Source organism: Bordetella pseudohinzii (assembly GCF_000657795.2).
Taxonomy (GTDB): Bacteria; Pseudomonadota; Gammaproteobacteria; order Burkholderiales; family Burkholderiaceae_B; genus Bordetella; species Bordetella pseudohinzii.
In genome coordinates this window covers 1-57,017 of the sequence record NZ_JHEP02000019.1, presented here as the reverse complement: position 1 = coordinate 57,017, position 57,017 = coordinate 1, and the positions used below count along the sequence as shown (strand labels likewise).

The following is a 57,017-nucleotide window of genomic DNA, read 5'->3' as shown; positions in this document are numbered from 1 at the left end:
ACAGATATCTGCAAACCTTTTGCAGAAAGAATGCTTGCAATCATCTCATAGGTGTAACCCCGAGCATGCAGCGCCGCGATTTGCTGCACCAGCATTTTGACGGCTTCGCTTTTGTTGACGGGCCTCGCATCATCTTCTACTGCCGGAAGAGCGTCGAGCTCCTCGACCAGCTTCTTAATGTCGGCAACGGTCAACTGCATCTTGGCTTCCTTGATCTTTGGGTGACGTCATTGTAGCGGGCGAAAGCCCGCTGTCAACGCCTTGAAAAGGCTACGAGTTTTGCCTGTATGGTTGAGCACTGGTTGTTTGGTTGGGCAATGATTGATATAGTGTCTACGAAGTGGAGACGTTCAATACGGACAGGGTAGGGATTGATGAACCGCGCAATGCGCGCCTCATCAACCGGCCTGAGTCCAGTCGTTACACTCCCTACCTTTTTGGCCTTCCCCCCTGCTCAGGGCTTCGCCCCGAGACCCCGACGTACAGAGGAGCACAGTCATGACAGCGCGTAGTGGTAGCGAGAGTCGCCAGAAGACACGGCGCATCTTGATACGTGCTTCGCCGGAAGAGCACGATGCTTTACTGGAAAAGGCCCGTGACTGTGGCGTCAGCCTGCCCGCTTATCTGCGGGCATGCGGCCTCGGCCGCCAGACACGCAGCAAAATGGAGGCGCACGTCCTCAATGAACTGCGCCGCTTGGGTGGCTTGCAAAAACACCTGTTCAATGAGGGGAACGGCATCGGCTCGAAGGAATACTCTGAGGTGCTTATCGAGCTCAAAGCCGCCATCCGCCAGGCTGGCGCGCTCTATTCCTGATCGCCACTGTGCTGGCCAAAGTACCCACCCGCCGCAGCGACGGAAAATCCGACGTTGCGCAGCTCATCAACTACCTCACCCGAGAGGGTGAACAGCCGGAGCATTCCGATGACGACCAGCTCTATCCAGGCGACCGAAGACGACACGACCGAATTCTTGAGCTTGCTCAACTCCATCTGCGAACAGCAGGCGAATATCTGCAGGCAACTGGACGAACTGGTGCTGTTGATGCAGCTACCCTCCGAATCCGTCTTGCGCGTGCTGGAGCAACTCCTGCGGCCGATCAACACGAACCTGCGCTCGGTCGCCACCACGATCGCTTCCGGATTGAAGGACTAGGCCATGGCGATCAACATCAGAGAATGCTGGCCCTTGCTCAATACCATCTTGATGCAGCAACGCGATATCTCCGAGCGTCTGGGCAACTTGATCCTGACTTTCAAGCGCGAGCCCGAGCCCGTCGAGCCGACCTTGCGCACCATGCTCAAGCCCATCACGACCTCGATCCGTACGCTGCACGAAGCAACCAACGGCAAGGTGCCGTTGGTGTATCCGATGGAGCCGACCGCGGATCCGAAGTAGACGGCCATCCGTTTCTGTTGGCGCAGTCGGAGTGGTTACTGAAGGAGGCCGGCCAGGCGCTTGAGGGCATCCAGATAGACGAGGCTCTCGCCGAGCGCATTCGTGCGCGTCATGCGCGCCTGTTTCCGCCGACGTTGGACCTGGCCGAGTCCGCCATTCCGCTGGTGCCCGAGGATTCTTCTCTGCTCGGCCCCGATGACATTCAGCAAGCGACAACCACCAACGGAATCCCGTGCGAATTCCGTGGTTACGCCTTAGATACCCTCGCGGCAGAGATACAAGGCGTCCTGGTGAACGCAGATTGCCGCGTCAGGGATCCTATATACCACGTCGTACTATCCTGGCCTGCTCATGAACAGCCCACGGATGAACAGGCCTTTGCCTGCGCGCGGCATGCAATTGCCGCAGTCGGTATGGCCGATCACCAATACCTGAGCGCCATTCATCGAGATACGGATAACACTCATGTTCACATCGCAGTGAACAGAGTTCATCCCGAAACCTACCGCGCTGTCTACCCCAAGCAAGATTTCTTTGTCTTGGATCGTGCCATGCGCGAGCTCGAGTTGGAATACGGCTGGTCGCACGATCCCGGACCTTACGCTGTCGTCGAACGCAACGGAGTCCCCGTCATCGAGCGCGCACGGCCCGACGCAAGCACCCAAGAGAAGATGCCATCTGCTGCAGCCGATCTCGAACGCTTCACTGGTGAGACGAGTTTCTTCACCTTCGTTCGGGGCGAGCCGCGCGTAGACGTCATCGCGTTCTTGAAGAAGCCGGCACCAACGTGGGATGCCCTTCATGCGGTCTTGGCGAAACACGGCCTGGCCATTCGGCCGAAGGGCCAGGGCTTCGCCATCTACGATGCGCAGAACGAGGAAACACCGCCGATCAAAGCCAGCGACATGCATGAATCGCTCTCGCGCACACGCCTCGAACGCAGACTAGGCCCCTGGGCCGGGCCGGCGCCCCATCCGGTCGGCCACGGCGCCGCGCCGCCGGCGGAAGACCCATACGATCGACGTCGCGAGCTCAAACGAGATCCCGCGCAGCGCGAAGCCCGCCGCCAGGAGCGGGCCGACGCCCGCCGGCAGTTGCGTGCCGACTATCAAGGCTACCGCGCCCGCTTCGTCACCCGGCGGGTCTCCGGCGAAGAATCCCGCGCTCTCTACCGAGCCATCACCGACGCAGCCCGGGCACGGCGGCGCGAAGTCGCCTCGACTGTCGGAGATCCCAGGCAACGGAAGGCCTTCTATAGCGTGATTGCATTCGAAACGCTGACGGCCCGCGAAAACTTGAAAGCTCAACTCGCCAAGCGCCGCGCCCAGTTGCGGGCAGATCCGAACAATCGGCCTCTCACCTATCGGGAATGGGTCGAGGCGCAAGCGGCAGGGGGGTCGGCCGCCGCCATCAGCCAGTTGCGCGGCTGGGCCTACGCTGATACCCGCCGCCAGGCTGAAGGACGCCGGCAGCAGCCTGGCTTCGCTGACCCTACTGCTGACCATGAGCCGACCTACCGCGACGGTCTTCAGGAATGGCAGCTGGCCGTCCACCGCGATGGACGTATCAGCTACCGAGACCGGCTGGGCCGCGAAGGCTTCATTGACCACGGCCAGACCATTCTATTGGACACCGCCGCGGCCGGCGACCCCGAGGTCATTCTGGCCGCCCTACTTCTTGCCCAAGAGAAATATCAGGGTCGGTTCATTTTGACCGGCACGCCAGAATTCCAGCAGCTCGCGTTGCAGCTCATCGCTCAACAAAAGCTGCGCGTCAATTTGCTCGACCCTGAACAAGCCCAGCGCCTGGCCGAAATCACCCGCAGCCATTCTGGTTTGCGCCCAAGAGGCTAGTCCGGCCTGTAGTTGCGCCCTGCCAAAAAATTTCGTATCGTTCATACGATACAAAATAAATCGGCAGAGTGAACATGCGTCAATTCCGTCTTCTGTCCCTCGTGATGCTGGCCAGCGTGGCCGGTTGTGCTTGGGATAATCCCCCCACACAGTCGGTCGACGTCGATATTGACCAGCAGATCCTGGAGGCTTCTCGCAAGATCCAGGCGGCCCAGGCCAACCTTTATCAAGCCGGCGTCATGGCACGCCAGCCCATGACCTACGCCGGTCCGGATACCACACAGCTGATTACTCTGAGCTGGGCTGGCGATGCGCTGCAGTTGCTCGCCAAACTCGCGCATGACCACCGCTTGGCATTCGCCTTCACAGGAGTCCGCCTGCCGCTGCCGGTGCGCATCGACGTGCAGAACGCGACCATCGAATCCGTGCTGGCCCAACTGCGCGCCCAGGTCGGCTACCGCGCCCAAATCGTAGAGCAGGGCGACACGCTCATGCTGCAGTACAACCCGCCGCGCTCCTAGGGTGCCGCCCATGAATATCCAGCGCATTGCAGCCGTGGCTTTCTCCGGCCTGGCCCTAACTGGAGCAACCCGGGCCGCGACAACGACGCCGGCCACGCTGGCTGAGCCCGCCCCGCATCCGGCCCTGCCCAGCGAATCCGCGCCGGCCACGCTCGATGCGCTGCTCAACCCTCGGGCGACGACCACGGGCGATACATCTCCGCTGCGTATCCAGATGATCAGCGATGCTGCACGCACCGTGGGCTTTCGCGGCGGCGTGGCCTCACGCGCGGCCGCCATTCGAGCTTCCCTGGAGAGGCGCGGGCCGGATCTGGACGGACTTTTCAATTTCGCGCCGCTCATCATGCCCAGCGGTGCGCTACCGCCCGTCATCGTCGAAGCCCAAGACGTCGCCAGCATCAGCAGCCAGCAGTACCGAATCGCGTCGAAGGTGTATCGCATTGAGCGTGGTGAGCGCTTTGTGAGCGTCCCGCCGACCTGGCGCGAATACCTCTACACGGGCCTGCCGACCAATGCCAATGTAAGTATGCCCATCGCCGAGGCCCAGCCGAAGACCAGCGCCGAGAAAGAGACTTGGCAGCGCGCTGTCCGGGTCGGCTGGCAGGACGGGCAGGCCCACGCCGACGCCATCCTGCGTGCGAACTTTGCACGGATGACACGCGACTACAACGGAATGCTGGCGTATTCCACATTGCTCCAAAAAGGGATGATCAGCCAGACACAGGTTGCAGAAACGCAGCGTGTAGTGACTGGCAATGCCAATGAGCTCATGATCGGCGACACAACACGCCAGCTGACATCGCCCGCGCAGCTGCAGCCCGATGCGAATCGCTGGACGCCGACCGTATCCTACGCTCCCGGCTACCGCCTGTCGGCTCCGAACGAACCGGCGGAACCTGCCGACTACATCCCGGCGGCCACGGCGGCTGTCGCTGTTTCCCAGGCCGTCGTCGCGCCGGTCGCGTCAGCAAAGCCACAGCCCGCTATGCCGATATCGGCCAACCAGATCGCGGCCGCGCCACTTTCTATTGCTGTCCCTGCGGCCCCTGCCCCGCCTTCATCTTCGTCTCCTGTCGGCGCCATTACGCTGACAAACAACCGGTTGACGGATCGGTCAATGCAGTCGGCGGCCGCCGACAATTCCTCCGCCTCGCGGCAGTTGCCGGCACCGTCGGTCGAAAAGATCGCCGTCTCCCCACAGCCCCCGGTTTCAACGATTGACGCGCCTGCCCCCACTTCCCAAGATGCGCCCGAGCCAGCTGCTAGCCCGGGCGCCACGGCTACAGTCAGCGCCGACCCTGCAGCGCCGGCTGTGCCCGAATTGACCTGGGAAGGTCGCCAGGGCGACACCTTGCGGGACGTCGTGACCCGCTGGGCAGCAGCCTCTAACCCCAGCTGGCATGTGGATTGGGCGACGGACCTTGACTATCCCATCATCCTCGATTTCACCCTACGCGCCGACAACTTCCTCGACGCAGCTGCGCGTGTTTTCGCACCTTATCGCAAAGCGAAGCGCCGCTTCACCCTATCTCAACAAGCCGAGCAGCGCGTCCTGATCGTCGAAGAGGAATAACCAGATGCTCCACAGCTTTCGTCCCATCCTGATTTCCGTCCTCGCGCTGGCCCTTGCCGGGTGCGGCGCGCTTGACCGCATCAATGAGGCCATGGACCGCGGCGACAAGACCGCCGAGGGTATCCACCAGAACCTGGAGAGGGTACGCAACGAACCCGAAGTTCGAATCAAGAAACTCGATGAACCCTGGGTCTCCACCACGCCGGTGTCCGTCGCCGAAAAGCCCGTTCCGGCGGCGCTGAAGTGCCCTCTTGTGTACGTGCCTGCTACCCCCGTCACCCTCTTCGAGATTTCACAGGCGATCACGCGCAATTGCAACGTGCGCGTGCGTGTGACGCAAGATGCCGTGGACGCGGTGAACGGGCGCTATGCCAACACCATGGGCGCCGGCGCCGCTGCTGCGCCTACCGCAGCGGCGGCACTGCCGCCGCTGCTCCCCCCGACCCAGCGCGCCCGCATGGAAGACACCACGCCCATGCCGTCCCCATCTACGGGCAGGCCCAACAACATCACGATCAAATGGACCGGCCAACCCCTGGCCGGGTTTCTCGATACCGTGACTGCCCGCTTCGGCCTGTCGTGGGAATACCGCAACGACACGATCCGCATCTACTACCTCGAAACCCGTGTATTCCGGGTCTTCGCGCGCAATGCGAAGACTTCGATGAAGACCACCGTAGTCGCCGGCACCAAGGTGCAAAGCTCCAGTTCGGGCGGCTTGACGAACTCCAACACGTCGGCTGGCTCCAGCGAGAGCAGCGGAGGGAGCATTCAGACCACGGAGATTTCATCTGAGGATTCGATCACTGAGGACATCCGCAATACGCTGAACGCCATGCATACGCCTGGCACGCCGCCGATCTCCTACGCGGCTAGTACCGGCACCGTCATGGTCACGGACACGCCCGACGTGTTGGACCAGATCGAGACGTACCTGGCGGCGGAAAACAAAGTTCTCACGCGCCAGGTACTCTTTTTCGTCCAAGTGCTGGAAGTCGAGTTGACGAATACCGACCAGCTCGGCATCGACTGGTCCGCCGTTTACAACTCGCTCTCAGGCAAGTACGGCCTGTCGCTGACAAACAACTTCGCGGTGGACTCCAACGCCATGAGCGCATCCGGCAGTGTGTTAGACACCGCTACGGGTGGCGCTGCTGCCTTTGCCGGAACGAAGTTCATCATCAATGCCCTATCCAGCCAAGGCAAGGTCGTCACCAGCAATCAACCCATTCTGCGCACGCTCAACCTGCGCACTGCGCCGCTGCAGATCTCGACGGAAACTGGCTACCTCGCCCAGTCGTCGTCCTCGCAAACGGCCAACGTGGGCTCCATGTCGTCGCTGTCACCGGGGATCGTCGTCACCGGCTTCAACCTCAACCTCTCGCCGATGATCACCCACGGAAAGACCATGTTGCTGGACTTCGACATGAATTTTTCGCCTGACCCGACGATCACGCGGAAGGAATCCGGCGACGCTGCCATCGAAGTGCCTACTACGAACAAAAGGCTGTTTCGCCAGTCGATCTCCATTGAATCCGGCCAGACGATGATCATCTCCGGTTTCGAGCAGTCCACTGAGCGCAGTGAGAAGGCGGGCGTGGGTCAGACGTACAACTGGCTCTTCGGTGGCGGTGGGAAGACTAGCGGACGCCGTATGGCCGTGGCCATTCTCGTCACGCCGATCATCCAGGACTGAGCTTATGACGCCGAGCACGCTCACTCCTTTTCCCTACAAGCAGTACCGCTTGGTGTCCGGCCTATTCTGGCAGCCATTAGAGCGCCCACGCGCTTATATGAAGGAGGCACGGGAGATCGGACGTCGGCACAGAATGGACATTGTCACCATTCGCAAGACAGAAACGGTACTGGAAGCCGGCTTTGTGAGCAGGCAAGCCGGCATTACCAAGGGCATGTATTCGATGGCCTCGGTGCTTGCGCACAAGCTGGGAAATGAAGCAAATGGCTACTCCTTCTTGGCCGCGGTCCGAATTGATGGCGATCGCTACGCAATGGTTGCAGTCGACAAAAACGGAATTCTTCCAAATTCTGACCGCATTGAAGATCTGGCAGGCACTCGTGAAGCGATGAACGAGTTCTACAGCCTGCTAGGCAGACCGAACATCAAGATCTACGCGCCTCCCGAGCTCGAGTTCGGTGGCGAAGAAGTGACGCTCGAGAGCCTGCTCACAGGCCTGTCCAGGCATAACCAGTTGCGGCCGCTTTTCTTCGGCCTGTCCCGCAGAGAGGTCCTCATCTTCGGCGTGACGCTCATCATGGTGGCTGTCTCCGGCGTTGCTGGAAAGATCAAGTACGACCAGTGGGAAGAAGCAAAGCGCCTGCAGGAGAAAGCGGCAAAAGAAGCTTTAGAGTCCGTAAACTCCCAGACAGGAACGGAGCATATGGCTACCGCACTCGTCCACCCATGGACTACGCGGCCTACCCCGAAGGAATTCCTGAGCATCTGCCAGCCCCAGCTGACGAAGCTGCCGCTCTCCGTGGCCGGATGGACTTTCAGCGAAGCCCGCTGCGATGCTACGGGCGTGGACGCTCTCTATCAGCGAGATGTGGGTTTGCCGATTACGGTGAGCCATTTTATCCAGCAGGCAAGCGTCTACGGGCCAGGGGTATCCGTCGCCTTCAGTGGCGATAACAACATCGCCCAGATCAAGCTGCCCTTGACCTTCCCCGCCGGTGGCGATGATCCGCTGCTGCCGCTGGAGCAGATCCGAAACGCTATCGTGTCGCATTTCCAGTCGCAGCTGGTGGCCGTCAACATTGCCGCCAAGCCCTCCGAAGCCCAGTCTTTGCCTGGTCAATCGGACAAGCCCCCGCAGCCAACCTGGCTCACTTGGACCTTCTCCGCGGGGTCGCAGCTTGCCCCCGCCGACGTGCTTGCCCAATTCCCTGGAAATGGCGTGCGCGTAATGGCCATATCCGTTGCCATGTCCGACATCTTACTGACCTGGCGTATCGAAGGTGAATTCTATGCCCAATGACCGCATTTCCATTCCCTCTTTGGCGTGCCGGCTCGCAATGACCATATCCCTGGTCCAATTGCCATGGACGGCCTATGCCCAGGTTGCTAGCGGGACCATCGGCGAGCTGCAGGAGATCCAGACTGCCACCGTCCTGGCCAAAGCAAGGGCGAGCCTGGCGGAGATCACAAAAAACCTCAACGGCCCTGGTGCGGTGGTCGACCCCAATGCCCGCGGCCTGCCTGCAGTGAAGCTCATCGCAGGCAATGCCCGCGCGCTCACTGCCACCTTGATCTATCCCTCGGGCGCTACCTACGAAGCGCGCGCAGGTGAAGAAGTGCCCGGCGGCTATCGCGTCCAATCCATCAGCACCGACGCCGTCGTACTCAACCGGGCTGGCCAGGTCGTCAAGCTCGGATTCTCGGGTAGCGCGGCGACCATCGAACCGTTGAGCGATCGTGGCGGTCGCCCTACCATTCAATAGCACCAGAAAATGAACGCCCCTGAATCCCACCTGCATTTGGGCAATGCTCATCACGTTCTGACCCTGCCCGGGCGCAGCTATCCCATTTCGGAAGAATTGCGTGAGAAGCTGTGCTTCACGAGTGAGGATATTCTCTATATCGCAAAAGGGCACCAGGCCGACCGCGGAGTGCTGGGGTTTCAGGCGCGTCTTGACCAAGACCGATTGGTCTATGAAAGGCGCGTCGTGGATTACCTGGAGCTGAAGTCCCTTTACGACAATGACGAGAGGCTCCAGGTTTTCGCGCCGCAGGACGACGCCAAACTCCAGCAGGAGATGCTTTCCTACATCAGGCACGCCATTCGGGAAGATGCCAGCGACATCCACATCATCGTAGGCAAGCATCCCGACCCGAACAATCATCAGAATCTGGTCGATTCGACCCTGATTCGCTTCCGGGTCTATGGTCGGCTGATCACCTATCACACGATTCCGCGAGCCCGCGGAGAGCAGCTGATCGCCTGCATGTGCCAAACCATGACCGATCAGTCCGAGAAGACATACAACCCCCAGGTGAATCAGAATTCCCGTCTCGGGCCGAAGTTTGCGAAGAACGCGGGCCTATACATAGGCCGTATCGCATCGGGACCAACCGAAGATGGGCTGCACTGCATTGTCCGCCTGCAACGTGAGGACGGCGGCACGATTACCTCATTCGAGCAACTGGGCTACCTCTCCGAGCAGCAAGAACATCTTCGGGTCATGATGCACCGGGGCTACGGCGTTTTCTTCATCAGCGGCGCAGTCGGATCAGGAAAATCTCGGACCCTGGCCAACGTCATGAAGAGGATGTTTCTGGACGCCAACGGCGAGATCTGCATCGTCACTTTGGAAGACCCCGTGGAATTCCGTATTCCTGGCTCCCAGCAAAAACCTGTCAATGTAACGGCCGAAGTCTCCGATACCAACGACAACGCCTGGCTCTCCGGCATTGACCATATGTTGCGCTCGGATATCAACGTGGCGACTATCGGGGAAGCCCGTCACGCCTCGATACCTGCCGTCATCAGCCTGGCTCTCACTGGTCGTCCAGTCTGGACCACCATTCACTGTAGCAACGCCACACAGATCCTCGGCCGTCTACACGATGCCGGCGTCGAGCAAAGTGTCCTGACTGATCCACTGATCATTGCCGGGTTGGTTAACCAGTCTTTGGTTCCGGTGCTATGTCCGCATTGCAAAGTTCCTTTCTTCAAGGTTAGGGACTCTCTTCCTGCAGATCTCGTCACTCGCATTGAAAAACATTGCGCACCCGAGAACGTGTGCTTCGCCGGAGACGGGTGCACGCACTGCAAGAAGGGCATTAGCGGCCGCCAAGTTTGCGCCGAAACGATAATCCCTAATGCAAAGTTCATGCACGCATATCAGCAAGGCGGCGCGCTGCGTGCCCGTGAGTATTGGATCAAACACATGAATGGCATTACGAAGTGCCAGCATCTGATCCGACTCGTCAACGCCGGCCTGGTAGACCCGCGTCAAGGAGAACGCGCCGCCGCGGTATCTCTCGATGAGGACGCGCTTTTTTTCGGCGAAGAAGGGCCTCGGGAGAGCGCCAGAAAGCGGTCCAAGAGCGATTCGGACAGGCGTACTAAACGTCGTCCCCCGCCGCGTGAAAGGCCCAACAAGCGCGAGTCTGTCCCCTCCCCTTCCGTCACCCCCCTACGCCCCGCTATTGGAGCTCTAGATGCCGCTGTCGCTTAACGACATCCTGGATGCGCAGAGCCTTTTCCCGGTCCACAAGGCCCGGTTCTTCAGCTCCAGGCGGATCGAACTATACGAAGCTCTCCTGGCTACTCAGGAGACGGGTATGCCACTTTATAAGGGTTTGGAGATGCTGTACGAGACGTACAGCAAGGGCGGCAAGCACCCTTATAACGTGATGGCCATGGTGCTTGCTGATGCTAAGCGGGCTCTGACCGGCGGAAGCAAGACACTGGCGGCTGCGATTAGGCACTGGCTTCCGGACAACGAGGCTATCCAGCTGGCATCTGGCGAGGAAGCTGGCCGGCTCGTCGAATGCCTGCGTGGCCTTATCATCATGACGCAGAATAAAAGCAAGATGATGGGCTCGGTGCTGGCCGAGTTGGCCGAACCCGTGCTGCTGGTTGTGCTGTCGATCAACTTGCTCAACCAGATTAGCCAGAAGATCGTGCCTATCATGAGCCGTTCTCGAGACCTGAGCCTATCGAGCGGCAACACTTACATAATGTACCTGCTGGCGAGCGGCGTGCAGAACTATGGCATCTATCTACTTGCCTTGATGCTCCTCTTCGTAGTTTGGGTCTTCTGGAGTCTTCCCCGCCGTGGCGACACGGCCTTCCGGAAGGTGTTGGAGCATTTTCCTCCCTGGTCCATCTACAAAGCGATCCAGGGGGCTACGTTTCTGTTGAATGTGGCCATCATGCTCCGTTCAGGCATTCCCTTATATCGATCCTTGGAGCTCATGAAGCAATTTGCTAGTCCCTGGCTCAAGGAGCGGGTCGAGATGACTATGTTCGGTCTGCGTCAGGGCCGTACCCTCGGTGTGGCCCTGGCCAATACCGAGTACGAATTTCCAGACAAAGAGGTTCTTCCCTTCATCATCGTCTTATCCCAACAGAAGGACTACGAGCAGGCCATCAATACGCTGGCCCTAAAGTGGATCGACCGCACCTTGAAGAAGGTGAAGGCCATCCTGATGAGTGTGCGCGTCGTTCTATATCTCTCCATTGCCTATCTTGCCTTTGTCCTCTTTGCGGGCATGACAAGCATGAACTCACTCCAGTAATTCCCAACCGAAATTTTCCCCGACCATGAGAAATACCATGAAAATGAGCACTTCCCGTATCGCTGACTACTCTGCCAACTCCGCGCCGGCTTCGCCCGCAGCTCATCGCGCAGAACAGTTTCGTCGCCAGCGCGGCGAAGGCATGCTGAGCTACCTTATGTACCTAGGATTGGCGGTGGCCCTGGTCGTCCTCTATTACGGCTGGCAGAGTCTTGGCGATCGGCAAAACAACCAACAGATCTTCGTCTCCGACTTTGGCTCCTTGACCCTAGCGGCGAAGAACAACCGCAGCGTCGACGGGTATGCCAGTGTCACGCTGGCCAAGCTGCAAAGCAGCAGGCAGCTCCCGTCCAATATGGCTGGCAACGCCGGCGGCACGCTTACCCATGCATACGGCGGCACGGTCACGCTGGTCACGACCCAATCTAATTTCACCTGGACGTTTGCGGGTGTTCCGGCCGAAGACTGCCCTGTCGTGCGCAACAAGATCGAGATGTACAACCCGAACGCGACTATTACCGCGTGCGCCGCGTCCGGCGCCACCAGCTTGGCCGTCACCCAGAACTGATGGCAATCCTTAATGGACGCGCTGACTGATATGGACTTCGAGGATCTGTACTTGGGCACAGGCATCAATAAGATGCGTACGCCGAGCGGCGTGCTCAAGCAGATCCCCGAGCAGATGCTGCAGGATGCCCGCGATATTCTGATGCTGTGCCAGGAGACGCGGGCCAATAAGGGCCGTTCCGAGTTCGCCATCAAGATTGCTAAAGTGAAGTACCGGGTCACTGCAATGACCAACGATGCCGGTGTTGACCTCTTCGTCATCTCCAAGTCAGGGGGGAAGCCCAGGGACATCACAACCCTCGGTCTTCCAAAGAAGGCTCTCGAGATGATTCGCAGTCCGGGCGCGAAGGGCCTGATCCTGGTTCTTGGGGGCCAGGGCGTTGGCAAGACGACGGCCATCTCGAGCATGATCGCCGACCGGTGCAGGACATTCGGTCACTTCGGCCTAACGGTCGAGAATCCTACCGAATGCGACTTGGACGGCCCGCATGGCGATGGTCATATTACGCAGATCGACGTGGCCAGCGTCACTGGTGGCTTCGAAGAGGCGACGAAACGCGCGCTGCGGTCGCGCGCGGATGTTTTTATGATCAGCGAGATCCGCGAGCGCGAAACCGCCATCGAAGTCTTGAACTTCGCGCCGTCAGGCAGGCTATTGCTTGCGACCATGCACGCCGAGACCATTGAACAGGGTCTTCAACGCCTGCAGGAATACTGCATGGAGGAGTCGGGCGCGTCCGGCCATGCCCTGGGTCGCAACAGCATGTTAGCGGACGCGCTGCTGATGATCGTCCTTCTACAGGTCCACATCGACACCGAGCTGGGCGGCACCAATCCGATTAAGCGGCGTATGGCCCAGGCCCTTGTGCTGGACGGGCAAGACGGTTATGCGATTCGGCAGAACATCCGAGAGGGAAAGTTCAGTGCGTTGACCTCGTATCTCAACCTGCAGCAGGAGCATCTGCGATGGAAAAGCCTCTGACCAGCCCGCGTCGCAGCTTCACGGGCGTGCGTCTCTCGGACCGGCGAGGCCTCTCTCCGCAGCGTGGCGAGGGGCTTTGGAGCTTCATTCTGGCCTTGGGCCTAATGGTAGCTCTCTGGCCGATAGCCATGACATATATGGGGCGTGCCGCGGATCTAGAAGCGGCCGCGGCATCCGCGTTCCACGCTACTCAGATCGGCCAGGCCCGGGATAGCTACGTCAAAGATAACTATGCCGCTATTTTGGCCAGCGCGGCGAGCGGGCCCGTATCGATCTCTACCCCGATGCTGAAGAATTCTGGCTATCTAGATGCGGGCATCAGCGATACCAACATCCAGAACCAGACCTATCAAACCCGTGCGATCAGGGTCACGGTCGGTGGCGAGGAGCTTCTGCGTGTATTAACCGTGACCAGCGGCGGCGAGCCCTTTACCGAGGCTCAGGTGCGCAGCATCGCTAACAAAATTGCACAGATTGGTGGCGGCTACGTCTCGTCCACGAATACGGCCGTTGCGGAGGGTGCCCAGGGTAGCTACCGGGTGGCCTTGAGTGACTATGGCCTGGCGCCAGGGGCCGGGCACATTGCGATTGGCGGGTTCTTCAACGCTCGGGGTGTGCTTGGTGATTATTTGTACCGGAATGCCATTCCAAATCATCCCGAGCTCAATCAAATGAATACGGCATTGAGTCTTGGGGGTAATGCTATCAATAGTGTTTCCTCCTTGACTGCGTCCGGGGCAATCACGACAGCTGGTGACGTACAGGGGCGAGACCTGCTTGCGGCCAGGAACATAAATGCGCAGGGCAATGTGGCGGCCACCGGGACTGTGTCGGCAGCGACCGTGTCGGCTTCGACGTCTATCGTATCTGCCGGATCCGTCAACGCGACCGGGACAGTGGGGGGGGGCTATCTTCAGCCGGTGAACTTTGCTACCGAGGGCTACAGCTGCGGGACGACTGGCCTAATCGCCAGGTCCTCTACAGGGGCAGTCTTGTCGTGCACCAATGGCTTGTGGCGGAGATCCACTTCTGAGTTCGAGTACGGAGGAGTGTTCAGCTATTTTTACAAGACGGGCCAGTGTCCGGTGCCGAACAGATACACCGGTGGCTGCTCATGCCCGTCCGGATATGCTGGGACGGCGATGGCTCAGTGGACTGAGGGATCAGGGCTTACTCTGTATGTATGCGAGCGCTGATGGTAACGGAGTTCGTGGCGAAATGCGCTGGCCGCCCGATAAGGGCGGCACTTGTTTAGGGCGGATTTGATAAACTGCAGCCCGCCTTTGAGCTGGCCAGGCTAATCGGCGGCCGTGGCCATTTCTCCCCAATAAGCGAAGAATGTCGGATTCACAAAAATACCGCCCCGAGGTGGACGGCCTACGGGCGGTCGCCGTTTTATCCGTGATCCTTTTCCATGCTGGCCTTCCGGGATTTCCCGGAGGCTTTGTTGGCGTGGACGTTTTCTTCGTCATAAGCGGCTACCTCATTACCGGCATAATTCGCGGCCAGTTGGAGTCGGGGCAGTTTCGCTTCGCGGATTTCTACGAGCGGCGGGCTCGACGGATCTTGCCAGCACTCCTTGTGATGCTGGCCGCAAGTGCCGTGGCAGGCTGGTTTTTATTGGACCCCTTTCTGTTCGAGCGCCTGGGCCAAGGTGTAATGGCAGTCATCGCCTTCGGGTCCAATATTCTTTACTGGCGCACCACCAACTACTTTACGGCCGGGCTCGAGAATCCGTTACTTCACACCTGGAGTCTAGGGGTGGAGGAGCAATTCTACGTAATCTTTCCCATCGCCCTGTGGCTTGCGTGGCGCTTTATTCCCAGGCGAATACTGTGGTTGATATTGCTTTTTTCCGCCGCCTCGCTCGTGGCCGCTCAAATCAACGTACACAAGGGCCGAGCTCTGGCTGCCTTCTATTTGCTGCCCACGCGAGCATGCGAGCTCCTTATTGGCGCCGCACTCGCTTTCTCCGACCTTCAGCGCCGCTTAGCGCCTTTCCCGCTGCTGCGCCACTGTCTAGCTTGGGCTGGGATCTTTGGCATCGGCGCCGGCGTCGCGATCTACGACGCCACGACGCCCTTCCCTGGGTTGAGCGTATTGCTTCCTGCACTAGGAGCTGCCGCGGTGCTTGCTGGGGCCTCGCGCGATAATGCCCTCGGTCGAGTGCTCGCGAGCCGGCCGCTTGTTGGCATTGGCCTGATCTCCTACAGCGCATACCTGTGGCACCAGCCGCTGTTCACGTACGCGCATACTCTCGGTGCGGCGCATGGGACCCTCACAGGCGCCTCCCTGACCCTGTTGTCGCTGGCCATAGCGTGGCTAAGTTGGCGCTATATAGAGACCCCCTTCCGAGCTCATGGCCGGATTCCGCGGAGGACGGCCCTGGCGATTCTCGGGACTGCCTGCGCCGTTATGTTCGCCGTCGGTGCGGCTATCTGCCTTACGCAGGGTGCTGCACTGCGCTTCAGCGAAGAGCAGCGTAGATGGTGGGCCTACGGCAATGTAGAACTGCAGTCGAAGTACGTTGTCGGCCGCTTCAATGCTCTGGAAACAGACTTCGGCCCTGAGCCCGGGCCCAAGGTTCTCGTCGTTGGAGATAGCCAGGCCCAAGATTTTCTAAACGTCGCCCTCGAGGGTGGGGCATGGCACGGCCACCAGGTTCGCACCTTTTATATATCCCCGGTGTGCCAGCCGGTCTGGGATCGGCGCGCCGTCGAGAGCGATATCGCGCCCGCGGATCGTGGTTTCTGTCGAAGCGCCAAGAACCTCAAGCAATCCTTGGGCTTGATAGAACAAGCCGATATAGTTGTGATTGCGGCCAATTGGCAACTATGGTCCGCCGCTCAACTTCCCGCCACCCTAGAGCGCCTATCTCTACGGCCAGGTCAGCAGTTGGTCATTGTGGGCCCCAAGCGCTTTGCTGTGCCCGAGGTAATTAAGCTGGCTCGGATGCAACCGGCGGAACGCGCCAGTTTGCATTACTCGCTCGAAGCCGAGCGTCTTAGGGTCAATGAAAGGGTCCGGGACATGACCGCAGGTCGTGGGGTCTACATCGATCTGATCGATAGACTCTGTCCTGAGGCGCGATGTCCAGTGTTTACCCCCGACGATAGGCTAATCAGCTATGACGGTGGCCACTTCACCCGTGACGGTGCCCAGTATGCGGCTAGTGTGCTGAGCCAAGGCGAAACATTACGACAACTCCTCGATGCGCGCCCGCGAAGTTCAGCACCCGAGAAGTAGCGTAGCTGCTTGCGCTAAATCCGTCGCCAGGCGTGCCTGGCGACAGGGATGGGAGGTGGCTGAACTTGGGTGGCTCCACAGGACTATTCGTTGTCGTCGAATCGATTGCGCCACCACCAAGGCCTGGCCAGCACCCGCGGTCCTCGCAGGAAGTGCAGCATCTTTCCCCAGATGACGGCGACGGTCAGGCCGAACCGGGCTAATACAGCGTAGCATGCGATCACACCGATGGCCGTATAGAAAGTCCATGTCTTCATGTGGAAGAGCCATATGAACAGGGGGAGATAGGCTACGCAGGGAATCCCGAGAGCTTCTGGCACCCGAGACGCATCACGCCATATGGATATTTTCATAGGTTCTCCATGCGCTTCCTGTAAGCCCTATTGCCGGCGAGCTCGATGAACTCGTCCTTAGCGATGCGCCCTGCTCTGTAGAGAAGCCAAGCCTTATCATCTAGCGTCGCACTGGAAGCTTCCAGTTGCTGTCGCAACATCGGCGCCCACCGCTCGAAGGGCTCCTCCTGCAGCCTATTCCGAAGATCACGATCGAATACAACATATTCTCGGATTGCTTGGCGTTTTCCGTCCGTGGTCTTCACTAAGCGCTGGACCACGATGACGCGCAGTGCCCCCATGAGCCGCGCTGCAATGGCGCTCTGTTGCGCCGGCGGATAGACCTGGATAATACGGTTGATTGTCTCTGCTACGGATTCCGTATGGATCGTGGCATAGCACAAGTGCCCTGTGAGGCCTGCTTCAACCATGGCGTCTATCGTCTCCAGATCTCGCGCCTCTCCAATGCCAATGATGCTCGGCGCGCGCCGCATCGCATTCTTCAGGCCAAGCGCAAATGTCTCAATATCTCGACCGATTTGCGACTGGGCTGGCTGCGGCCCTAACCAGTGGCTGCCGCCAAGGACGAACTCGATCGGGTCTTCATATGTGATGACTTTTCGATCCGGCATCTCACGGCCGGCAAAGCCATAAACTCCAGCTTGCAGTGTTGTCTTGCCTGACCCCGTAGGCCCACACACCAACACCAGGCCCATGCCCGGATAGAGACTCTCGAACAGATCCGGCTCGATGTCCATCTTCAGGATATCGGGCAGTTCTGTCGGGATGATGCGCATGGTGATGGCGTAGGCCTCGTCGACCTTGGCCACCCTACCTTGGATGAAATTGCACCGGAACCTCAGTGCCTTTCCGCGCTCTACTCCGAAGGCTTCGCCTGATATCTCCAGCGCGCGATCCGCGCCACGCCCCGCCCGTATATTCGCTTCGACCTCGGAGTTCCATAGTTCCGCGATGATTTGAGACAGATGTCCTTGCTTAATCGTATGCGAAGTCACTCTGCATTGCCGGCCATGGATCTGGGCCCAGACATAGTCTCCGCCTTGGATGAGGACATCCGATGCTTCGTGGTCGGAGCAGAATTTGAGCATCTGCCGGAGCTCATGCCCCGAAACATCACCTCGAAAATTGAATAGTTCCATTCAATCAGTTCACGTATACAATTGCGCCGTCCGGAATTCCTATAGGCAAAGCTCTGCCAGCTGCAGCCGAAGTGCCAGAGACCAGTCTACCGTTGACGGCAACACCTACTGAGCTAACGATTCCGCCGTCTGGGTAAAGGCCGAGGTCTGCAATGCTAGGACGCGGCGTAGGCGGCAGGAAGTAAGAGAACGACTCTCCTGTCTGCACATAGGCCCTGAACTCTTGGGGCTTCGCCAACCAATCAGGCAGTTGCAGGGCGCCATCGGCGACCGTTCCGGTCGCCGATGGATTCGCACGCGCATATGCGACCACGGCCGCGCGATACGCAAGAAACTGGCCGCCGAGAACCTCAACTTGCGCGGAGCTTTGGGTCGTCTGAGTATGAGTGCCACTATTGATTGAGGAGGCCGAGACGATGATGATCACGCCGAACGCTAGAGGCCAGAAGAAGATCGACATATCAGCGCCAGATGCTCTTCCAAATGTCTGCGGATGATGCCGCGGCGCCGCCTCCATACGCAGGGCTTGCAGAGACCATGCCTCCAGTCATGTCACTCACTTGGCCTGTCACGGCCCCGACCGCCGAACTGATTTTTCCACGGACCGCATAGCAGACCTTGTTAATCTGCTGGTTTATCAAGTCTCCTAACGAAGGAAATGCACTCGTAGCGCTGATGCCGGAGATCCCTCCGACACACTGTTGAAGCATATCCGACCAGTCCATGTTCTTCTTGGCCTCCTCCACGGCCACGCCCATATCTCGTTCGTACCCCTGTTGTGCGCCTTGCGCAGCAGCGGACCCTGCGCGGCAGGCGGCAGCAGTGGCAACGCCACTTGCCGCCGCCAGCAGCAGGCCGGCTACCAGCACCAGCAACTGCCTCTTCATTGCCACCTCGACCGATTAGGCCGCTTGGCGCGCTGCTGTGCGGCGCGCTGCGGGGCGGGACACACCGGGCCGTTGTTCCGGCGCAGGCTCGTCGGCTTGGTCTGCCTTGGCAGACTTAGCCGTCTTCGGCCGCTCTACGCGCGGCGAGCTGAAGCCCAGCCTTGCGTGCATTTCCGGCGTGACGTGTTTGGTAATCCGGGCACTGAGGGTTTCCCCGTCAATATTGAACAGCACCGTGTCGAAGAACACTTGCTTGCTGTCCCGGCGCGAGTTCATGGCGTTTCCGTAGCCCACCTCACGCCAGCCCTGATCATCGCCCTTGCCCACTCTCTCGGACAGTTTGAGAAAGCCGGGCTTGATTTCCCCTGTGTCGGGATTGGGTTTGCGTCCGTTCATATGCGCGATCACGTCCCGCTTCCGTCCGTGTGCGACAACGTACCCTTGCAGGTAGTCGCCTTTGCCTTCGAAGAGAAGCACCGTCGTCTCGTAGTCATCGCTCCCCTCCCTGCGTTGAGCGCCGCGCAAGATCAGCTTCGGCTCAGCCTTCGCGTCGTGTTCCTGTTCATTCGCCATCATCGGCTCCTTAAAGGGCGCACACATAGAGAATTGCCTGTCGTGCGCCATAACAGGCAAACTGAAATCAACGGGCGAACCTGGTCGACCTCATCGAGCTCCCTGCAGCGTGCTTTTTCGGCGCCGCCGTTGTCTGGGTCGCTGCAGCGGCGACATCCATGCCGGCCGCCGCGCGCAGCTTGCGCTCCACGGTCGGATCACTGGGCGCAGGCCTCGGATTGCCCGCCGCATCGAACCACCAGGCTTTCCCCTTGTCTGGGGCAGGTCCAAGCTTTCGCAGCTGCTCTTCCTTTTCCCTTTCGGAACGCGCGCTCGAGCTGATGATTGCTGCCTGTGACTGCCACCAGGCATACGCATTCACACAGCGCGTAGCCTCCGATGTATGGCCTTTCGGACCCCTTGCTTCGCTGGCTGGCCCTCTGGACGAGCCGTATTCACTGCCTTCGATTCCATTCCGCGGCGCGCCGGATGTCCTCCCGGCAGTCGAGGGTTGCGCATTCTGCTTCGCGGCACGTTCGGCACCCCGCGCCTTGATCAGCTCATCCTTCAGCGCCTGCTGAGCGGCATTCTTGAGCCGAACGTCAATGTCGTGCCTCACGATGATTTCGAGGGCGCGGCGTTGAAACTCCGCATCGCCCGTGAGTTCGATCGCGCCGAACTTCTCCTTGGCCAGCAGCAGAGCCACAAGAATCGCCTCTTCATTGCGGTCGGCGCCTGGCTCCATTAGCAACTGGCTCCCGTGATCGACGAAGATGTTTGTCTTGTCCAGCTGATAGACGACCCGCCCATCTTGCTGTGCCTCATAGCTGCAGCGTTTGAGCAGCTCAGCGAAGATTTCGGTGCTCGTCTTCGCCTGCCCTTCGGAATCAGTCTGACGCTCAGGCGTCTGCCCAAGACCCTGCATAAAGGCCATTTGGCGCTGGGCGAGATGTGCAATCTCCTGGGATACGGTCCAGCTGGACACATCGTCCGGAACGGGCACCTCGTCAGCAAAGGCTAGCAATGGGGTCGAGCCGCGAGTGATGCGGCAGACTTTGCGACCCATAAAGGCCGAAGCGTCGCACTGGCGGACCAGCGCTTCGCTGACCAAAAAAGCGGCAATTTCCAGTTCATCGGGCGCATTGGATGCTTGGGCCCGCGGCCCCTCTCCACTTGCGAAGCCGTTCATACTCGATTGGGACTGTGTCCTCATGCAGGTTTCTCCATCGGGCTACAGGTGGCCACGCGACAAAGTGCGAAATAGGTGCCCCCTCGTCTATTTTGTATTATATGTATGATTCAGAATTCCCGCGAGATGCTGTTCTTCTCACGATGTGCAATAGCCACCCTATCTAGTTTGTATTTGCTATCATTTACGGATGAGCGATACCATGCACGACTCCCTTCAGCGACCCCTCTGCGGCCGTGATCTCGAGCGCTGGAGACTAGAACACGGTCTCAAAAAGACGGTCGCCGCGGATCTATTCGGACTGCCCTGGACGAAGTGGGACAAGCTGACTGACCCGGCCAACGCCGATGCTCCGTTGACCGATCCTGTCGTAGCGATGTTATTGACCGTGTATAGAGAGTACCCAGGGGCGGCCCCGCTCCAGGAGTCCCCCGAGATTAAAGATTTTTATGCCTTTCTTGGCTTTGAAAACACTACCCAAGATAGGGAGGCCTTTGCTACGCTAGTAGGTCGCTCCGTGCCATCTATCTACCGACTCTTACAGAACGATGGTAATCCGGGTCGTCCGCTGCTTCGGTGGATCGAAGCCATCAAGCGGCTCAACCTCCCCCCTAAGCAAAGCATCAAACTCATGACTGAAATCGCTACACGGGTCAGCTCACGCAACAGAGCCCGTGGGCCCGAGAAAGACAACACGGAAACATAGTTACTCATGACCGCTCAGGCGTCCGGGCAATCCAGCAGCGTAGAGCTCTCGACCATCTACTTTTTCAAGAACACCCTACCCGCTTCGATCCCGCTGCATCAATGCGGCCTGCCTCTTGCCGAGGCTATTCCCAATTCCATCTCGGCCTACTACGGCTATCAGGCGCGCCTGGAAGGCATTGTCGCTGCTCGCGAGTACGCCCAACAGAATGGATTAAAGTTCACAGCTGTGGACTTTTCCGTCTCCCTGGACGAAAGGCCGAATTTACGTCAGATGACCACTCAGGATCTGGCACACTTCGATTTCCTCAGCTTCCATAAACTGAGCAGGTCCATGATGGACGATGTCGTTGTTGTTTTGAAATCCGGTCTGCAGGCTCGTGGGATTTCGATCGAGTCTCTCGATTTCAAAAGGCCACAGCTCGTCTTGGCACGCCATCCTGCACTTATCGAAGATCTGCAGGCCCAGGCGGCCTGGCAGCATGTCAAGATGATCGCTCATCCCGCGCAGCTCGCCTTTAGCGACAGAATCTACAACGTCGCCACCGTGCCCTACCGGCACTGGGCTCGGATCACCGAAGCATTCTGTCGTATAGACCCGCTGCACATCAGTTTGGAACCGCCGGCGCCGGCGGCCAGGCCCGACGCACCCGGCGTCACCCGGAGCCTCGGCCACCGGCCTAATGCACCATCCAAGCCGTCAAGTCGTTAGATCTCGGCCAGTGCCCACGGCTATTCGAAGCGGATCTGCTTGAAATTCATGCCTTGACCCTTTTCCAACAGCCTAATAGCCCCGCTTCGTTGAGGCCGAAGGAAGCGCAGCTTGTCCTTCTCGATTTTGAGCTTGCGGGCCGCGTCGTCCCAATCCGCTGTGGCCAGGTTCAACAGAAGCAGTGTGCCGGCGCCTTTGATAAAGTCCTCGCTGAAGTGTGCAGGCGATTGCCCTGCCAGGAGGATGGCCAAGCCGAACTTTCGCATCTCGTTGACAATTTTGTTGACCGGATTATGTGGATCCTCGCTATTGAAGATTTTGCTTTCATCGAGCACGATGAGGCGCCGGAGCTGGCCGCCTGACTCTCCGCGCTGCATCATTTCCCTGATTATCGCCTGCAGCCGAAAATGCACGAACATGACGAGCTCCGCCGTCGACGAAGCCAAAGGCTTGATCACATAGCGCCGAATACGAGCATTTCCAAATGGTGGCGGATTGGCATTGAAAAGTCCCAGCGCGACTAAATTTTCCAGGCGGGTGATAGTGCTCTGCAGCACGTCCTTGTTCCCATATTTGATTGTCTCTTCGAGCTCACGCCCCGATTCCAGCGCGTCCAGGTAGGCCGCATGCGCCTGCAACGCCTTGTCCTTCGCCGCCGCGAGGCGCTTCTGGTCTTCATCAGATTGCTCAGCCCTCTGGCAAAGCGCAGCCGAGGATTTGAACGACCGCATTGCACGGCAATACGCATCAAAGGCCGAAAGCACCGCAGCCCCTCTTCCCGAATCCTCGACTCTCAAATAGAGCGCGCGAAGCTTGCGCTTCGCCATGCGGATAACATCTTCTAACGTTGGGTATGTGGCACGCAGCGTGCCCCAATCTTGGGCAAGCTGCAGTGCTCTGATCTCTTCCTGTGTAGCTTCCCTTCGCTTCCACGATTGGGGCTCGTCTTGCAGAATTCCGCGGGCCGCATAGGTGTCGGTCAGCAGGTTCCGCAGCACTCCTTCTTGATTCCCCCCCAGCACACGCCCCGTCTGCGTCATCGCATTTAGCACGTCGCTAATGCCACGCCGCACGCCGCCATAATGCGGGTCCGGGTTGAGGACCAAGGGGTTGTAGCCATAGCGCGTGGCCTCACTGAAGACTACCGACTGCGCGCCTGGAATCTCTATGTCGCCGTGATAATCAAAGAGATCAATTTCCACATGAGGCGGCATTCCTTGCACAAACTTACGTATCCAATGTGTCTTCCCGGCCCCGCTGGTGCCGGCCACCCCTACGTGGTGATTGATCACCCGGTCTTCGACCCAGAAGATAGGAACGCGCGTCTTCTCCTTGGTGTATTTCCAGTCATCAATGCCCAACAGAATCTCACCAGTTTCCACGCTCAATCCTCTTCCGGGTACTCATCTAGCTTGTTGTAGTCCACTGCCGCCATCAGCTCCGGCGATTCGGGTTCGACCGGGCGATGAAAGAACGGGCTCGTACCATTGCGCTGCGCTTCTCGCATTGCCTGCAGTGCGGCTTCATATAAAACAATCCCACGCTCAATGGCTGTGACAGCGAGATCCGTGCTTGCGCTGAGCCTACCTGCCACCTGGCTCACCGCTGCAAGGATCGGATCATCCAAATCCGGGTAACTCGGCCTCCTATCACTTGCCAACAGCCTAGCCACCGTCTCGGAAGCATGGCGCGCATTGTTCGCGGAGGGCTTGGCGCCAGCGGCCGCGAGCCGCGTAAACTTCGGTCGCTCAATCTGAAGCAGTCGATTGATTCTGGGCGCAAGCACTTCCGACTGCTTGAACTCATTGGGAATATAGTAGGATGCTGCAGGCACCACGCTGTCTTTAAAGATGACCAAACCTTCACCCTGCTGGAGTTTCTTCAGCTCCTTCAGCGTGACGCGATCCTTCTCCTGGATATTGGCGGCTCCCTGCGCCTCATATGAAGAGAGCAGCATACCGCTCGACTCGTTGTACCCGGCCAACACGCTGTAGTACCCTTGGCCCCCTGATTTTCGTATTAGCTCAAAAGTATCGTCAGCGTCCTCGAGGGCAAGACACCACTTCACCTTCGTATTGGCAATCAGAGACGCTGATTCGTCCTTCGCTTCTCCGCGCTTCAAGCCCTGCACATCTTGAACCGCAGCTACCATCATGCAGTTCAATTCGCGTGCCTGGGCAAACATAACGGCCATACCGACGGCGAACCAATAGGCCAGCTCGTCATTGATGAGGAGCTTGGGATATCTTCCGACCGAACCGCGCTTCTCCAGAACCTCGGCCTTCTTACCTTCCAGCTGATAGCCGAGGTTCATGCCCATGGAGAGCCGAATCGCCGACGCATATAGCTTGCCCACCGCGGCAGCCTCTTCCGGTGACTTCGACAAAGAAGGAATCAGTACCACCAGGATCCGGTTGTTCATCAGCGTATCGTTGACGTCGATTTCAGGATACTTGTCCTGAAAGATGTAGCCATACTGGTCCGTCAACAACGACAGAACCCGCGTGAACTGCCCTGTCAAGTAGCCGTGCTGGTTATAGACCTCTTCATTCCACTGCGTTGGGTCATGGGCCAAGGCGGGTACGAAACCCGGAAGTCCCGTCTCAAAATAGGCCTTGATCGGCAAGTATGCCAACTCGGGAAGCAGCCCCTGCTGCCCCTCTAAATAGAACTTGACCAGGTTCGGCAAGGCAAGGGCGTCGCGGATAACCTGGACCGATATCTCCAGCTCGCCCTGTGCTCGCTTGAACGCCAGGATGCGCAGCACCGCGTCGATCATGTTGATGGCCTTGTCCCGCCACTCAGCACCGTTTCCCTCCGCCTTTACCAGCATCGAAACCAGCAACTGCAGCAAGAAGTCAAATGGGCTCGAGCCGAATGGATTGAAACTATTACTCTGCCAAAGCATGACAATGTTCTTGACGATCAACTCTTTCTGCAGGCGCTCAACCTCAAATGGATCGATGCCTCCGGTAAGAAAGTTCAACAGCTGGAAGTTGTCCTCCTGGCCGTGCCGGCGAGCAAGGCCCCATATAGAAAAAGGAAGCGCCAGGCTGGCCTTGCCATCCCCGTAAAGCACGGCCGAGCACCACGTCATCGCGTTGTCGACCATTCCGAGCAAGGTTTCTGTCTTGCCTGAGCCAGTTGTGCCCGCAACAAATGCATGCGTGCGGCAGTCGGAATTGGTCAACCAAAGTTCCCGCCCGACTTCGCTAAGGTCCGGCGTGCGTAGATACCCCAGATAGAGCATGCCTGCGGCGGGAAGGACCTTGCGCATGATCTTGGACCTGCGCATCAAGCCCCAGAAGGCTCTCTCCACAATCCGCTCTTCCACGAAATCCGTATGGTCCAACCCGCCTATGTCTTTGGGCATTCGCAACGGCATGCGGAACTTCTGACCATCGAAGCTCATTCGCAGTGTCCATACCAGAACAACCCACCCTGGCCAAAATGCTGGCCAGTACAGCTCTAGGCCCAGCAGCACGAGCATCGCATTGCGGAAATTCTGCGGCCTATAGAGCGTGGAAAACAGCCGCTGACCCAGCGTGCGGGTATCCCGCCGCAACTTTTGAATCTCAAGTTCCTGGCCAGAAGAATCCACCATGATTTATCTCATTTTCACGCGAGAGCCGACGACGCAAGCTTCAACGCCCGCAGCTGCGCCGGCGCCAATGCCGTGACCGGCACAGTGCTGACCCCCGCATAGATCATCATGCCGTAGCAGTCCGCGAGTACGGAGACTTCGCGGGAAATTGAAATACCGTCGGTCCCGTTTGCCTGGGCGCGCCAATAGTTGATGGCCGTCTCGATCTGCTGGATCAGTACGTGAGGGCACGGAGTTCCAGTCACGATGCTCTCCACTTTGTATGTTCTGTAGCAAGGGGAATTCGGGTGACGCGCTCCAGGTGTGCAGACAAAGCCTTCGCGTACATGGGCGCATCCTTGATAAGGTTGAGGCACTCCCTCGCTTTGCCCGCTGCAACAACCTGGCATTCAGGGACTGCAAGGTCTAGGCCATGGCTGACATACCTGGCCAAGACCTGGCTCAGGGGCAACGCTGAAGCCAGCAGGCTTTGCCACTCAATGATCCCGTAGCATCGCAGAAAGGAGTCCGGATCGTGGTCATCAGGTAAGAAAGCAAATCGCGCCGACTTGCCATCGCCCATCGCAGCCAGGAAAACCTTCGCGGCGGCCAGCGAGGCCTTGCGGCCCGGCCCATCACCATCGAACACAAATACAATCTCATCTGTGAGTTGCAGGAGGCGCAGCACTTGAGAGTGGCTGATTGCCGTGCCCATTGACGCCACTAGGCACATATCGCCCGCCTGGTGCCCCTGGATCACATCGAAATAACCCTCCACCACCACAGCTCGCTTCTGTTTGCGGATCTCGCTCTTCGCCAGATGGAGGCCATACAGCTCACGCTCCTTGTGGAAGAGTTCTGTCTCGGGGCCATTCAGGTACTTTGGAATATGATCGGCCTTCGTCAGCGATCGACCGGCGAAGCTTACGAGATGCCCCCGCTCATTCCGAATAGGGAACATCACACGATTGCGAAAGCGGTCGTACACGCGGCCGTGCTCTCCCTGTACCGCCAAGCCAGCAGCGAGCAATACCTGATCGGGCCTGCGCAAGAGCTGCAACACGCCGCGCCCGACGGCCCCAAGCTCGAATTTTTGGATGATCTCCGGCTTCAGGCCGCGCTCCTCGCGCAGGAAAGCGCCGGCCATCGGGCTCTTGGCCATACCGCTCCAGTAGATCCGCTGCGCCTCGGCCAAAGCTTGGTACAACGGTGCCAGGTGCTTGCGCGACTCTCTGGCCTGCCCGACCTCCGCCCTTGGTAGCTCTATCCCTGCGTGCCTGGCCAATTGCTCGACGGCCTCAACGAACGCAGTGCCGAAGCGCTCACGCACCCACTGCACTGCATCGCCCGTCTTGCCGCATCCCCAACATTTATAGAATCCCTCGGCAGGGTCGATCTGAAATGACGGCTTCCTGTCTTCATGAAAGGGACACTTCCCGACGTACTTTCCGCCGGTGCGGCGTAGCTTGACCCGCTCGCCGACCAGGGCAACGAGATCGACCTTCACGCGAAGCTCCGCCAAGAATTCGTGCGAGTATCGCCGTCCCTGGCTCATTGTCCACGCCCTGACTGCATCCAGGCGTCTAGGGCTTCGGCAGTGTGGGGTATCCACTCGGGCACCTCTTGACCCAGCCCATTGAGAATGGTTGGCGTCCCTCGGAACTGCAGCGCACGAAAAACCTGATCGTTATCGCCAACTGCCTGACGGCAGGCCTCGCTTGCCTCACCCGCGGGCATCACGACACCTTGCAGCGCCTTTTCCCACCATGCGGTGCGCTCCGCCGGCGGCATGCACAGCACCTGTTCGCCGATACGCAAGGATGATTCTTCGCCCACTACCGAGACGGGAAAGAGATGTACCGTGTACTTCTCACCTAGCGTCTTCAGTTGTGAATCGAAGCGACGGCAATAAATGCAATTCGGATCGGAGAAAACGTAGAGGGTCTGCCGTCCACTCTGATCGCCATGAGCGGCATAGGGGACAGAGTACCTTCCTTTCGCGACCGCATCGCCTAGCAATTGGGCGAGCTTCGCAGGCTCAAGTACCGGCTCCCGTTGCGCCCGAGCAGGGGTAGCGGATTGTGGCGACGGCGTAGCAGGTCGCAGCTCCTGCTGCTTTGTAGCGTTTCCAACCGCCGGCGGCATACTGCCCGGTTCTTCAGCGGACGCCAGGTAAAGGTAGAGGCCTTCCAGCACGGCCAGCAGGATGATCGGAGAAACAATCCATGGCAACCACCGCTTCCAGCGCGCATTCTTTACCCGCCTCTCAGGGATCTGGGCGCTCAGCGCTTCCGATGCAACCCCCAGCGCATTTTCTGCCAGCGCTTCGGTCGGGAATCGCTCGACGATCACATCATCCCGGTCCGTGAAGCGCGCACGAAGCTCAGAGCCCTCACGATAGAGACGGCAATAGTTGCCGAGGCTCAAGACGCACATCGACTGCATAATCCCTGTTAACCCGAAACGCATTACCAACTTTTGGTCGCGGAGTTGGACAATGTCATGGGGCCTTAGCATTTGTCTGTTCCTTTGAAATGAGCTTGATCTTGACTAGGTGGCCATGCAGGCCGTCGATCGCATCGTCGACATAGGGCTCCGGAAGCTCATAGCCAACATCGGCAGCGAACTGCTCCCAGAGCGTTTGCGTATAGACACCAGCATTCTCGACAAATGGGGCTTGCCGTCCGGTGCAGTTAAGCGTGTACCAAAGCGTCCGGTCCATTCCCTTGAGCCAACGGAAATTCACGCTGGCGAAGTCGCCGGCACCAACAGACGCCAGCGAAGCACTGGTAACGACCTCGAGATTGCCCGAGTAGCACGCCCGCTTGTGCAGCGCCGACATGAATGTCCGTTCATACGAATGTTGACGGAGGAGGGCCTGTATTTCGGGATGATCCGCATACTTCTTGAAAGTCTTCTCTGCGAGTGTCAAGTCGGGGTAGCCAGGCCGACCTTCAAAGGTATGGTGATGGCAAGACTTATTGAGCGCATCGAGCAGATCCAGCGCCTTGTCCCGGTCGCGCGCTCGGGAACAGACCTGCTGCGCGAAAACGGCGAATAGGGCGCGGGCGGGACCGCTCAACTCATGTACAGACTCCATCCGTCTGCCGAGCTGTGCGATAAAGAGGCGCCTGCATTTATGCCGATCCAGCTCATGGTTGATCAGCACGCCGTGCTCAGCCACCCACTCTTCAGGGTGCTGAGACCAACGCTGCTCCGGTGGATCGGTGTTCAGCAGGTCTCCGTAGTAGAGCACCGGAATACCGGCCGGCTGATGTTGAGCCATCAGCCAGGGCAAGGTTTCGACAGTGATAACGCGCCGGGTCTTCATTGCTCGATGCCGATGCGCCGCGACCATGGCTCGAATCGTCATTAACACAGGCAAGGGTACGAAGAAATAACCAGCTGTGTTCAGCACAGCCACGAGTTGACCAAAGCTGAGCGCTTGCGGGTTCCTAGCGAGCTGTGCGACTTCCGTCCGCCATTGCCGAATTGCGCGTGGCATGAATTCCCAATCCAGCCAGCCAAGCTGGGTCCATGCCCACTTCAACCCGTAGTAACTGAGCTCGGCGTGGCGTAGATACCAGATCGCAACCCCAATCGCCGCCAGGCCTAGGCTCAAGCCCAGATAGATGGTGCCCATGTCGCGGAATGGGCCGCGCGGGGATGGCGTCGCCATGATCAAAACCTCAGCGAATTCTTGTACACACGCTGGATGTACTTGTATTTGAATTCCGGCGTGCGGGAATGGTAATGACCCACGCCATCCCAAAAACTGCCGCCGGCTTGGTTAATCTCATAGCGCAAGATGTAGGCCCCCGCTCTTACCGAAAAGCAGAAATCATTCGTCAGCATCTCTGCCGTCACGCCGAAATCCTTCGCCAGCCGGTTCAGCCAGACGGTGTTGATCTGCATTGGCCCGTAGTCAATGGTGCCGTTCTTGTTCCGGCTCTGCGTGCCGACGCCGCCGCCCTCGGTCAACCACAGCGCGATCAAGCCCCGGGGGGGCAACGAATAATCGTGAGCGGCCTGGTAAACGCAGGCCGGCAGGCTTTGCACGGTGGCAGGCATTGGCAGCATGGCTCGTCTTGATCCAATTTCGTATCGTGTATATGATACAAAATTAAATGGCAAATACAAACCGGTGGTTCGCCGCCAACACCTATCTGGCGGTCTGCTCAGACAATCGCTCAAGATGCGCACCACCGACTCGCGCACCTGGATTACAGATGCGCGAGTCATCTCGAGCTGCCTCTAAGCCTGGTTGGGCAGCATGATGCGTACCAGTTACAAGTGGCGGCGTGCCGACGCTGGCGGAGACGCAATCGTGCTCCCCCAGGATGCATTGACTGTGGCAGCAGTGTCGATTCCCACCGCCTTCTCCATACTCAACATCACGACGGCCGCTCACAAATCATGACCACCAGTGCACCTCGGGCAGGGCAACCCGAAATCTCCCAGATAAAAAGCACCCCTGCCTATCTCCTTCATACCAACGACGGTCGTCAGATCCCCTTTCTCATCGCCTTGCTCCTGTTCGACCAGCAGCGGCGACCCACACTGACGCCGGCTGTCGTCTGCGCAATCAACCGCACGATTGACCTCACTGGTCGAGAAGGCCTAGTCACGCGCACGGTCCTCGTTGGCGAATCCATAGAACAGGTCATTCAGACCACCGTGCTGCAGGCGCTGGCCATCCCCGGAGCCATCTTGCTGTACCGGTGCCAAAGCGCCGTCGTCGCGGAGAATCTGATGGGCCATCTACTAAGCGCGCACCACATCACGCTCTTGAAGGATTCCAAGGAGGCTCTATGAAAGCAGGGCTGGCACATACAGACCTGGTCGAGCTCGGCGCCCGATAGGCCCAGCGCCAGGGCTTTCCGGTAATCGTTACAGAGATCCGTGCGGTGGGAAGTCGCGAGCAACCGGACATCCTCGCTTTTAGGAGCCAGTGTTCTCTGCTCGTCGAGGCGAAAACAAGCCGGGACGACTTCCTTGCGGACAGGAGGAAGCCAGAACGCATTGAACCGGACCGTGGCCTGGGGGTGTACCGATTCTATCTCTGCCCGGAAGGACTGCTCGCTCCTGCCGACGTCCCACCAAAGTGGGGTCTGCTATGGGCCAAAGGCCAACGCATCACATCAGTCAAAGTGCCGCCTGGCAATATCTGGCCGAGCTATACAGCAGCAAGGCGCTACCCTGATACTTGGGGCGCCTTCGCGCATGTCGCCAACTCCGGCGCGGAACTGGCTGTAATGTATGCCATTGCCCGCCGAAGACGCCTTTCGCGCTCTGAAGCGCACTACGAAACGCAAATAGCTCAGTTGCGAAAAAAAGGCGGCCAACCTGGCGAGACAGGTTGATGCTTTGGTAGAAGAAAATCGTATGTTGAAGCTAAGCATGGCAACCTCCGACCTCCTACCCTCCCAAACCGCCATTCCGCGGCAAATCAAGCGCCCGCAAAGGTCGCTTGCACCGGTGCAAGCCGATCCCGGACCCCCCGCCCTTCCCCGGAAGGGAGCGAGTCGCCCTCTGTCGTCAGGAAGGTAGCCGGCAACCCAAGCCGACTTCCTTCCTGCCACTAGCTTAAAACCCCCCTGCCTCACGCAAGGGCGCGCTTCGCTGCCGTCCTCACCCGATCGGTGCTCGCCTGCGGCTGCGCTCCGCGTGCGGCCTCCGGGCGGCCCCTTGCCTTCGGCACGGCCCTTGAAAATGCAAATTCCCTAGGTGCAACTAAGCTTAGGGAAGGCTTCGCTGTCGTGGCGATTGCGATAGCAGCGTATTCAGCGCCCTGCCAATCATGCCGATTGGCTCACCGTTTGAGGCCGGATTTAGATCGTGTCCTCACCGGCCCGCAAGGAAGGCCAGCCGCCATATTTAATTCATTGACCATTCGCGGCCACCGAATTTTTTGGAAATGCGCGTTTTTAACTGCTTCGTGAGGAATAGCCAACAAAAAAGAGACGCCGAAATCGCGCGTTGCCATTCTCCCAGCGGCGCTTTTGGCAATTTTTGCGACCCGCTCGATCAGGCTAATTGCTGGCTTCTCTTCATTCGCATTCAGGTACTCCAAGATATGCGCCCGCACAACCGGAATAGCGAGTCTGGCTTGCATAATTCCCTGGCTATTCCGCTTATCTTCTAACTTGCGCAAATTCTCAACGCGACTCACCAGAATGTCGAGCGGGCTCATAATGCGTAGTGCCGCATCCCCAATCTGCAACGTTTGGGCATTATTTCTTATTGCAGCTGCATCAAGACCAACAATTCGATGTAGAACATCGACATTCACAAACTCGGTCTGGCTAACGGGGATATGAACCTGACCAACAAGTGCAGTTATTTCCCTTGGCGTAGGAAAAACTGATGTCCCGTGTGTTGTCGTGGCAATTTCCATGACGTTGCTGCGCACGCCAAGAAAATCTGCATCATCGCTGATTGAGGGGCCGACAAGATGCTCATACGCATCAATTCTATAAAATGCGACCCAAGTTGCCAGCGCTTGTCCCCCTACTAAAATAGCGTCCGGTCCAAGACCAGACGCTATTTTCTCAAGTAGGGTCGCCGTAATCGCGACCTCTTTCATTGATCCAATTGCGACTCGAAAAAGATGATGGGCAACCGGGCATTGGCCCGTCGAATCGTTTTAGGATCGAAAAAGAGAGCCGATTCTTGTGTGCGCTCACCCTTTGCGATGGCTTCGAAACAACGAGCCTGCCGTTTGCGCTTTTCGGCCCAAAAATCTTTGTCGCTAATCGACTCACTAATGTGCTGGCTCATGATATCACCCGCATTCACAGACAAAAGAGAGACGCAAAGAAAGCGGCCCCTGGCTAATATTGTAAGCCATCGCCCTTCGACAGGCTACCGCGCTTCCGCCAGCACCGACGCCTCAGCCTGTCGGCGCTTGCAGCGTAGCCCAGCCAATGTCCCCGTCACATCCTGGGCCAGAGCAGCCAAGATCGCCTCGCCTGAGAGGGACATGGAACATAAGAGCATACTTTTGCGTGCCAAGTGGCCCAGGTCATCCTGGGAGCAGCTCTCCAGCCAGGCTCTGACATGCTCGTTCAGGCCCAACCGTTCAGAGCCCTCCTTGGCCATCCGCTGCAGAACGGTCAGATACATCAGGTTCACTTCATGGATGGCATCCAGCAGATGCAAATCAGCTGGTCGCATCATGGCTGATGCCTCGACACGGTCGACCGTACTTCAGGCACTGGCTCAGGCACGGCCAAGGCCGTGCCACAAGCTCGACCCGCGGCAAGGTGTCCGCTGAGCTGACTGCGGCCCGGCCGATGATGCCAATATGCCCAGGAGGGCTCATCAGACTGGCCCGCCTCGGCTTGTTGCACCATCCGGCGCAGCCGCTCTTCGCCGGCGGCCGCAACGAGTTCAACGACGTCGTCGAAGCCACCAATTTTCGTCCCTTGGGCGATTACGCGATCTGGATACTCCACCGCCTCTCTCGGCGTCTGCCACCAGGTATAACACGACGCCCAACGTCGTAATAGTGCAGCTTCAATCTCTTGACGAAAATGCGTTTGCATCCTTCCTCTCGGCTAACCGAAAATGCTTGGCCGTCACGTTCGATATCTCGGCCCCGAGATCCCCGGTCTTTCTGAGAACTCTGGAATCAAGCATTGCCTGGATGCGTTTGCGATATGCTCGCAGCCGTAAGAGCCTATAGAACACGAACCATGCATAGCCCATGATAGCCCCTGCCGACACGAGACATGCAAGTAGGCTAATATCGAACGCACCGACGCTCATACTCAGGGGTTCATTCCCAGGACCGCGAACATGCGAGTTTTGAAGTCTCCAAACTCCTCCCTGGGAATCCCGATTTTGACTCTTCCCTCCTTAAGGGTGAGCTCCAATAGGCCTGTCTTGGCATCACTTTGCCAATTACACCCAAGAATATCTGTCAACTTGAAAACCTGAGCCTCGCGCTGCGGATAACTAAGGAACACTCCAGTGTCCGAGGACGTATCAAACCCTAGGAACGCCATCCTGTCCGCGGTCATCGTAGCCAAAACCGGCACAAAATTATTGACCGCCTTCAGATGTGCCAACTTCTTGTTTATCCCGCGGAGAAATATTCTTTCAAATAATCGCCTGCCACACACCACCGCGAGCAGATAAAACAAGATAACCACCAAGGCAGCGGCCATATACAAGCCTCCGCCCAGGGCCCCAACCAAGAGCGCGATAAGCACAACAGGAATCGCCAACACAATGGCTCCTGTTGTAACAGCGATGTAGAGCGAAACAATCAGCCAACGCATGGTGCACTCCGTCTCATATTTTGTATTTATCTATTATACAAAAAACACCCATTTAGTTCACTGTTTTATTCCTGGGCCACCCAGGTTTTTCGCGGGGCTGCTCTTGCTTCCACCATAGCGAGGATAGCGAGGCACGAGGTGCTGGGAGAGGACATTGATCGCCCGATGCGCCTCATCGTTCGTATCTCGCCCCATGGCCGAAGCAGCATGACCGCCGACCCAGTTGATTACTTGGTCAGGAACGATCAAGATAAGATTGAAGGCCCTATGGGTTAGATTTATACAAAGAGAGCAATAGAGAACCATATACCCAAGTATGCTCATTATTCCGGTCAGGGAATCAAATTGCGCGTTTGCCAGTCCAATTCCGAAGGTCTTGTTGAGAAGCGATCCGCCGGCAATTATGCAAACTCCAGCCAGGAAGAAGCCAATCACCATGAGAAATGGGCGGACCATCACATTAAGTAGGAAAATGTAGCCGTGCCCCGACCGGTGGCCCATACCGTCCCCTTCCCCGCTCATGTGGGTCATCGCCCACAAAGGAGCTGCGATGATGGCTTCGCCCACCACAACGAGCCAATTAATGACGCCGCCAAACCAAACAATAAACGGAACCATTGGCAGATAGACGGATAGGACTATACCTACACCAAATATTGCAATCACTAACGTTCTTAGGTAAGGCTCCAAGACATCTAAGCCAGCATCAATTCCCTTACCCAATCCTGTCGCCCAATCCACTGCCTTTCCCGCAAGGGACTTCGTCGCAACAGAAACCGTTACGCGGATCGCCACTATTGCTGTCAACGCAGAAGAGGACAGCCCCAACAGGTAGTCGCCAGTATTCTTCATCCCAATAAGCGGGTTGACCTGACCATTTTCCTGCTGATAGAGCTGGGTAAACCACAGTATGACTCGTTGTCCAGGAGCCGAGAATATGCTACCAATGATTTTTTCCGATTCCGCCGCACTGGCGCCTTGCATCGTATTGGAAGAGGTCTCCGATGTCTCGCTACTCACCGCGTTCTGGAGCTGTTGCGCCTGATAGGCGACCATGACCTTTTTATATATGTCGTCAATACCTCTGTCGCCTATCAGCGATTCAGCAAATACTTGTGCCTTGGCCGCCATCGCATCGTTTAGTTTTGTATTCGCTTGTGCAAAGGTCTGATACCAGCTTCCCAAGGCCCACCATCCTTGCTTTTGGAGCGACGCAGATATATCTGAAGATAGCCCCGCTATTTGGCTATTTTTTGTATTCGCCTTGACCGTCACCGTTTCTTCATAACGTTGTGCGGCGGACTGGATGGCCACTTCAGCGTCGGGCAATTGAATGCCACCGTTACTCGCCTTTGCAATCACCTTTTCGGCGAAATCCCTTGCGCTCGGATATATGACGCTTTGCATTGCTCGGAGCGCATCGAGATGAGCCTTCTTTATGTCGGACACATCAATATCGGAGCTGAACCAACTCGACGTACTTTTGACCGGCGCGGAATTATCCAGAGCACTGGTAACATCGGCGCCACCGCACACATACGTACTGCTGCGAAAGACCACTCCTGTCGCCGTGTCTCTCGGTTGTACGTAGTTGCTGGCCAGGACCCACCCGCCCTCGGCTTGTGCGTGATCCAGGCCGGCATTGACGGCATACATACAGAGATTGGCTTGGTACAGACTGCGGGCCAATTCCACAGTGCTTGGCATCACCGGTTGTACAACCATAGTTTGGCCATTGCTGAGGGCATCTGTTGCCGCCTGCGTTGCCAAATTTGCTGTCCCAACCCCCATGACCGAGGCCCCCCACAGCATCAACAGCTGAGAGATGGACCAGCCGTTAGCGGTTGGGGCCAAGGACGAAATCGCAATGAGCATTCTGATCGGAGCGTGAACCAGTCCTCGGCCTTGTTCAAACACTGTCCCATCGTGTGCCGCGGCCGTGACTTTCTTGAAAGCCATATACCCGCCGATTACTAATGCTATAGCCAGGAGCGACGAATTTCCGATTTGAAATATCCTGGCCAGTATCGTATCTCCGCCGCCGCCAGCCCCACTGGCTAATGGATTGTTGACTACTTGGCCGAAGATAGAAATCAATGCTTGTCTGGAAAGATCCGTTGTAGACTTCGCCGCGGCGCTAATCTCGCCCAGCGACATGCCCTGGGCCCATGCCGTGCCCAATAAGAGCACGGTCGCGCCAAGCGGTACGGCGAGCAACAGCTGAAGCATTCCACGGGAGAGCCGAATCTCCGGGCTCAGAGCTTGCAACGCCCAACCCCGCTCCTCCCGCTTGAAATCTTGAAAGCCACCGCGCTCGGTCCGTGACAGCCGCCGAGTCCGGAGCTGCCAGAGGCGGAACTGAACCGATAGGGCGAATAGATATGAGGCAATGCCGCTTGCCCCAGCACTCAATGCCGCGAGAGACATTCCTGGGACGTTTCCCGTACTAGCCGAGACCAAGAACCCCGCGCCGGCCAGTACTAGCAACAGGCCACCGAACGCCAACGCCAAGCGTTTTCGCATCAGAAAGTGCCGCAGCAACACATCCAGTGGCCACGCCGCCGTACTCCCCAACACGTCCGAGAAGTTGCGATCCGCGGTCTCGCCCACTTGGCAGCGCAGTGATGCACGGGCTCCACGCATCAGGTCTTTAAGCTGGCTGGTCGCCTGTGCCGAAATACGCACCTGGTCGCCGAGCAGCTTCGCTGACTTCATTAGCGGCCGCCACGGTAACAGCACGTCCAGAAACAACACTGCCAGCCATCTCTTCGCGTTCATGCCGATCTCCGCCTCTGTTTACTGCCGGGCCGCATTGGCGCTGACGTCAATACCGGTCTGCTGCAGTAGCGGCGCGTACTCTTGCCGCGCCATACTCGCCAGTGATTGGCCGTTGATGATGTTGCCCCGCTCCAGGGCGTCCTTGACCCCCCTCAGAAGCCAACTATTGAGCGACTGCACCCTGATCAACTCGCGCATCAGGTTGTCGCCGCTCATCGCCTGCAAATCTGCCTGATATGCCGTATTCGCGTAGCGCCTCCCTGCCTCAAAGGCTTCGAATTCGCGCTGCGACATCAGCCCCGCGCGCTTTGCCTCCGCGGAGGCTGTTGCGTCGAAGTACGATTTCGCCGACGGTGAGGTCAACGCTTCCTGGAGCAACTCGCGCGTGCCTGGGCTCGGTTGACTGTCGGCCAGCCGCTGGAGCTGAGGGTCGCCGGCGGCCGAGAGGATGCTGTTAAGCATATTCATCAGCCCGATGTGTCTCATGCCCGCCGGGGTATCTGCCTCGCCTTTGCTGACCGCTTTTGCCACTGGCCTCCGGATAGAATTTTTCTCATACAACCGAGCGACGTCAGTCTGTTCTGCCGTGAAGGTCATGACCGGCTCTGCACCCTCCGGCCCGGCACCATAGAGAACAGAGTCGATGCGCTTATCGGCACCCGGCATTTGGACAGAGACCGAGGGGCAAGCCGTACTGCCGCCATAGGCGGCGAAGTCGTCCTTGTCGCAATACAATGCGTGCAGCTTAGCCGCGCGCGTTGCGTCGACTTCGGGTGAGGCCGCCGGCGAGCTGACGGCCTGGCCAATCTGCGCGTTCCTAAAGCCGGCGCCACCCCCAGGGCGCAGTGCGCCCTTCATAATCGCCGCCTTCGCCGCGATTTGACTTGCTCCGCCAGACGCACTTTCGCTGCACACGCTGGCCAGCACCGCATAGCTTTGTTGTGCGTCTACAGAACGGCGCGCCTGCTGCTGCGCTGCCTCGTACTGTTGTTGGGATTGCGCTGCTTGCTGGATCGTGCTGGCAATTTTGCTCCCGTTCTGGTTAATAGCTGTTCCAATGTTGTACAGCAGGCCGGAGACCGTGTTGTTCATCGTCCCGATAGCTTGCAGGATTTGCATCAGCACCACATTATTCTTCGCGTCGAACACCGGGTACGCTGCCATCGCTTGGGAACTCGCCAGGATTCCGATCAGCACTGCGGATGCGGTGGCTGTTTTAATATCCATCCGTGATCTCATGCCGCTAGCTCCCTAGTCTGCTGTCGGTAGTATTCATCTAGCAGTTCATTCGCTAACTGTTCAACGATCGAGACCTGCTGCCCGTCTCCGGCTGACGTCTGCTTTCGATATTCCACGGCAGCTGCGGCTGAACCAGACGGAAAGCGCTCCGCCAGCAGCCGCCGAGCTTCATAGGGTCCGATCGCCTCATACAACCTAGCGCGCAGAGCCATGTCCGCCGGTGTGGTCGAAAACGCCCACATCTCAGTCGGGCCTACGGTATTTGTCAGAATCTGAACGATCTTTCCGACCTTTGTCTTGAATATGGCAAGGTAATTGCCACCAGCGGGCAATGGACCGCGAGCTTCTTGGCGAAGTCGCTTGATGGCCTCACCGTCGACGTCAAAACGCTCTTTGAGCACCCTCTCGTCGCCGGCCTGGCCACCGCGCATTACGTACACCGACGTTGCAGCATCCAGTAGAGTTGGAGGGAAGTCGGAGAGATACTGCGAGATCAGGGAGATTCGGATGTTCCACTTTCGCCCTTCCCTCCCAAGCTTGACCACCGTGTCGACTAGCCCGTCCTGCCCTTGGCCATCGCTTCCGGTATTGTGGAACTCGTCCATCACCAATGCCTTCAGTTCATCGGCGACGTCCGCGATCCGCGCCATGTGATATTGCTCGTAAATGGACGGGATCACCGGAAGAAGCGTCTCCTTGTCAAGAAAGTAGTTCTTCGTAGCAATGTTCATGGCGAACATATACATAAGGGTTGTTCGCGCGTATCCTTCAGCCGTTTTCCCTCCCATAACATTATTGAGATTGAGCGCAACAACTCGCGTCGCACTTGACAACTCGAAGCGGGTGCGGCCTGAGAAAACGGCATAGTTCGATATCGCATCGGTCAGGCAGCGATACACGTACTTCAGCAATGACTCTCCGGAACCGACGCGAGCATCGTCGTACCGCTGCACTGCCTCCGCGTTCAGATAGCTCACAATATCCGACAGCACCGGCACAGCCTGCCGATGCGCGAGTGCAGATTCACGCACGCGGCCCGCCGCAAATAGCATGTCTGCTACTTCGTACCAGGTCGCTGCTTCCCACCAAGTCGCGTCATGACGGACCTTAAGACCCGTGTCCAATAGCGCCTGATCAACAAGGGGCTCAATGGATTCTTCGTAGAGATTCGCACCAGTCCCAGCGCGATCAGCGTATGCAAGATTGATGAGTTCTCCGCAGACCCCTGCCACACCACCAGGGATCGTCGCCGTCGAAGTATCTACACACATCTGTGCAAGAAAGTTCGCAAGGAAGTTGCGCTCCACTACCGTTGGATACCTGGCTCCGAGCTGGAGGTCAAACGGATTGGCCGCAAAACGTTTGTCGTTCTGCAGCATTATGTAGACCGCCTCCTCCTTGCGATTGTCCGGCAATGCATCACGGATGAGATCCACCAGGCCCTTTGATGATGGTCCAACATCAACGACGGCGATCAACGGCAGCCTGACGTTGCCAGGGCTCAAGACCATAGACATATTCTGCGTATTCCCCAGAACAGACTTCCCCGAGCCTGGCGGTGCAGCCGTCAACTCGATGCTGGTGTCCTGCAGTCGACTGGCCAACTGGACAGGGAAAATCTTGCCGTCTTGCGTGCGCTGGATCATCGAGCCCCCCCCCGCCCATGGAGTGGCCGGCCGCTGCAGTGGCATCATGTACAAAGCATCCGATAGCGGAGGGACCAAGCGATTCGCCACGCTCTTGACGGAAAAGCCGGCGATTGTCGATGCCCATGCCGCCAGCGGATCACCGCGCATCCCGGTCACTTGGCAGACACCCCAGGCTTGGATCGATTTGTCCAGACTGGCCAGCCGGCGGCGCAGCTCGTCCTCCGACTTCGCCCACGTCGAGAACGTGACGCGCATTATGCATGTTGGCTCCTGCCGGCTCCTTTCTTCCAATGCCGCGAACGAGTCCCGGATTCCACGGTTCGCGGGCAGCATGCCGACGAAGCTCGTCAGCATCCGACGGCCGCGCATTCCGTCTAGGCCCCCCGGAGCGAGATCCATGCGCATGCGCCACGGCAGTTTCTGCTCTATCGAATCAAATAGCCGAGCAAACGGCTGTAGCTCCTGTGGCCCCAACTCCATGAATAGGTTGCCGTGCCACAGCTCATCCGTGAACACCATCTCGCTTCGATTGCTTTCGACGTCGTTTGCGCAAATTTGGTAGCAGATCGGCGGCGCAAACAAGTCCGAGTAATCATGCTCGTCTGCGCGGCCATGCGGGATAACTTTGTCACCGGGAAGCACCGGCCGAAATTTCTGAGAGGTGCGCTCGCGGTTGACCATGATCCGTATACGTTTGATCGCTTCATGCCCACTCAAGCGCTTGAGCATCACGCCGGCCCGTCCCCCCGGCCCACTCTTGCTGAAGTCGGCCTCAATGTGCTTCAAGAACGTATCATGCCGAAACTTGAGGGCCATCAACACTGAAGCAGGGTTCTGTGCATGCTCCATCGCGGGCACTTTATGCGCGATCCTTTGCTCAGAATTGACACGAAGCTCGCGCTTGAGCTCTTCATTTTCCATAACCGTCGGATGCGTATACACGACCAGAAGGTTTTGTTCATAAGCAACGTAGGGCGCATTCCTTCGCATGCGGTCGACAATCACGTCCTCGACCTGGAGCCCCATCCGCCGCGCGCTGTTGAGTTGTGGCTCAGCCAGCCGCATCAACTCATCGAATGCACGTTCAGGATCGCGCTCAAAACCAATGCTGAAACTGTGGCCCGGCCTGCTCATGTACCCGCTTAGCTTCACGCGCAGCATGTCGACCATTTCCTCAAATTCGCTGTCGGATAGAATCTCAAAGCAACCCTGAAGGTCGATCACCGTAAGTAGAGAACCCTCTCGCGTCGTAAGCGTATAAGGGTCCTTTAGCTCTGGGTTCTCGCGGACGTCCTCTTCCGTTACGCCAATTGCCGTCTGCAGATCGCAATACGTAGCTAGTTCTTTGCTGACCAGATATTTACCGACATAGGCAAGGAAGTCCTCCGTCGCCTTCGCAATTTTGATGAGCATGTTTGACATAGCGCCTCGCCCTCAGATCGTGGCGTTAACCAGTTCTTTCGCGCGGCCTTCCCACTCATCGCGCGGGATTGCCCGGTAGGTCTCCACAGCCCACCGCGGAAGCAGCTCGGCAACCTGTGTTGGGTTTAGGAGCAAGGCGACATCTCGAAGAGGCCCATATTGCCGTGCCAACGGATCGCTGTTGCTCGACGTAAAGGCCTCGCCGAAGTGGCTGGGTTGATCGGTTCCCCACGCCTCCTTCACATATCGATTGTGCGACGCAAGCCAGTTCAAAAGTCCTCTTGCCTCTTCGCGCTGTTCTTCCGATCCAGTATTCAGCGCGACGAAGACTGTGCGCTGTAGGTGGATCACGTCCTGGGGTTCCAGCCCAGGCAGAAAAATCATGAGGCCTTGGCCAGGCTCGAGCTCGCCGAGGTGATGCCAAGCGTGGCAAAGACGATCGACCGCGGCCAAATTCTCCGGGGCGACATCCGTATGGTTGTCATTTAAATTGTCTACGGCCTGGCCAAAACCCAAGAATCCGCAGTACACGCAGGGAGCCATTCGCCCGTCCAACGCATAGTCCCCGTTCTCACTTTCGGGCTCTGGATCCCATGAGCTGCTTTTCTGCCTGCCCCAGATCACCTTTTTCGTGGACAAATATTGCTGCCGGCTCCGCGACCGCTTGAAGTGGTCGCCAATCCCCTTCAGCTGATCGACACCATCGGTCGGCGTTCGCATCTTCTCTTCGTTCATGTCATGTTTCCGGGTCAGCGAAGCCAATTGGTGGCTTCGCTGCAACCTGCGTCGCGTTTACTGAACAGTCGGCATTCCCACCGTCTGGCCAGCGGTGTTGATCAAGAAGGAAATGGCGCCCATGCCGGCCCCAGCGAGAATGGGGACGGTAATCTGACCACCAGAAATCCGGCTGTTCTCCCCTTCTTTCCCTTTGCGGAACCAGTTGTAGACACCATAGCCACCGGAAAGAACCCCCACCCCTTGCAGAATCCGCTTTGCCGCTTCCTTGACCTGATCGGTTTGGCTTGCCGCCGTGTTGGCCATACCACCGATCCCCTGCGCGAGAGCCGTATCGACCAGGAGGAGCGATACGGCCACGCCAACTAACACGAGCCCATAGGCACGCACGGCAGACGAGCCAGCGACATGCGCCTGCATGCAAATCAGATGGCAATGCAACTGCTGCGCCATCGTCTCGACTTGTCCGAGCTTGCTACGAAAGAACTTGAACATTTTTGATCTCCTGATTAAGAAAGGACCTGCTAATACATCAACCCGATGGTTGCGCTAAAGGCGTCGATGAACTTCGGAACATTTACGAGCATCGCTCCGAAGATGAGGTGTGTCAGGGCGCGCCACATAACATCCTCACCTCCATTCCCGCCATGACCGTCTGCAGTTGCTCGCTTCAAAAGCAATACGCCTTTAAAGGCGAACCATCCTCCAGCGATACTTCCAAGCGTCAAGCATGCATTAACGATCTGTGCAAGAGGCCCCAACGAGCTCGCCGGGGCGTAAGAGATAGGCCCGTAACTCACATCTCCAAGGCCAACGGTGTTGGATGCCGCATTGAGCAGCGTAGATAAGTTAGTGACTACGCCCGCAATCAGTAGCAGGATGACTAACTGGCCCACCGGCATCGGCTGGCCCGTCGTTTGCGATGCCTTGTGCGCACGGATCATGACGGCGCCGCCGTAAAGAATGCCTACGAGAGCCGACAGCGCCCACAGAAGCTTCCAGGCCGGCCCCACTAGGCCGGCCGCAGCATTGACGACCGCTTGACCGAGGTCCATGTTCCCTCCTTAGCGCACGAAGCCTCGCGTCGTCTCGACCACGCGCCTGCGCTCATCGATTGACAACACTCGGGCGCCCTCTACCACATCGCCAACTCGCACGATGTACGTCTTGCCTAGCGGCGCATCGATCCAGGCCTGCCCCGGATAGACCGTATTGACCTTGAGGCCTGCCACTGAGCTGGCAGGCTTGCCAACTGCAGGCTTTGCTGCAGGCTTACGCATAGCGACAGCCGTTGCCGCCTTCGGTTGCTTGCTGGCCTCGGCTGCGTCAGTCAGCTGTTTCGTCTGTCCCATGACTAGCGCCAGCTTGTCACTAAGCTGCTGTTGCCCCAAGATCAACGCCTGCAGTTGGTCACGCTGCTGTGCCAGCTCTGACCTAATGGACTGGAGTTCTTCCCCGGACAACTCCTCACCGCGCTCGCGCAGCTTGACAGGCCGCGCCTCTGGGGCATCCGCCAGGTCAGCCGCGTGCGGTAGCTGCTGCTCGATAGAGAGGGGCGATACTGGTGACTGCAGTGCTACCTGCGTGGAAGATGTGCGGCCCGCTCCTAACAGCGGCCAAATCACCCAAACTGCCACCAGTATCACGCCTGCTGCCAAGAGATGTGCCGGCTTGACTTGGTCTTGCCATCTGCCCACCTTCGTGGCGGCCTTCTGATGAGCGGAGCCAGGTGTGCCGGCCGGCGGTACGGAGCCTGTCATTGACGTCTTTTGCTGGGTGACGGATTCGGTTGGCGCAAAGAGGTCGATATCGGAGGTCATCTTCAGTAAGCCCCAACGAACGGTTGCTGCGGTTGCAAGGGATAAACGCCCGGGGTCAGGGACATTCCGATTGCCGGCGTCTGTGGCATGATCTGGACGCGCTGGGGCGTGGGCGGGGAAGCGGGCACACTGATCGCCTCGAGTCCCTGCGTTAGCGGGCTGGGTGCTCCAGCCGCTACAGCATCCATAGCCACGTCATCAGTGGACAACACCGGTCCCAAGAAACGTATGCCGATGGTCGTCTTCGCAGGCACGGTCACTTGCTTCTGGGGAACATTGGCTGCATCATTGGCGAGGACTTGTCCAGCTTGAATACCCATCCCTGAGACAAAGCTACCGGCAACGGCAGCACCGTTGGGCGACTGAAAACTCTGAACGGCACCACCCTGGGGCGTAATCACCGTTTCAGAGTTGGCACGTGCGTATAGCTGACCTGTATTGCCGATCCCGGCAGCGATGGCCGGCAGAATGATGCGCTCGAAGTACCTGTTGTTGACCTCTCCGCTTAACGTCGTTCGGCCCGTTTCCAGATCAACTGGCTTCGCAGTGATCTTGTATGCCTTTCCCTTCCACTGCATTGCAGTGAAGGTCATGTCCACCGTGGAATTTAGGCGCTTGTACCCCATAGCAAAGAGCTCCGCGCCGGCATACGGCCCTGTCGGCACGAATGCCGAGACGACCGAGTTCTCGTCAGTGTCTAATCCTGTCACCAAAATTGCAGGCACAAGCGCATAGGGCTCGACGATGATCTGCGGCTTCGGGCGCGAATTCGTCGCGACTTGAGACGTTACGGCGGTACTCCGACTCAGTAAAGCCGTCATTACTTGATCGCCATCGTCGCTCGCCGTCGCCGAGCTATGGGGCACTGGGGCCCAAGCCGATAGGAGAGTCTTCACCTGCTCTTGCAGCATTTCCATTTGCCTTTCGCCCATCTGGTTGGTCGCTGCCTGTGCCTGGGGCACATACACGGGCGTCGGATTTGGAGATGGCGTCTCTACTTTTGGGACAGCTGCCACCTGTTCAGCTGCTACCGGCTTCTGCCTCGAGGATAGAACGGAGATATAGGTATCTCCAGACTGCGCCGCGTTCCTTGCCTCTTGCGCGTTGTAAGCGTCCAGCGTCTTCCTGTACCTGTTGCTTTCCTCTATTTTTGTTGCGCCTGTGTGGCCAACTGGACTCAGGCGACTCGGGCTTTTCGTCTCCTGATTTATCCAGGTGTAGCCTAAGTACGCCAGGAAGACGCCAACAACCGCCAGCCCGACAAACACTAAGAGGCCCTGACGCCCTACTTCTTTTTGCACGCTGTTAGACATTGCGGCCCTCAATCAATATCGAGCTGCAGACGCAAGGAGTGGCCCAGCTCCGAAAGCATCACGTATGGCGTGGGTGCTAGCTTGTATACACTCGTGCCATCCGCTGCAGAGATAGTCTGGTCAAAAGCGGTTTCCATCCCAAGCGTAGTGCGCAAATACAGCGCGCCGTCCAACTGCCAGGCCTGCGTTCGTCTGCCACTGTCGCCGACTATCTTCACTGCATTTGCCCTATCTGGGGGCACACCATCCAGGAAGGCCTGCATCGTGCTGTCGTAGAGCGCGATCTGGCCTTGGGCCACCATCGGTGCGCTGGCATTGGGTCCTCTTCCGGGCACTCTCACATCCAGGCGGTAATCAACGGTTCGAGTCGTCGCCTGGCTTCGCGCCTCCCCAGTTGCGAGCTTTATGACCACCGGCGTAACCAGACCTTGGAGGAACACAGTCAGATTGCCCTGCTCATAGAAGGTCTTGGCCGACACCACCACAACTGGACTGCCGCGTAGCCATTCAGCTGCGAAGAGATTCTGATTTGAGACTCGGGGCGTGACGGCGAGCGGCCATGGCGCACCCGTCGAGTCCAGAAAGACGAGCGTGGACATTTCGCCGGGCATCGAGCGCAGAATTGGTGCCGCTGCACCGGGGCTGAGGTCCACCGATACCGAACGTGACTCCGGGACTACCTGTACCGGCTGCACCGCCATGGCTCGCCGATTCTTGTCCACCGTACCATGTAGTGCCTCGATTTGTTCAGGCGTAAATGGCGAGACCATTTGCTTCGCCATATCAAAGGCGGCGTCACTTGGTGGCACTAGCGGGGCAAGGGGAACCCTCCCTGCCTGTAGTGCTGCGCCTGCTGTCGTGGCTTGCTCCGCCGAACCTGGCACACCACTTTGGGGCGCCGCGCCTTGCGTGCGGCCCGGGTCTGCCATAGAGACTTGTGCGGCGTCCACCACTGTTTTGGGCAACGAGGGAAATGACGGAGCTACCGCCGGCACCCATTCACTCTGTTGGGCAGGCTGCACCTGCGCGCAAGCGTCTGCTGAGAGGGCGCCGATGATGCACACGGCGAGTACTCCGATCCCGATTGTGAGCGTTTTCTTCATCAGTTCCGCTCCATCGGCGCCGTAACGATCTGCACAATGGCGATGCCCTCGGTGGAGTCGAGCGTAGAGGTACGCGAAACACGCACCGTGGCGCGGAACTTCTGCGTGGGCAATTCGGAGTTCTGGCCGACTAAACGCAGCTCCACTGGCACCTCCACTATCCAGGTGTAGACCCCCGCGTTCAAACCTTCCCATGTAACGACTCCGGTGAACGTGCTATTGGTCAGATTCATACGCTGCTTCCGGACCCGGTCCATGATTCCGGACTTCTCCAATGCTTCCAGATACGATGCAAAGCCAGCCTTGCTGAATCGGCCGCGCACCCTCTCCTGGTCTTGTTGATAGTTCAAAAAGTCCAGGGCAAGAGCCTGATTAAGCGTGGCGCTGACATACTGGATGACTTCGGGCGACGCTCTATAAGGCGCCGACAACGGCACCAGCGGGAGAATGCGGCCATTGTCCGCAGCGAAGTACTCCCGAACCGGGTTCAGCGCGAAGTACCAGCCCGCGGCATTGGTCACAGCGAGTACGAGCAATGCCGCCGACAGCAGGCAGTTCGACTTCAAGATGCCGCCCGTCCAACGACGCAACCGATTCTCGTGCCGAGCGGCAGCCACCGCCGGCGAGACAGCGTCAAAAGTCTGGGCGAGCTTGGCAATCGCCTCTCGCAGCTCCGGTGTCAATTCGGACATAAGGGCACCCTGCGTTATTTTGCATCATATAGACGATACAAATTTAACACAGGATGAAAGGCAAAAAAATCATTGGTTTGGGAGCCACTCAAGAGATGAGCATTGTTCTGCATCATCGGAATGATACAGAAAAGTAGGGCAGTTTTACTGTCGTATTTCGCGGACTTTCTGCTGCCGAAATCTCGTATATCGCCGACACTTTTGGGCCATGGGGGCTACCTCCACCGAGTTCGGCCAACCCCCACCCCGTTGCGCGCTGGCGACACCGGGCTCCTTGCGGCCCTGCCCCGGCCCGGAATACGCTCCAATTTCGTATATCACCGACGCCGCGGGTTGCTTGGCGCCACGGTCACGGTCGTATTTCGACGACATGCCGGACGCCCCGATGGGTCGCGTCACTCTCGTATATCGGCGACACCGTACTTTTCGCGTTCCCCTATGACAGGGGCGTGCGGATATCACTTGCCAAGCCCGGTCCTTTGACGTCTCCAATGGCTTATGAGGCTTTTGCCAGCGACTCGTATATCGGCGACAAAGGAGCACCAGCTATCTAGAACGAGCCAACTGAGGGTCCGGATGCGCTCGTCTATCGCCGACACCTGTGGATAACATGGTGATAACCCTGTGAATAGTCTCGTCTATCAAGGACATTTCCTTCGTCTTTCAACGACAAACGCTCGTCTATCGCCGACGCGAATTTCGTATTTCAGCGACAAGATGCTGGTAAAAGTCTCGTATAATCAATGGGTTAATAACCCCTAACACGCGCGCGCGTCTTTTAACTGTTTTAACTAATCTGAGTTAACCCACAGACAGCTGGATGCATTTTCAACAATGGTCCAGAATAGCCACGAACCACAAACCCCGGTTTGGCAGGTCTGGCGGCACCGTGCCTCGAGGCCAGGCCAACGAGCCTCGATGACCATACCTCTGGCCCAGACTATTTACACAAATATTTATTTAAGGGTAGACTCCAACCCATGAGCATGGAAATCGCCCTCCTACCTGACCCAGGCCCTGCCGACAAGCAAGGGGAGCTCTTTGTCGCCGCCTTGCCTGAAGCGTCGATCAAGGACGACTTGGCGACCATGGAGTTTCCGATATTCTCGCTGGCCAAGAACAAAGACACGAAGATCCGCGAGTACAAGCAGGCTGGGACCGGCAAGACTGTCCGCATCACGCCGTCAGTTGCCGGCGCCGCTACCGTATTCGACAAAGACTTCCTGCTGTTCATCGGCTCCCAGTTGCTGGAGGCCAAAAAGAACGGCTTGCCAATCTCGCGCACGATCAAGGTCGATACATATCGTTTCCTCCTCCATACGGGCAAATCCACCGGAGGCAACGCCTATACCAGCATCCTCGAGACGTTGCGCCGGCTCAAGGGCACGACGATCGAGACCAACATCACCACCGGCGGGATTGAGCAAACGGAAGGGTTCGGATTGCTTGAAACCTACACGGTCAATCGGTATACCAGTAACGGCAAAGGTGTTCTCGAAGCAACTGTGACGGTTTCCGACTGGCTATACAACGCCTGGCTGCACTACGAAGTCCTGACTTTGGATAAGCAGTATTATTCTCTTGGCCAGGCGCTGGAGCGCCGGCTCTATGAGCTGGCGCGCAAGCATGCTGCATCTAAGCCTTTTTGGCGCTGCGATATCGAAAAATTGCTGGCTAAAACGGGCAGCACCCAGGACACAAGGCGCTTTCGTAGCCAGGTGCGAAAGATCATCGAAAGCGATTCGATCCCGGACTACCATGTAGCCATCGACACAAGCCGCCGGCCTCAACATGTCGTGTTTTATACGCGCGATCGCGCGAAATTGCTCGAAACCTTGCGAGCTGAGTCGCTATTTGATTGGTTTTCTCAGCTGGAGCGCCACTCCGAGGCCACTCTCCCCTAACGAAAAGGCCGTCGTCTATCACTGACGGTCTTGCCCATAGCACCCTCCGCTTATCCAATTGGCCGCTAAAGAACAGCCTAAAGCTGCCGTTAGGATTCACGTTCTGCCCCGCTTGCGCCAAAAGGCCCCCGACGCTCGTGCTGTCTGTGGGGCCGCGTTGCATCAACTTGGCGCCTTCTAGTGCCTCGTCTTTCAACGACACATTTTTTGTATTGTAAGGACAATACAAAAAATGTTAGGGTTTGTTATGTTGCACCTGCTCATGAGGCTTCCATGTCGGTTCATCCAGTCAGCGCCACTTCCCAGCTGACCCAGCTGCGCGAAGAAATCGCCCGCATAGAAGGGGCGCAAGCAATGATGGCCAGTATCAACGCCGCGCTACAACGCGGCGACGTATATGCGCTGCAGCGTCAGAATTTGTCGCCCCAACATATTTCTGATCTGCTTCTGCGCCATCGCCGCGGCCTTCCCGCCTATCCTGATTACCTCTTCTGCCACAACGAGGAATATTTAGATGTCCTTCGCTCCCAACTGGCCGAGTTAACAGTGGAGCGCGACCCGACTCCAATGGCCGTAAACTACTGATTGTCAAGGGCCTCCTACACACATAAGGGGCGCGCTTGTAGCGGGTTTGGTGTATCATTGAACATAAATACATACATAAATATTTAAGTATGTTCAAAGGCCCTGAGATGATGAGTATGTCCGAACCCCAAGTGAAAGCGCCTCGAGCAACGGGCCCCGAGTCGAGGGCATATACCCCTTTCCCTCTGGCGCCCCACGTTACCAAGACAATACGGTTCCGTGAGGAATTCCTTGCCCTAGTGAAGCAGCATGCAAGCTTGATGGCTGAGGAAGAGCGGCGCGCCGTGTCGCAGTCAGAGATTATTGACATGGCCTTGACGCAATTCTTCGCCGCCACAAGCAGAGTAAATAGTAACCAGATCGATATGTTCGAGGACTCGACACAGCCCGCTTAATGGGCGGCGGGCTTGCACCGGTGCAAGTGTCTTTGCGGGACGTGCGGCGCGAGGAATGGCTGCCGATAGGGTGCTGCGTACTCCACCGAGGCAGAGCTTGGGTCGTACAGACAATGATTAGACGGGCCTTCGTTTGTGACAGACGCGGGCGCACTTACAGACTCTCGGTGGGTTCGCACGGGGCTCCGCGCGTGCCTCGCGTCACGCGAGGCTAGAGCCGTCACAGGGCCATTTACTACACCGCTTACGTCTTCCTCGAGACTGTGGTCGTCTATCCGCATGATTTCTCGCAAACACAAACGCCTCACGAGGCGTTTTTTTGTTGTTCGTGCTTGCACCGGTGCAAACCCTACCCGCACAAAATTCGCTTGCGATAATTTTAATAACAATTCATAATTTATGAAGCGTTAGCATTAATAACGTAATGCTCGAAGTGGTGCGGGCTTTCCCGTAATTCGACTTGCACCGGTGCAAGTTACTGCTCAAGGATGATGCCCATGGCAAAGAAAGAGCCTTCTGGCCAGCGAACGCCGGCCTCAAAAATTGTCGCGATCTACAACCAAAAGGGGGGCTGCGGCAAGACGATGACTGCAATGCAGCTCGCTGGCGGTCTAGCTCGCCGGGGCTTTAAATGTCTCGTAGTTGATCTCGACTCCCAGCATACCTGCGTCACATGGGCCGCTCAGGCAGACTCGGAGGAGCCCTTCCCCGCTACCGTCGTCTCTCTCGCCGGGATTGGGGCAAAGTTCCTTGACCAACTGCGCAAGCTCGCGCCCGACTATGACGTGATCCTCCTCGACTGCCCGCCGGCAATAGAGTCCCCCGTGCCTTGGGCCGCGCTCCAGATTGCAGATGTGGCGTTGATCCCGATCATCCCGGTCTTTGATAACTATTGGGCGTCGAAAGAAGCGAAGGAGTTGGGTCTGCGCGCTAAAACGCAGAATACAAGCCTTGAACTCTTCTGGCTGCCGTCTCGCATGCAGCGCGGAAAAATTTTTTCGGAATGCCTGAAAATTATCCATAATGATGATATTCCAGCGTTCAAAAATTATTTTTCGCAACGTAATTCCTATGTGGAGTGCCAGCCTTACGGAATCACTGTGCATGGGTTGAGTAATTCGACGGCTAAGCAAGAAGTGGAAGCTGTCACGGATGAACTGTTGGGTCATCTTGGCCTGGAGGAAACTGCTCAATGAGCCGTAAACGTGATCTAAGCGCCGCCGTTCATCGTGCGGCCTCTGCTCCCGTGGATACCGCCATCAAAGACCGCTTTGAACAGGCCGAAGCCACCCTGGCACAGCGCCCGACTGGCTATTCACCTCCTACCCCGGAGTCCTCAGCTCCATCCACTTTCACCGGTGCAAGTTCCCAGCCCGACCAGGCCGCCAGGGTCGCGCTACTGACGCAACGCTACGGTACGCCAGTCTTCGAGCAGTGGGCGCTGGACGGTATCGAAGACAATCCCTATGGCGCGCGTAGGATTTATCTGGACGAAGACGTCCGCAAGATTGCCAGCGCTCTTCTGGCTGACGGCCAACTCGTACCGGCACTCGCCACTCGACGGGAGGCTCGTCGTATTCTTATTGACGGCCAGACGCGAAAGCGCGGCCTGCGTCTGAATAAAGCGGCCCATATCGACGTCCTGGTGTTTCCGAACGTCTCGGATCAAGATCTCTACCTTCTGTCGTACAAGACGAACGACAATCGGAAGCGGCACAGCGCACTGGATGATGCAATGGCATGGCGCAAGGTGCTCGATGATGGAGTTTTCAAATCCGAGTCGCACCTCGCGGAAGAAACTGGTGAGGACCTGTCCAAGGTCAATAAGACACTGGCCGCGCTTACGCTGCCCGTCGAAGTGCTCGACATCATTCGGACCAATCCTGGTGCTGTTGGTATGTCGGTGTTGTACGAGCTCGTGCAACTGCACCAAGTCGCCCCGTTAGCCGTGCTCATCGAACAGACGGAAAAGGTTATGACCGGCGACGTGAGCCGCCGAGACCTGACCGAGCTGCGCTCGCGGTACGGCCAGCCGAAAAGCCGGAAGCCCAAGGAGGTCTCCAGACAGTACAAAATCCTCGCACCGGACGGCAACCAGACCGGTGTCATCAAGGAATGGGATAGCGGCCGCGTGACGCTCGATATCACGATGCTGGATGCCGAGGCCCGTTCGCGTCTGGTCGCAGACCTGCAGGCGCGGCTTGCACCGGTGCAAGCGAAGGCGCGTGAATAGCCATGGGAGTCGGGGTAGGGCAGGGTAGGGCAGGGGTATGGCGTGCCATAGCGAAAGTTCGCGGCGACTGCCTCGACCATTAACTTGCGCCGGAGCAAGTTGAAGACCAAGCCATGCCCTGGCACCAGGTTTTGAAGGGCGGTAAAGGCCGAACGTAGACATCAGGGGCGGAACTGCCATTACGAGCTCTGCCCCTGATGTGTTGCCAGATGAGCGACGAGGCACCCCTCCCCATTTACTTTCCAGACGGATGATATGACATCGTCACCAGAGCCTTCAAAGATCGAACGTTTCCGCCAGCTTCCACAGTCCTGGGCCCCCACCGGCGACATCGCGCCGCTGACTCCGATGCTGAAACAGGCTGCGCTTCGGTTCCTAGGCGGAACCGAGCGCGTCGTAGCCGTCGTCATGTACTTCCATATCGTCGTGCCGGAGAACGGCGGCCTGGGCATCTCCAACAGGTATCTGCAGGAGCTCAACTCAAGTCACCGGTTCGGCAACAACAATGTTCCTGTCCTGCCGCAAGCGCATGAACCATCTATGGTGCCCCCTTCGGACTGGATTCGCTTGGTGGACCTCTTTAGGTGAGCGCTCAGATCGCCCACAGACAGGTAGGATATTGCCGCAAAGCACATGGCTGGTAGCTTTTGACATATTGCGCCGTATGTCAAAGCTTAATTCTTGCAACGTCATAACAATGACGGTTAAGATGATTAAGGTCTTGAGGCGACCGGACGTAAATCGATGACTCTCGTACAGACTTCACTTTGGGGACACCAATGCGTGACGCGCTGACACTGTTTCAATATCTGCTGGCCGCAGCGGCGGCTTTTGGTGCCGCCGCCATTTTTTTTGCTGGCGGCCCGCCGGCGAGCGGCGACTACCTGGTCGCTGCGCCGGCGGGCTTGGCCATCTTGGCGCTGCCGCTGATGCTGCGGGCAAATGGCAAGGTCGCCTGGTGCCATGATTTGGGGTATCTGATGACGTTGTTCGCCTTGCTGGCCAGCTGGTGGGCTGCGGGACAGCTCACGCCGGTCGTCGGTTGACGTCGTCAGGACTGAGATGGCTCGGCCGAGCTTATTGCCCCTGCCCGACGACCAGGCCGCAGCTGTGCTGCGGGCTGTGGGGGAGATCGAAGCCAATTTGCCGAGTGCTGTATCCAACCGGAGATTTCTTGAGCTCTTTATTCCTGCTGTCCAGGCTACAACCGGCAGGATCTATGGAGTCAAGACGTACCTGCGCCTGCTCAGCCAATTCGCACCCGCCCGCAGGCCGTCGACCCAAACAGTGCAAAGTGTCCTCGATGCCCTTCGCTCCTCGGGCGTGACATCGTCCCCTGCGCCTACTGTTGTGCATCAGCCGAAGCCGAGTTCCCCGCGCATAGCCCCGGCCCAGCAGGAAGGCGAATGGCAGCGGTTGTCGGAGCTGATGGAGTATCAGCGGCAGGAGCTAGCAATGGCGCGATCGAAAGAACAGGCAGCACTGCAGCGGGCAAACATGGCCGATGAGGCTCGTGAGCGTGCACTTATAGAGGCAGCGGCCTCGCGCTCGGAGCTCGAGGCGGCACATCGTCTCTCACAAAGTCGTCAAGAAACCATAGACAAGCTCACCGCTGCTCTTGAATTGGCCAATCAGCGCGCCGCAGGTGACAACAGAATGGCCATGTTGCGCGTAGATGCAATAAGGCAGGAGGTGCGCGACGTTGAAGAAAAGCTGCGCGCTGCAAAGGCATCATTGGCACGTAAAGAGCAAGAGCTGCGCGATACCCAGACGATGCTAGACAATTTGCGCATAAAGAGCGCTCGGCTGCAGCAGATGCTTGATCAGCAACCATCGAAATCATAGGTCATCAGAGAGACCCGCTAATGATCTTGTGCCTTTTCTTGGGCGTGCTTCTCGGGCTGATAGCTAATGCCGTCGTGCGCCAAGTTCCTCGCTGGCTGCGCCACCAATATGCCGATGCCGACGCCATTGCCGTTTCCACCTCTGGCCTTCGGGATACACTCGTTGTCAGCCTGGTCTCGATTCTGGTTCTTGCCGCCTATTCCTTGCACGGGCAAACGGTCGAATTTGTAGCCCTTGCCGTTCTGCTAACCGTCCTTGTTGCGCTGGCCTACATTGACGATCAGACCCGTTTGCTGCCCGACGTCTTGACCATACCACTAATGTGGGCGGGTCTCGCCGTGAATTCATTTGATCTCTTTACTTCTCCAGCGGCGGCGATTCAGGGCGCTGCTGTAGGCTACTGTTCGCTATGGGGGCTGGCAAAAGTCCATCAGGCCGTCACCGGCCAGCTTGGCATGGAGTACGGTGATTACAAGCTCACTGCTGCCCTTGGCGCCTGGTTCGGCCTGGGCGCCCTATATCCGGTGCTTATCGTCGCCGTGGCGCTCGGCCTAGTCTCCGCTGCGTACCGAGGAGTGGTGCGTGGCCGGCTCCGCATGCCGTTTGCCTTCGGCCCATGCTTAGCCTGCGCCGGCGTTGCCTACGCGCTGCTACCGCCTCATTGGCGTTTCTGGTGATGGATATGATCCACGAACTCGCGCCAGTAACGCATAATCTCGGGCATGTCGTCGACGACTGGGCAGCCGCAGAGGTATGGCTCCAGGTTCTGGTCGCTCGCCGGCTTTCGCCGGCCACACTCGATACCTATCAGCGCGAGATCCGGCGTCTGCATTGGTATTGCAGGACGCAGGCGGCGCAGACGCCAGCCCGATGGAATTACCAGGACGTCCTGGCCTATGGAGAATTTCTGAAGCTGCGCGCTAGCGAACACGTTTGTCCGGCCGGGCTCCGACCTGATGACCCTCGCTGGACGCCGTTTCGCGGACCGCTGGCAGAGTCCTCCCTTTCCGACGCTCACAAGATCTTGCGCGGGCTATTCAACTTCTGGCACCAGGCGGGGTACATTCCGCGCAATCCATACAGTGGCTGGGGGCAGGCAAATCCTCTCCACAAGGCCAGGCCCAGCCACCGTGCCGTTCCTGGCCAGCTGCTGGATGTTGTGATGACGAAGATGGACCTTCGGCCCAAACGGACCGCCATTGATCATCTCATCTACTACCGAAACCGCTTCCTCATCTTGTTGCTGCTCGGCACAGGCTTGCGGGCCCACGAAGCGCTCGCCTGCAATATGACAGACGTGGGCCAACACACAGATCCCCTGCTGGGCGATGTGTACTGGGGCCTTCAATTGAGAGAGGAAAAGGGCGGCGGCAGCGGCAACCTAGCCTACCTCGACGAGCTCGTTATCGACGCCTTCCATATTTACCGAGAGGCTTTTGGCTTGCCTGCGGATCCTCCGCCAAACGAAGACAACGGACTGATCCTCTCGCCGCTTACCGATCGTAGTGCCGGGGGCAAGAGTGCCACCGGCCGGCGCCGTCGGACGCAATGGCGCACTGTGCGCACGCGACAGACAGCTTGGAACATCGTTAAGGCGGAGTTCACTGGCGCGGCGCTCGCCCTGCGTGACGAAGGGGAAACTGCTGCGGCCGCTCTTCTCGAGCGCGTGTCGACGCATTGGCTCCGCCATACCCGGGCGACAGAGCTGGTCCTGTCTGGCCACGATATGCGCGTGGTCGCCGAGATGATGCGGCACAAAGATATTCGCACGACGATGCGCTACACAAACTTGGAGTTTTTCGACCTCGCGCGCCAGCTGCGTGCGTCTCGACCAATACGGTAGGTGTTCACATGGCTCTACACGTGGGCTATGCATCGATGTCTATATTTTGTATCATATATATGATACGGAATATAAAAGATACACCATCATGACCCTTGAGTTTCCCGAGCAGTCCATCGCGCACGTCGAAGGCCTGCTGGCCGGATGGAACGACGCTTCAATTCGTTCCGCTACTCCCTTGCCTGATCACTATCGTGACCAACCCGAACAGGCAAACAACTGGAACAAAGCCTATCGAGCGGGGCGTGAAGCCTTTCTGACGGCATGGGAAAAGGGCGCTCTGAGCGGCGCTCGGTTCCAGATGTTCTCGCACGGGGATGCACGCCATTGGCGCGTGCCTATGGTCCGCTACCCCGAGCGTCCCGTCGCTTACCTGGTCGATGCCACCGGGCACGTGGTGCTAACCCTTGCTCCACTTGTCAAGAACTCGGCCTATGGCATTTTCTCCGGCGAAATGCGTGTTGCTGTAGTGACTGGAGATTTACTCTCGGCAATGCAAGCTGCCGCATGCTACGCGCATTAGCGTTCCGGCGCATCCAAGTTCGCATCGTCTCGGGAAGGAGTGACCCCATGAAAGCACGGCTCAAGCATCTCTGGCAGCACGTTCGCCGAACTCTCACCTGGCAAAACCTCAAGGAATCGCGTTATCGAATTGCAGCCTTCTGGCTGACGTATCTTCCGCTGTGGTGGTTCTTCAGCAATCCCTACCTCGCCGGCCCTGCTGCCCTGGCCCTGCTCCTCGGGGCGGATCGTCTGCATGCTCGCTACAAGCGCGCCTTGACCGCCCGCATCGAGGCCAAGGATGGCTTCTCTTGGGATGTCGAAGTCAACCAAGTGAAAGTCGGATCGATCCTGGACGCAGATTACGCCCTGATCCGGCACAGTGTCTTTTCGGACGTGCGTGTGTACGTCGCTCAAGTGTTGAATCTCTTGCGGGTGGCGCTCAATTCATTTGGCTACTGCTACCACGCCATTCCGATTGGCCTGTTCTGGGTTGGTTTTGCGCTGGCAGTCTTCTCGCCAGAAACCATCAGCAGCGTGTTGGCCGAGCTTCAAGGTGCTAGGGCGGAATCCATCAAGCACGCCGTTTCAATGGCTGGATCGCTGTTGGCACTCTTGGTGGCGTTCAACTGGCTGTTGGGGCTGTCTCGGTTCGGCTTCATCAATCGGTTCGATGAGGCCATTGGAACAGCCGTTCGCAAACACTGCGGTGTTGCCGCCGAAGGCTCTGTCGTGCTCTCTCGCTCGTTTGAGCGTAATGGTCTCATCATCATTCAGCCCGCCGACAAACGCTACGATTTGGATACGCTGGTTGCGGGGATCACACCCGAGAATCGCCATGAGCCGGTTTCTTTCGGTGCGGCCGTAGGCAAAGAGCTCTGAGCTCTGGTGATCGCGCGCCGTGCTGGGGCGGTCCTAAGCGTCAGGCGGTGTGTCACGGTCATGGACTGCTCCGTACAGAACGTGGGCTATAAGCATCAACGGACCTAGACCCGCGGGCAAGTCCCTACGCTGACGCTTCGGGCCGGCCTGTCGCGCTGCGCGTCGAGCCTGGCTGCGCCAGTCTCGCCCCATTCGGGCTTCCATGCTTCCCTCCCTCCGGTCGGCTCTTGCCTCCGCCCCTCCTCGGGGCTGCGCGCGCGCTCGCGGC

Annotated in this window: 57 protein-coding genes (1 of these 57 running past the window's edge); 29 read left to right on the top strand and 28 right to left on the bottom strand. The window is 58.1% G+C overall.

All coding sequences use genetic code 11. The features are described 5' to 3' along the window. Positions 1-200, bottom strand: the 5' end (the start) of a protein-coding gene (locus L540_RS21850; RefSeq protein ID WP_131726053.1) for a hypothetical protein. 214 nt of this gene lie to the left of the window's left edge; only the first 200 of its 414 coding nucleotides appear in the window; its start codon is at positions 198-200; the stop codon falls past the left edge of the window. A gap of 298 nt (positions 201-498) precedes the next feature. Between L540_RS21850 and mobA the strand changes: the two genes are divergently transcribed. The 15 genes from mobA (at position 499) to L540_RS21315 (ending at position 16,405) form a co-directional block, all read left to right on the top strand. Beyond that, entirely contained in the window at positions 499-816 is a 318-nt protein-coding gene (mobA, locus tag L540_RS19440) for a plasmid mobilization protein MobA (protein WP_043215435.1), read from the top strand. A 108-nt stretch (positions 817-924) separates the two neighbouring features. Continuing rightward, on the top strand, positions 925-1,155 hold the full coding sequence (locus L540_RS19435; protein ID WP_043215433.1) for a hypothetical protein: 231 nt from the start codon (positions 925-927) through the stop codon (positions 1,153-1,155). A 3-nt stretch (positions 1,156-1,158) separates the two neighbouring features. Beyond that, positions 1,159-1,398 carry a hypothetical protein gene (locus L540_RS21930; RefSeq protein ID WP_048026666.1) on the top strand — a complete coding sequence of 80 codons (240 nt, stop codon included), beginning with the start codon at positions 1,159-1,161 and terminating at the stop codon, positions 1,396-1,398. 17 nt (positions 1,399-1,415) lie between these two features. Further along, complete coding sequence (gene traI / locus L540_RS19425; protein ID WP_053073264.1) at positions 1,416-3,251, top strand: TraI/MobA(P) family conjugative relaxase; 1,836 nt, start codon at positions 1,416-1,418, stop codon at positions 3,249-3,251. A 74-nt stretch (positions 3,252-3,325) separates the two neighbouring features. Continuing rightward, positions 3,326-3,772 (top strand): DotD/TraH family lipoprotein, encoded by a 447-nt coding sequence (locus L540_RS19420; protein WP_053073263.1) that lies wholly within the window; start codon positions 3,326-3,328, stop codon positions 3,770-3,772. Positions 3,773-3,782: 10 nt separating this feature from the next. Further along, complete coding sequence (locus L540_RS21325; protein ID WP_053073262.1) at positions 3,783-5,345, top strand: type IV secretory system conjugative DNA transfer family protein; 1,563 nt, start codon at positions 3,783-3,785, stop codon at positions 5,343-5,345. Positions 5,346-5,349: 4 nt separating this feature from the next. After that, complete coding sequence (pilN, locus tag L540_RS19410; protein ID WP_048026664.1) at positions 5,350-7,041, top strand: PilN family type IVB pilus formation outer membrane protein; 1,692 nt, start codon at positions 5,350-5,352, stop codon at positions 7,039-7,041. 4 nt (positions 7,042-7,045) lie between these two features. Next, the gene (gene pilO2 / locus L540_RS19405; RefSeq protein WP_060831905.1) at positions 7,046-8,341 is read left to right on the top strand and encodes a type 4b pilus protein PilO2; all 1,296 of its coding nucleotides are present in this window, start codon (positions 7,046-7,048) and stop codon (positions 8,339-8,341) included. Further along, a complete protein-coding gene (gene pilP, locus L540_RS21320) occupies positions 8,331-8,804 on the top strand; it encodes a type IV pilus biogenesis protein PilP (protein WP_082149704.1) in 474 nt (157 codons plus the stop codon). Before pilO2 ends, pilP begins: the two co-directional genes overlap by 11 nt. Positions 8,805-8,813: 9 nt before the next feature. Then, positions 8,814-10,544 (top strand): ATPase, T2SS/T4P/T4SS family, encoded by a 1,731-nt coding sequence (locus tag L540_RS19395; protein ID WP_082149703.1) that lies wholly within the window; start codon positions 8,814-8,816, stop codon positions 10,542-10,544. Next, on the top strand, positions 10,528-11,610 hold the full coding sequence (locus L540_RS19390; protein WP_043215427.1) for a type II secretion system F family protein: 1,083 nt from the start codon (positions 10,528-10,530) through the stop codon (positions 11,608-11,610). Before L540_RS19395 ends, L540_RS19390 begins: the two co-directional genes overlap by 17 nt. A 37-nt stretch (positions 11,611-11,647) precedes the next feature. Beyond that, a complete protein-coding gene (locus L540_RS19385) occupies positions 11,648-12,178 on the top strand; it encodes a type 4 pilus major pilin (RefSeq protein WP_165590438.1) in 531 nt (176 codons plus the stop codon). A 12-nt stretch (positions 12,179-12,190) separates the two neighbouring features. Then, on the top strand, positions 12,191-13,159 hold the full coding sequence (locus L540_RS19380; protein WP_043215422.1) for an ATPase, T2SS/T4P/T4SS family: 969 nt from the start codon (positions 12,191-12,193) through the stop codon (positions 13,157-13,159). Next, positions 13,144-14,355: a shufflon system plasmid conjugative transfer pilus tip adhesin PilV gene (gene pilV / locus L540_RS19375; protein WP_043215420.1), complete on the top strand. Its 1,212-nt coding sequence runs from the start codon at positions 13,144-13,146 to the stop codon at positions 14,353-14,355. Before L540_RS19380 ends, pilV begins: the two co-directional genes overlap by 16 nt. A 142-nt stretch (positions 14,356-14,497) precedes the next feature. Continuing rightward, positions 14,498-16,405 carry an acyltransferase family protein gene (locus L540_RS21315; RefSeq protein WP_053073260.1) on the top strand — a complete coding sequence of 636 codons (1,908 nt, stop codon included), beginning with the start codon at positions 14,498-14,500 and terminating at the stop codon, positions 16,403-16,405. Positions 16,406-16,488: 83 nt separating this feature from the next. Here L540_RS21315 and icmT read toward each other — a convergent pair whose 3' ends face one another. From icmT to L540_RS19345, 6 genes are all read right to left on the bottom strand, one after another. After that, positions 16,489-16,758 carry an IcmT/TraK family protein gene (icmT, locus tag L540_RS19365; protein WP_043215417.1) on the bottom strand — a complete coding sequence of 90 codons (270 nt, stop codon included), beginning with the start codon at positions 16,756-16,758 and terminating at the stop codon, positions 16,489-16,491. After that, positions 16,755-17,897, bottom strand: coding sequence for a plasmid transfer ATPase TraJ (traJ, locus tag L540_RS19360; protein ID WP_043215416.1), 1,143 nt, complete (start codon positions 17,895-17,897; stop codon positions 16,755-16,757). Before traJ ends, icmT begins: the two co-directional genes overlap by 4 nt. Before the next feature lie 4 nt (positions 17,898-17,901). Beyond that, positions 17,902-18,357: a type IV pilus biogenesis protein PilM gene (pilM, locus tag L540_RS21655; protein WP_165590437.1), complete on the bottom strand. Its 456-nt coding sequence runs from the start codon at positions 18,355-18,357 to the stop codon at positions 17,902-17,904. Between the two features lies 1 nt (position 18,358). Continuing rightward, positions 18,359-18,784 (bottom strand): hypothetical protein, encoded by a 426-nt coding sequence (locus tag L540_RS21845; protein ID WP_053073259.1) that lies wholly within the window; start codon positions 18,782-18,784, stop codon positions 18,359-18,361. A gap of 15 nt (positions 18,785-18,799) precedes the next feature. Next, positions 18,800-19,360 (bottom strand): hypothetical protein, encoded by a 561-nt coding sequence (locus tag L540_RS19350; RefSeq protein ID WP_131726060.1) that lies wholly within the window; start codon positions 19,358-19,360, stop codon positions 18,800-18,802. Between the two features lie 64 nt (positions 19,361-19,424). Continuing rightward, positions 19,425-20,549 (bottom strand): LPD7 domain-containing protein, encoded by a 1,125-nt coding sequence (locus tag L540_RS19345; protein ID WP_043215412.1) that lies wholly within the window; start codon positions 20,547-20,549, stop codon positions 19,425-19,427. Positions 20,550-20,727: 178 nt separating this feature from the next. Between L540_RS19345 and L540_RS21650 the strand changes: the two genes are divergently transcribed. Both L540_RS21650 and L540_RS19340 read left to right on the top strand, forming a co-directional pair. Beyond that, complete coding sequence (locus tag L540_RS21650; RefSeq protein ID WP_082149708.1) at positions 20,728-21,231, top strand: hypothetical protein; 504 nt, start codon at positions 20,728-20,730, stop codon at positions 21,229-21,231. A gap of 6 nt (positions 21,232-21,237) precedes the next feature. Then, the gene (locus L540_RS19340; RefSeq protein ID WP_053073258.1) at positions 21,238-21,942 is read left to right on the top strand and encodes a hypothetical protein; all 705 of its coding nucleotides are present in this window, start codon (positions 21,238-21,240) and stop codon (positions 21,940-21,942) included. A 20-nt stretch (positions 21,943-21,962) separates the two neighbouring features. Here the strand turns inward: L540_RS19340 and L540_RS19335 are convergent, their stop codons facing one another. From L540_RS19335 to L540_RS19305, 7 genes are all read right to left on the bottom strand, one after another. Continuing rightward, a complete protein-coding gene (locus tag L540_RS19335; RefSeq protein WP_043215689.1) occupies positions 21,963-23,324 on the bottom strand; it encodes a helicase HerA domain-containing protein in 1,362 nt (453 codons plus the stop codon). Between the two features lie 2 nt (positions 23,325-23,326). Next, positions 23,327-25,546, bottom strand: coding sequence for a hypothetical protein (locus tag L540_RS19330; RefSeq protein ID WP_043215408.1), 2,220 nt, complete (start codon positions 25,544-25,546; stop codon positions 23,327-23,329). Positions 25,547-25,560: 14 nt separating this feature from the next. After that, entirely contained in the window at positions 25,561-25,791 is a 231-nt protein-coding gene (locus L540_RS21925; protein ID WP_043215406.1) for a DUF3717 domain-containing protein, read from the bottom strand. After that, a complete protein-coding gene (gene dnaG / locus L540_RS19320) occupies positions 25,788-27,080 on the bottom strand; it encodes a DNA primase (protein ID WP_043215404.1) in 1,293 nt (430 codons plus the stop codon). The genes L540_RS21925 and dnaG overlap by 4 nt, the downstream gene beginning before the upstream one ends. After that, positions 27,077-27,952: a thioredoxin fold domain-containing protein gene (locus tag L540_RS19315; protein WP_167352879.1), complete on the bottom strand. Its 876-nt coding sequence runs from the start codon at positions 27,950-27,952 to the stop codon at positions 27,077-27,079. Before L540_RS19315 ends, dnaG begins: the two co-directional genes overlap by 4 nt. A gap of 73 nt (positions 27,953-28,025) precedes the next feature. Beyond that, positions 28,026-29,204 (bottom strand): secretion/conjugation apparatus DotM-related subunit, encoded by a 1,179-nt coding sequence (locus tag L540_RS19310; RefSeq protein WP_043215401.1) that lies wholly within the window; start codon positions 29,202-29,204, stop codon positions 28,026-28,028. 2 nt (positions 29,205-29,206) lie between these two features. Next, positions 29,207-29,596: a lytic transglycosylase domain-containing protein gene (locus L540_RS19305; RefSeq protein ID WP_231584895.1), complete on the bottom strand. Its 390-nt coding sequence runs from the start codon at positions 29,594-29,596 to the stop codon at positions 29,207-29,209. Positions 29,597-29,941: 345 nt separating this feature from the next. On the opposite strand from L540_RS19305, the gene L540_RS19300 reads away from it, so the two are divergent. Further along, a complete protein-coding gene (locus L540_RS19300; protein WP_048026662.1) occupies positions 29,942-30,340 on the top strand; it encodes a hypothetical protein in 399 nt (132 codons plus the stop codon). A gap of 997 nt (positions 30,341-31,337) precedes the next feature. Here the strand turns inward: L540_RS19300 and L540_RS21840 are convergent. The 14 genes from L540_RS21840 to L540_RS19240 form a co-directional block, all read right to left on the bottom strand. Further along, positions 31,338-32,111, bottom strand: coding sequence for a hypothetical protein (locus L540_RS21840; RefSeq protein WP_131726059.1), 774 nt, complete (start codon positions 32,109-32,111; stop codon positions 31,338-31,340). Next, positions 32,108-32,305, bottom strand: coding sequence for a hypothetical protein (locus L540_RS21835; protein ID WP_131726058.1), 198 nt, complete (start codon positions 32,303-32,305; stop codon positions 32,108-32,110). The genes L540_RS21840 and L540_RS21835 overlap by 4 nt, the downstream gene beginning before the upstream one ends. Before the next feature lie 84 nt (positions 32,306-32,389). After that, positions 32,390-32,704 (bottom strand): flagellar transcriptional regulator FlhD, encoded by a 315-nt coding sequence (locus L540_RS19295; protein WP_053073257.1) that lies wholly within the window; start codon positions 32,702-32,704, stop codon positions 32,390-32,392. Positions 32,705-33,297: 593 nt separating this feature from the next. After that, positions 33,298-33,810, bottom strand: a complete 513-nt coding sequence (locus L540_RS19290; protein ID WP_043215398.1) for a hypothetical protein — start codon at positions 33,808-33,810, stop codon at positions 33,298-33,300. 57 nt (positions 33,811-33,867) lie between these two features. After that, entirely contained in the window at positions 33,868-36,588 is a 2,721-nt protein-coding gene (locus L540_RS19285) for a DotA/TraY family protein (RefSeq protein WP_053073256.1), read from the bottom strand. A gap of 18 nt (positions 36,589-36,606) precedes the next feature. After that, on the bottom strand, positions 36,607-37,815 hold the full coding sequence (traW, locus tag L540_RS19280; RefSeq protein WP_231584894.1) for a conjugal transfer protein TraW: 1,209 nt from the start codon (positions 37,813-37,815) through the stop codon (positions 36,607-36,609). Between the two features lie 8 nt (positions 37,816-37,823). Continuing rightward, complete coding sequence (locus L540_RS19275) at positions 37,824-40,889, bottom strand: conjugal transfer protein TraU (protein WP_043215682.1); 3,066 nt, start codon at positions 40,887-40,889, stop codon at positions 37,824-37,826. A 21-nt stretch (positions 40,890-40,910) separates the two neighbouring features. Next, positions 40,911-41,633 (bottom strand): hypothetical protein, encoded by a 723-nt coding sequence (locus L540_RS19270; RefSeq protein WP_053073255.1) that lies wholly within the window; start codon positions 41,631-41,633, stop codon positions 40,911-40,913. A 57-nt stretch (positions 41,634-41,690) separates the two neighbouring features. Continuing rightward, complete coding sequence (locus L540_RS19265) at positions 41,691-42,128, bottom strand: DUF6750 family protein (protein WP_053073254.1); 438 nt, start codon at positions 42,126-42,128, stop codon at positions 41,691-41,693. 29 nt (positions 42,129-42,157) lie between these two features. Beyond that, positions 42,158-42,688 carry a conjugal transfer protein TraQ gene (traQ, locus tag L540_RS19260; RefSeq protein WP_043215396.1) on the bottom strand — a complete coding sequence of 177 codons (531 nt, stop codon included), beginning with the start codon at positions 42,686-42,688 and terminating at the stop codon, positions 42,158-42,160. Between the two features lie 9 nt (positions 42,689-42,697). Beyond that, positions 42,698-43,453, bottom strand: a complete 756-nt coding sequence (locus L540_RS19255) for a hypothetical protein (RefSeq protein ID WP_043215393.1) — start codon at positions 43,451-43,453, stop codon at positions 42,698-42,700. Between the two features lie 2 nt (positions 43,454-43,455). Further along, positions 43,456-44,766 carry a conjugal transfer protein TraO gene (traO, locus tag L540_RS21305; protein ID WP_109842572.1) on the bottom strand — a complete coding sequence of 437 codons (1,311 nt, stop codon included), beginning with the start codon at positions 44,764-44,766 and terminating at the stop codon, positions 43,456-43,458. 8 nt (positions 44,767-44,774) lie between these two features. Beyond that, a complete protein-coding gene (locus tag L540_RS21635) occupies positions 44,775-45,869 on the bottom strand; it encodes a DotH/IcmK family type IV secretion protein (RefSeq protein ID WP_109842571.1) in 1,095 nt (364 codons plus the stop codon). Next, positions 45,869-46,561 carry a DotI/IcmL family type IV secretion protein gene (locus tag L540_RS19240; RefSeq protein ID WP_043215389.1) on the bottom strand — a complete coding sequence of 231 codons (693 nt, stop codon included), beginning with the start codon at positions 46,559-46,561 and terminating at the stop codon, positions 45,869-45,871. The genes L540_RS21635 and L540_RS19240 overlap by 1 nt, the downstream gene beginning before the upstream one ends. Before the next feature lie 980 nt (positions 46,562-47,541). Between L540_RS19240 and L540_RS19235 the strand changes: the two genes are divergently transcribed. The 11 genes from L540_RS19235 (at position 47,542) to L540_RS19185 (ending at position 56,749) form a co-directional block, all read left to right on the top strand. Continuing rightward, positions 47,542-48,465, top strand: coding sequence for a replication initiator protein A (locus tag L540_RS19235; RefSeq protein WP_048026658.1), 924 nt, complete (start codon positions 47,542-47,544; stop codon positions 48,463-48,465). Positions 48,466-48,738: 273 nt separating this feature from the next. Continuing rightward, positions 48,739-49,050 (top strand): hypothetical protein, encoded by a 312-nt coding sequence (locus tag L540_RS19230; RefSeq protein ID WP_043215386.1) that lies wholly within the window; start codon positions 48,739-48,741, stop codon positions 49,048-49,050. A gap of 892 nt (positions 49,051-49,942) precedes the next feature. Further along, on the top strand, positions 49,943-50,641 hold the full coding sequence (locus L540_RS22095) for an AAA family ATPase (protein WP_048026656.1): 699 nt from the start codon (positions 49,943-49,945) through the stop codon (positions 50,639-50,641). After that, complete coding sequence (locus L540_RS21830) at positions 50,638-51,678, top strand: ParB/RepB/Spo0J family partition protein (RefSeq protein WP_109842569.1); 1,041 nt, start codon at positions 50,638-50,640, stop codon at positions 51,676-51,678. Before L540_RS22095 ends, L540_RS21830 begins: the two co-directional genes overlap by 4 nt. 255 nt (positions 51,679-51,933) lie before the next feature. Beyond that, positions 51,934-52,266 (top strand): hypothetical protein, encoded by a 333-nt coding sequence (locus tag L540_RS19210; RefSeq protein WP_131726057.1) that lies wholly within the window; start codon positions 51,934-51,936, stop codon positions 52,264-52,266. A 191-nt stretch (positions 52,267-52,457) separates the two neighbouring features. Beyond that, the gene (locus L540_RS19205) at positions 52,458-52,724 is read left to right on the top strand and encodes a hypothetical protein (protein WP_043215379.1); all 267 of its coding nucleotides are present in this window, start codon (positions 52,458-52,460) and stop codon (positions 52,722-52,724) included. Between the two features lie 34 nt (positions 52,725-52,758). Next, on the top strand, positions 52,759-53,523 hold the full coding sequence (locus L540_RS21285) for a hypothetical protein (protein WP_053073248.1): 765 nt from the start codon (positions 52,759-52,761) through the stop codon (positions 53,521-53,523). A gap of 44 nt (positions 53,524-53,567) precedes the next feature. Further along, positions 53,568-54,200: a prepilin peptidase gene (locus L540_RS21280; protein ID WP_231584898.1), complete on the top strand. Its 633-nt coding sequence runs from the start codon at positions 53,568-53,570 to the stop codon at positions 54,198-54,200. A gap of 5 nt (positions 54,201-54,205) precedes the next feature. Further along, a complete protein-coding gene (locus tag L540_RS21275; RefSeq protein WP_165590435.1) occupies positions 54,206-55,366 on the top strand; it encodes a tyrosine-type recombinase/integrase in 1,161 nt (386 codons plus the stop codon). Positions 55,367-55,454: 88 nt separating this feature from the next. Next, positions 55,455-55,889 (top strand): hypothetical protein, encoded by a 435-nt coding sequence (locus L540_RS21825; protein ID WP_131726056.1) that lies wholly within the window; start codon positions 55,455-55,457, stop codon positions 55,887-55,889. Positions 55,890-55,936: 47 nt separating this feature from the next. Beyond that, the gene (locus L540_RS19185) at positions 55,937-56,749 is read left to right on the top strand and encodes an AbrB/MazE/SpoVT family DNA-binding domain-containing protein (protein ID WP_048026654.1); all 813 of its coding nucleotides are present in this window, start codon (positions 55,937-55,939) and stop codon (positions 56,747-56,749) included. The last annotated feature ends 268 nt before the right edge of the window (positions 56,750-57,017 follow it).

What these genes read in the sequence shown, in the direction of transcription:
- icmT (WP_043215417.1), bottom strand. Translation starts at nt 16,758, where the DNA reads ATGAAAATATCCATATGGCGTGATGCGTCTCGGGTGCCAGAAGCTCTC.
- L540_RS21635 (WP_109842571.1), bottom strand. Translation starts at nt 45,869, where the DNA reads ATGAAGAAAACGCTCACAATCGGGATCGGAGTACTCGCCGTGTGCATC.
- L540_RS19275 (WP_043215682.1), bottom strand. Translation starts at nt 40,889, where the DNA reads ATGCTCATCAAAATTGCGAAGGCGACGGAGGACTTCCTTGCCTATGTC.
- traO (WP_109842572.1), bottom strand. Translation starts at nt 44,766, where the DNA reads ATGTCTAACAGCGTGCAAAAAGAAGTAGGGCGTCAGGGCCTCTTAGTG.
- pilP (WP_082149704.1), top strand. Translation starts at nt 8,331, where the DNA reads ATGCCCAATGACCGCATTTCCATTCCCTCTTTGGCGTGCCGGCTCGCA.
- pilO2 (WP_060831905.1), top strand. Translation starts at nt 7,046, where the DNA reads ATGACGCCGAGCACGCTCACTCCTTTTCCCTACAAGCAGTACCGCTTG.
- L540_RS19380 (WP_043215422.1), top strand. Translation starts at nt 12,191, where the DNA reads ATGGACGCGCTGACTGATATGGACTTCGAGGATCTGTACTTGGGCACA.
- mobA (WP_043215435.1), top strand. Translation starts at nt 499, where the DNA reads ATGACAGCGCGTAGTGGTAGCGAGAGTCGCCAGAAGACACGGCGCATC.
- L540_RS19270 (WP_053073255.1), bottom strand. Translation starts at nt 41,633, where the DNA reads ATGAACGAAGAGAAGATGCGAACGCCGACCGATGGTGTCGATCAGCTG.
- L540_RS19205 (WP_043215379.1), top strand. Translation starts at nt 52,458, where the DNA reads ATGCGTGACGCGCTGACACTGTTTCAATATCTGCTGGCCGCAGCGGCG.
- L540_RS19385 (WP_165590438.1), top strand. Translation starts at nt 11,648, where the DNA reads ATGAAAATGAGCACTTCCCGTATCGCTGACTACTCTGCCAACTCCGCG.
- L540_RS19390 (WP_043215427.1), top strand. Translation starts at nt 10,528, where the DNA reads ATGCCGCTGTCGCTTAACGACATCCTGGATGCGCAGAGCCTTTTCCCG.
- L540_RS21275 (WP_165590435.1), top strand. Translation starts at nt 54,206, where the DNA reads ATGATCCACGAACTCGCGCCAGTAACGCATAATCTCGGGCATGTCGTC.
- L540_RS19435 (WP_043215433.1), top strand. Translation starts at nt 925, where the DNA reads ATGACGACCAGCTCTATCCAGGCGACCGAAGACGACACGACCGAATTC.
- L540_RS21825 (WP_131726056.1), top strand. Translation starts at nt 55,455, where the DNA reads ATGACCCTTGAGTTTCCCGAGCAGTCCATCGCGCACGTCGAAGGCCTG.
- L540_RS21830 (WP_109842569.1), top strand. Translation starts at nt 50,638, where the DNA reads ATGAGCCGTAAACGTGATCTAAGCGCCGCCGTTCATCGTGCGGCCTCT.
- L540_RS19395 (WP_082149703.1), top strand. Translation starts at nt 8,814, where the DNA reads ATGAACGCCCCTGAATCCCACCTGCATTTGGGCAATGCTCATCACGTT.
- L540_RS22095 (WP_048026656.1), top strand. Translation starts at nt 49,943, where the DNA reads ATGGCAAAGAAAGAGCCTTCTGGCCAGCGAACGCCGGCCTCAAAAATT.
- L540_RS19185 (WP_048026654.1), top strand. Translation starts at nt 55,937, where the DNA reads ATGAAAGCACGGCTCAAGCATCTCTGGCAGCACGTTCGCCGAACTCTC.
- L540_RS21835 (WP_131726058.1), bottom strand. Translation starts at nt 32,305, where the DNA reads ATGAGCCAGCACATTAGTGAGTCGATTAGCGACAAAGATTTTTGGGCC.
- L540_RS19240 (WP_043215389.1), bottom strand. Translation starts at nt 46,561, where the DNA reads ATGTCCGAATTGACACCGGAGCTGCGAGAGGCGATTGCCAAGCTCGCC.
- L540_RS19255 (WP_043215393.1), bottom strand. Translation starts at nt 43,453, where the DNA reads ATGACCTCCGATATCGACCTCTTTGCGCCAACCGAATCCGTCACCCAG.
- L540_RS21325 (WP_053073262.1), top strand. Translation starts at nt 3,783, where the DNA reads ATGAATATCCAGCGCATTGCAGCCGTGGCTTTCTCCGGCCTGGCCCTA.
- L540_RS19340 (WP_053073258.1), top strand. Translation starts at nt 21,238, where the DNA reads ATGACCGCTCAGGCGTCCGGGCAATCCAGCAGCGTAGAGCTCTCGACC.
- pilV (WP_043215420.1), top strand. Translation starts at nt 13,144, where the DNA reads ATGGAAAAGCCTCTGACCAGCCCGCGTCGCAGCTTCACGGGCGTGCGT.
- L540_RS19420 (WP_053073263.1), top strand. Translation starts at nt 3,326, where the DNA reads ATGCGTCAATTCCGTCTTCTGTCCCTCGTGATGCTGGCCAGCGTGGCC.
- L540_RS19310 (WP_043215401.1), bottom strand. Translation starts at nt 29,204, where the DNA reads ATGGCGACGCCATCCCCGCGCGGCCCATTCCGCGACATGGGCACCATC.
- pilM (WP_165590437.1), bottom strand. Translation starts at nt 18,357, where the DNA reads ATGTCGATCTTCTTCTGGCCTCTAGCGTTCGGCGTGATCATCATCGTC.
- L540_RS19235 (WP_048026658.1), top strand. Translation starts at nt 47,542, where the DNA reads ATGAGCATGGAAATCGCCCTCCTACCTGACCCAGGCCCTGCCGACAAG.
- L540_RS19305 (WP_231584895.1), bottom strand. Translation starts at nt 29,596, where the DNA reads ATGCCTGCCACCGTGCAAAGCCTGCCGGCCTGCGTTTACCAGGCCGCT.
- L540_RS21650 (WP_082149708.1), top strand. Translation starts at nt 20,728, where the DNA reads ATGCACGACTCCCTTCAGCGACCCCTCTGCGGCCGTGATCTCGAGCGC.
- L540_RS19300 (WP_048026662.1), top strand. Translation starts at nt 29,942, where the DNA reads ATGACCACCAGTGCACCTCGGGCAGGGCAACCCGAAATCTCCCAGATA.
- L540_RS19285 (WP_053073256.1), bottom strand. Translation starts at nt 36,588, where the DNA reads ATGAACGCGAAGAGATGGCTGGCAGTGTTGTTTCTGGACGTGCTGTTA.
- dnaG (WP_043215404.1), bottom strand. Translation starts at nt 27,080, where the DNA reads ATGAGCCAGGGACGGCGATACTCGCACGAATTCTTGGCGGAGCTTCGC.
- L540_RS19265 (WP_053073254.1), bottom strand. Translation starts at nt 42,128, where the DNA reads ATGTTCAAGTTCTTTCGTAGCAAGCTCGGACAAGTCGAGACGATGGCG.
- L540_RS19330 (WP_043215408.1), bottom strand. Translation starts at nt 25,546, where the DNA reads ATGGTGGATTCTTCTGGCCAGGAACTTGAGATTCAAAAGTTGCGGCGG.
- L540_RS21315 (WP_053073260.1), top strand. Translation starts at nt 14,498, where the DNA reads ATGTCGGATTCACAAAAATACCGCCCCGAGGTGGACGGCCTACGGGCG.
- L540_RS19290 (WP_043215398.1), bottom strand. Translation starts at nt 33,810, where the DNA reads ATGCGTTGGCTGATTGTTTCGCTCTACATCGCTGTTACAACAGGAGCC.
- L540_RS21845 (WP_053073259.1), bottom strand. Translation starts at nt 18,784, where the DNA reads ATGAAGAGGCAGTTGCTGGTGCTGGTAGCCGGCCTGCTGCTGGCGGCG.
- traW (WP_231584894.1), bottom strand. Translation starts at nt 37,815, where the DNA reads ATGGATATTAAAACAGCCACCGCATCCGCAGTGCTGATCGGAATCCTG.
- traJ (WP_043215416.1), bottom strand. Translation starts at nt 17,897, where the DNA reads ATGGAACTATTCAATTTTCGAGGTGATGTTTCGGGGCATGAGCTCCGG.
- L540_RS21840 (WP_131726059.1), bottom strand. Translation starts at nt 32,111, where the DNA reads ATGAAAGAGGTCGCGATTACGGCGACCCTACTTGAGAAAATAGCGTCT.
- L540_RS19345 (WP_043215412.1), bottom strand. Translation starts at nt 20,549, where the DNA reads ATGAGGACACAGTCCCAATCGAGTATGAACGGCTTCGCAAGTGGAGAG.
- L540_RS19210 (WP_131726057.1), top strand. Translation starts at nt 51,934, where the DNA reads ATGACATCGTCACCAGAGCCTTCAAAGATCGAACGTTTCCGCCAGCTT.
- L540_RS21930 (WP_048026666.1), top strand. Translation starts at nt 1,159, where the DNA reads ATGGCGATCAACATCAGAGAATGCTGGCCCTTGCTCAATACCATCTTG.
- L540_RS19350 (WP_131726060.1), bottom strand. Translation starts at nt 19,360, where the DNA reads ATGATGGCGAATGAACAGGAACACGACGCGAAGGCTGAGCCGAAGCTG.
- L540_RS19295 (WP_053073257.1), bottom strand. Translation starts at nt 32,704, where the DNA reads ATGATGCGACCAGCTGATTTGCATCTGCTGGATGCCATCCATGAAGTG.
- L540_RS19230 (WP_043215386.1), top strand. Translation starts at nt 48,739, where the DNA reads ATGTCGGTTCATCCAGTCAGCGCCACTTCCCAGCTGACCCAGCTGCGC.
- pilN (WP_048026664.1), top strand. Translation starts at nt 5,350, where the DNA reads ATGCTCCACAGCTTTCGTCCCATCCTGATTTCCGTCCTCGCGCTGGCC.
- traQ (WP_043215396.1), bottom strand. Translation starts at nt 42,688, where the DNA reads ATGGACCTCGGTCAAGCGGTCGTCAATGCTGCGGCCGGCCTAGTGGGG.